At 59.2% G+C, this 57,538-nt stretch carries 54 protein-coding genes (1 of these 54 running past the window's edge); 32 read left to right on the top strand and 22 right to left on the bottom strand.

The window, feature by feature from the left end:
* The 3 genes from FJT57_RS15070 to FJT57_RS15060 form a co-directional block, all read left to right on the top strand.
* Positions 1-241, top strand: partial view of a DNA-binding protein gene (locus FJT57_RS15070; RefSeq protein WP_144906662.1) — the 3' end only. Its footprint begins 626 nt before the window's first position; the window shows 241 of its 867 coding nt (coding positions 627-867); the start codon falls outside the window, past its left edge; it ends in the stop codon at positions 239-241.
* A gap of 216 nt (positions 242-457) precedes the next feature.
* Entirely contained in the window at positions 458-1,420 is a 963-nt protein-coding gene (locus FJT57_RS15065; protein ID WP_144906660.1) for a homing endonuclease associated repeat-containing protein, read from the top strand.
* Positions 1,421-1,992: 572 nt separating this feature from the next.
* The gene (locus FJT57_RS15060) at positions 1,993-5,343 is read left to right on the top strand and encodes a KAP family P-loop NTPase fold protein (RefSeq protein WP_162524378.1); all 3,351 of its coding nucleotides are present in this window, start codon (positions 1,993-1,995) and stop codon (positions 5,341-5,343) included.
* A 19-nt stretch (positions 5,344-5,362) separates the two neighbouring features.
* Here the strand turns inward: FJT57_RS15060 and FJT57_RS15055 are convergent, their stop codons facing one another.
* On the bottom strand, positions 5,363-6,199 hold the full coding sequence (locus tag FJT57_RS15055; protein WP_144906655.1) for a hypothetical protein: 837 nt from the start codon (positions 6,197-6,199) through the stop codon (positions 5,363-5,365).
* Between the two features lie 986 nt (positions 6,200-7,185).
* On the opposite strand from FJT57_RS15055, the gene FJT57_RS15050 reads away from it, so the two are divergent.
* From FJT57_RS15050 to FJT57_RS15040, 3 genes are all read left to right on the top strand, one after another.
* Positions 7,186-8,112: a transcription initiation factor IIB gene (locus FJT57_RS15050; RefSeq protein WP_144906653.1), complete on the top strand. Its 927-nt coding sequence runs from the start codon at positions 7,186-7,188 to the stop codon at positions 8,110-8,112.
* A gap of 94 nt (positions 8,113-8,206) precedes the next feature.
* Positions 8,207-9,088: a biosurfactant protein 1 gene (locus FJT57_RS15045; RefSeq protein ID WP_203229206.1), complete on the top strand. Its 882-nt coding sequence runs from the start codon at positions 8,207-8,209 to the stop codon at positions 9,086-9,088.
* 138 nt (positions 9,089-9,226) lie between these two features.
* Positions 9,227-9,415, top strand: coding sequence for a hypothetical protein (locus FJT57_RS15040; protein WP_144906649.1), 189 nt, complete (start codon positions 9,227-9,229; stop codon positions 9,413-9,415).
* Between the two features lie 183 nt (positions 9,416-9,598).
* Here the strand turns inward: FJT57_RS15040 and FJT57_RS15035 are convergent, their stop codons facing one another.
* Entirely contained in the window at positions 9,599-10,714 is a 1,116-nt protein-coding gene (locus FJT57_RS15035) for a DUF7345 domain-containing protein (protein WP_238994019.1), read from the bottom strand.
* A 224-nt stretch (positions 10,715-10,938) separates the two neighbouring features.
* Here FJT57_RS15035 and FJT57_RS16480 point away from each other — a divergent pair, with 224 nt between their 5' ends.
* The 9 genes from FJT57_RS16480 (at position 10,939) to FJT57_RS14990 (ending at position 18,009) form a co-directional block, all read left to right on the top strand.
* Positions 10,939-12,708, top strand: a complete 1,770-nt coding sequence (locus tag FJT57_RS16480; protein WP_162524377.1) for a DUF4198 domain-containing protein — start codon at positions 10,939-10,941, stop codon at positions 12,706-12,708.
* A gap of 95 nt (positions 12,709-12,803) precedes the next feature.
* The gene (locus FJT57_RS15025; RefSeq protein WP_144906685.1) at positions 12,804-13,580 is read left to right on the top strand and encodes a DUF7345 domain-containing protein; all 777 of its coding nucleotides are present in this window, start codon (positions 12,804-12,806) and stop codon (positions 13,578-13,580) included.
* A 234-nt stretch (positions 13,581-13,814) separates the two neighbouring features.
* Positions 13,815-14,024 carry a hypothetical protein gene (locus FJT57_RS15020; RefSeq protein ID WP_203229210.1) on the top strand — a complete coding sequence of 70 codons (210 nt, stop codon included), beginning with the start codon at positions 13,815-13,817 and terminating at the stop codon, positions 14,022-14,024.
* Positions 14,014-14,208: a hypothetical protein gene (locus FJT57_RS15015; RefSeq protein WP_144906647.1), complete on the top strand. Its 195-nt coding sequence runs from the start codon at positions 14,014-14,016 to the stop codon at positions 14,206-14,208. The genes FJT57_RS15020 and FJT57_RS15015 overlap by 11 nt, the downstream gene beginning before the upstream one ends.
* Positions 14,205-15,467 carry an RNA-guided endonuclease InsQ/TnpB family protein gene (locus tag FJT57_RS15010; RefSeq protein WP_144906644.1) on the top strand — a complete coding sequence of 421 codons (1,263 nt, stop codon included), beginning with the start codon at positions 14,205-14,207 and terminating at the stop codon, positions 15,465-15,467. Before FJT57_RS15015 ends, FJT57_RS15010 begins: the two co-directional genes overlap by 4 nt.
* Positions 15,468-15,650: 183 nt before the next feature.
* Positions 15,651-16,487 (top strand): hypothetical protein, encoded by an 837-nt coding sequence (locus FJT57_RS15005; RefSeq protein WP_144906642.1) that lies wholly within the window; start codon positions 15,651-15,653, stop codon positions 16,485-16,487.
* Between the two features lie 191 nt (positions 16,488-16,678).
* Positions 16,679-17,170, top strand: coding sequence for a hypothetical protein (locus FJT57_RS15000; RefSeq protein ID WP_144906681.1), 492 nt, complete (start codon positions 16,679-16,681; stop codon positions 17,168-17,170).
* 3 nt (positions 17,171-17,173) lie between these two features.
* Entirely contained in the window at positions 17,174-17,539 is a 366-nt protein-coding gene (locus FJT57_RS14995; RefSeq protein WP_144906640.1) for a DUF7568 family protein, read from the top strand.
* Between the two features lie 74 nt (positions 17,540-17,613).
* Positions 17,614-18,009 carry a DUF7567 family protein gene (locus tag FJT57_RS14990; protein ID WP_144906638.1) on the top strand — a complete coding sequence of 132 codons (396 nt, stop codon included), beginning with the start codon at positions 17,614-17,616 and terminating at the stop codon, positions 18,007-18,009.
* Between the two features lie 145 nt (positions 18,010-18,154).
* On the opposite strand, the gene FJT57_RS16475 is transcribed toward FJT57_RS14990, so the two are convergent.
* The 6 genes from FJT57_RS16475 to FJT57_RS14965 form a co-directional block, all read right to left on the bottom strand.
* On the bottom strand, positions 18,155-18,298 hold the full coding sequence (locus FJT57_RS16475) for a hypothetical protein (protein WP_162524375.1): 144 nt from the start codon (positions 18,296-18,298) through the stop codon (positions 18,155-18,157).
* Positions 18,295-19,815 (bottom strand): sodium:solute symporter family transporter, encoded by a 1,521-nt coding sequence (locus tag FJT57_RS14985; protein WP_144906636.1) that lies wholly within the window; start codon positions 19,813-19,815, stop codon positions 18,295-18,297. The genes FJT57_RS16475 and FJT57_RS14985 overlap by 4 nt, the downstream gene beginning before the upstream one ends.
* Positions 19,815-20,552, bottom strand: coding sequence for a TenA family protein (locus FJT57_RS14980; RefSeq protein WP_144906633.1), 738 nt, complete (start codon positions 20,550-20,552; stop codon positions 19,815-19,817). The genes FJT57_RS14985 and FJT57_RS14980 overlap by 1 nt, the downstream gene beginning before the upstream one ends.
* Positions 20,549-21,208, bottom strand: coding sequence for a thiaminase II (gene tenA, locus FJT57_RS14975; protein ID WP_144906631.1), 660 nt, complete (start codon positions 21,206-21,208; stop codon positions 20,549-20,551). The genes FJT57_RS14980 and tenA overlap by 4 nt, the downstream gene beginning before the upstream one ends.
* Positions 21,209-21,351: 143 nt before the next feature.
* Positions 21,352-21,903 carry a hypothetical protein gene (locus FJT57_RS14970; RefSeq protein ID WP_144906629.1) on the bottom strand — a complete coding sequence of 184 codons (552 nt, stop codon included), beginning with the start codon at positions 21,901-21,903 and terminating at the stop codon, positions 21,352-21,354.
* Entirely contained in the window at positions 21,900-23,213 is a 1,314-nt protein-coding gene (locus FJT57_RS14965; protein WP_144906627.1) for an NRAMP family divalent metal transporter, read from the bottom strand. Before FJT57_RS14965 ends, FJT57_RS14970 begins: the two co-directional genes overlap by 4 nt.
* A 166-nt stretch (positions 23,214-23,379) precedes the next feature.
* Between FJT57_RS14965 and FJT57_RS14960 the strand changes: the two genes are divergently transcribed.
* Genes FJT57_RS14960 through FJT57_RS14950 form a run of 3 tightly spaced genes read left to right on the top strand, consistent with a single transcriptional unit; the run spans position 23,380 to position 26,238 of the window.
* Entirely contained in the window at positions 23,380-24,309 is a 930-nt protein-coding gene (locus FJT57_RS14960; protein ID WP_144906625.1) for a thiamine-phosphate synthase family protein, read from the top strand.
* A 47-nt stretch (positions 24,310-24,356) separates the two neighbouring features.
* The gene (gene thiD, locus FJT57_RS17255) at positions 24,357-25,718 is read left to right on the top strand and encodes a bifunctional hydroxymethylpyrimidine kinase/phosphomethylpyrimidine kinase (protein WP_144906624.1); all 1,362 of its coding nucleotides are present in this window, start codon (positions 24,357-24,359) and stop codon (positions 25,716-25,718) included.
* Complete coding sequence (locus tag FJT57_RS14950; protein ID WP_144906622.1) at positions 25,705-26,238, top strand: hypothetical protein; 534 nt, start codon at positions 25,705-25,707, stop codon at positions 26,236-26,238. Before thiD ends, FJT57_RS14950 begins: the two co-directional genes overlap by 14 nt.
* A gap of 13 nt (positions 26,239-26,251) precedes the next feature.
* On the opposite strand, the gene FJT57_RS14945 is transcribed toward FJT57_RS14950, so the two are convergent.
* Positions 26,252-27,616, bottom strand: a complete 1,365-nt coding sequence (locus tag FJT57_RS14945; RefSeq protein WP_144906620.1) for a restriction endonuclease — start codon at positions 27,614-27,616, stop codon at positions 26,252-26,254.
* Positions 27,617-27,903: 287 nt separating this feature from the next.
* Between FJT57_RS14945 and FJT57_RS14940 the strand changes: the two genes are divergently transcribed.
* Positions 27,904-28,956, top strand: coding sequence for a hypothetical protein (locus FJT57_RS14940; protein ID WP_238994017.1), 1,053 nt, complete (start codon positions 27,904-27,906; stop codon positions 28,954-28,956).
* Positions 28,957-29,339: 383 nt separating this feature from the next.
* Here the strand turns inward: FJT57_RS14940 and FJT57_RS14935 are convergent, their stop codons facing one another.
* From FJT57_RS14935 to FJT57_RS14925, 3 genes are all read right to left on the bottom strand, one after another.
* A complete protein-coding gene (locus FJT57_RS14935) occupies positions 29,340-30,752 on the bottom strand; it encodes a DUF6498-containing protein (RefSeq protein ID WP_203229205.1) in 1,413 nt (470 codons plus the stop codon).
* A gap of 75 nt (positions 30,753-30,827) precedes the next feature.
* Complete coding sequence (locus tag FJT57_RS14930; RefSeq protein WP_144906616.1) at positions 30,828-31,118, bottom strand: hypothetical protein; 291 nt, start codon at positions 31,116-31,118, stop codon at positions 30,828-30,830.
* Between the two features lie 103 nt (positions 31,119-31,221).
* A complete protein-coding gene (locus FJT57_RS14925) occupies positions 31,222-32,718 on the bottom strand; it encodes a peptidoglycan DD-metalloendopeptidase family protein (protein WP_144906614.1) in 1,497 nt (498 codons plus the stop codon).
* A gap of 127 nt (positions 32,719-32,845) precedes the next feature.
* On the opposite strand from FJT57_RS14925, the gene FJT57_RS14920 reads away from it, so the two are divergent.
* The 9 genes from FJT57_RS14920 (at position 32,846) to FJT57_RS14870 (ending at position 40,761) form a co-directional block, all read left to right on the top strand.
* Complete coding sequence (locus FJT57_RS14920) at positions 32,846-33,742, top strand: DUF7351 domain-containing protein (RefSeq protein WP_144906612.1); 897 nt, start codon at positions 32,846-32,848, stop codon at positions 33,740-33,742.
* Positions 33,743-34,190: 448 nt separating this feature from the next.
* Positions 34,191-35,015: a homing endonuclease associated repeat-containing protein gene (locus FJT57_RS16470; RefSeq protein WP_162524374.1), complete on the top strand. Its 825-nt coding sequence runs from the start codon at positions 34,191-34,193 to the stop codon at positions 35,013-35,015.
* 324 nt (positions 35,016-35,339) lie between these two features.
* Positions 35,340-36,497, top strand: coding sequence for a hypothetical protein (locus tag FJT57_RS14900; protein ID WP_144906608.1), 1,158 nt, complete (start codon positions 35,340-35,342; stop codon positions 36,495-36,497).
* A 97-nt stretch (positions 36,498-36,594) separates the two neighbouring features.
* Positions 36,595-36,906 carry a hypothetical protein gene (locus FJT57_RS14895; RefSeq protein WP_054584773.1) on the top strand — a complete coding sequence of 104 codons (312 nt, stop codon included), beginning with the start codon at positions 36,595-36,597 and terminating at the stop codon, positions 36,904-36,906.
* Between the two features lie 140 nt (positions 36,907-37,046).
* Positions 37,047-37,268, top strand: a complete 222-nt coding sequence (locus tag FJT57_RS14890) for a hypothetical protein (protein ID WP_144906607.1) — start codon at positions 37,047-37,049, stop codon at positions 37,266-37,268.
* Between the two features lie 123 nt (positions 37,269-37,391).
* Positions 37,392-38,393 (top strand): DUF6610 family protein, encoded by a 1,002-nt coding sequence (locus tag FJT57_RS14885; protein ID WP_144906605.1) that lies wholly within the window; start codon positions 37,392-37,394, stop codon positions 38,391-38,393.
* Positions 38,394-38,464: 71 nt separating this feature from the next.
* Complete coding sequence (locus FJT57_RS14880) at positions 38,465-38,812, top strand: hypothetical protein (protein ID WP_144906603.1); 348 nt, start codon at positions 38,465-38,467, stop codon at positions 38,810-38,812.
* Positions 38,813-38,898: 86 nt separating this feature from the next.
* Entirely contained in the window at positions 38,899-39,846 is a 948-nt protein-coding gene (locus FJT57_RS14875) for an ArdC-like ssDNA-binding domain-containing protein (protein WP_144906600.1), read from the top strand.
* Between the two features lie 90 nt (positions 39,847-39,936).
* Positions 39,937-40,761, top strand: coding sequence for a hypothetical protein (locus FJT57_RS14870; protein ID WP_144906598.1), 825 nt, complete (start codon positions 39,937-39,939; stop codon positions 40,759-40,761).
* 54 nt (positions 40,762-40,815) lie between these two features.
* On the opposite strand, the gene FJT57_RS14865 is transcribed toward FJT57_RS14870, so the two are convergent.
* From FJT57_RS14865 to FJT57_RS14855, 3 genes are all read right to left on the bottom strand, one after another.
* Positions 40,816-41,574, bottom strand: a complete 759-nt coding sequence (locus tag FJT57_RS14865; RefSeq protein ID WP_144906596.1) for an MBL fold metallo-hydrolase — start codon at positions 41,572-41,574, stop codon at positions 40,816-40,818.
* 75 nt (positions 41,575-41,649) lie between these two features.
* Positions 41,650-42,417 carry a helix-turn-helix domain-containing protein gene (locus tag FJT57_RS14860; protein ID WP_144906594.1) on the bottom strand — a complete coding sequence of 256 codons (768 nt, stop codon included), beginning with the start codon at positions 42,415-42,417 and terminating at the stop codon, positions 41,650-41,652.
* Between the two features lie 121 nt (positions 42,418-42,538).
* Positions 42,539-45,142 carry a heavy metal translocating P-type ATPase gene (locus FJT57_RS14855; protein WP_144906592.1) on the bottom strand — a complete coding sequence of 868 codons (2,604 nt, stop codon included), beginning with the start codon at positions 45,140-45,142 and terminating at the stop codon, positions 42,539-42,541.
* 383 nt (positions 45,143-45,525) lie between these two features.
* Between FJT57_RS14855 and FJT57_RS17220 the strand changes: the two genes are divergently transcribed.
* Positions 45,526-46,062: an MFS transporter gene (locus FJT57_RS17220; RefSeq protein ID WP_203229204.1), complete on the top strand. Its 537-nt coding sequence runs from the start codon at positions 45,526-45,528 to the stop codon at positions 46,060-46,062.
* A complete protein-coding gene (locus FJT57_RS14850; protein WP_203229203.1) occupies positions 46,028-47,131 on the top strand; it encodes an MFS transporter in 1,104 nt (367 codons plus the stop codon). The genes FJT57_RS17220 and FJT57_RS14850 overlap by 35 nt, the downstream gene beginning before the upstream one ends.
* 127 nt (positions 47,132-47,258) lie before the next feature.
* Here FJT57_RS14850 and FJT57_RS14845 read toward each other — a convergent pair whose 3' ends face one another.
* Together FJT57_RS14845 and FJT57_RS14840 are read right to left on the bottom strand one after the other, a co-directional pair.
* Entirely contained in the window at positions 47,259-47,711 is a 453-nt protein-coding gene (locus FJT57_RS14845) for a cupin domain-containing protein (protein ID WP_144906590.1), read from the bottom strand.
* A 91-nt stretch (positions 47,712-47,802) separates the two neighbouring features.
* Positions 47,803-48,402 carry a winged helix-turn-helix transcriptional regulator gene (locus FJT57_RS14840; protein WP_144906588.1) on the bottom strand — a complete coding sequence of 200 codons (600 nt, stop codon included), beginning with the start codon at positions 48,400-48,402 and terminating at the stop codon, positions 47,803-47,805.
* 316 nt (positions 48,403-48,718) lie between these two features.
* Here FJT57_RS14840 and FJT57_RS14835 point away from each other — a divergent pair, with 316 nt between their 5' ends.
* Positions 48,719-50,824 (top strand): copper-translocating P-type ATPase, encoded by a 2,106-nt coding sequence (locus FJT57_RS14835; RefSeq protein WP_394348819.1) that lies wholly within the window; start codon positions 48,719-48,721, stop codon positions 50,822-50,824.
* A gap of 79 nt (positions 50,825-50,903) precedes the next feature.
* On the opposite strand, the gene FJT57_RS14830 is transcribed toward FJT57_RS14835, so the two are convergent.
* Both FJT57_RS14830 and FJT57_RS14825 read right to left on the bottom strand, forming a co-directional pair.
* Positions 50,904-51,707, bottom strand: coding sequence for a DUF6036 family nucleotidyltransferase (locus FJT57_RS14830; protein WP_144906586.1), 804 nt, complete (start codon positions 51,705-51,707; stop codon positions 50,904-50,906).
* Positions 51,704-52,630 carry a helix-turn-helix transcriptional regulator gene (locus tag FJT57_RS14825; RefSeq protein ID WP_144906584.1) on the bottom strand — a complete coding sequence of 309 codons (927 nt, stop codon included), beginning with the start codon at positions 52,628-52,630 and terminating at the stop codon, positions 51,704-51,706. The genes FJT57_RS14830 and FJT57_RS14825 overlap by 4 nt, the downstream gene beginning before the upstream one ends.
* 139 nt (positions 52,631-52,769) lie before the next feature.
* On the opposite strand from FJT57_RS14825, the gene FJT57_RS14820 reads away from it, so the two are divergent.
* A complete protein-coding gene (locus FJT57_RS14820) occupies positions 52,770-53,093 on the top strand; it encodes a hypothetical protein (protein WP_144906582.1) in 324 nt (107 codons plus the stop codon).
* A 478-nt stretch (positions 53,094-53,571) separates the two neighbouring features.
* Here the strand turns inward: FJT57_RS14820 and FJT57_RS14815 are convergent, their stop codons facing one another.
* The 3 genes from FJT57_RS14815 to FJT57_RS14805 all read right to left on the bottom strand — a co-directional run bounded on the left by FJT57_RS14815 (position 53,572) and on the right by FJT57_RS14805 (position 57,411).
* Entirely contained in the window at positions 53,572-54,978 is a 1,407-nt protein-coding gene (locus tag FJT57_RS14815) for an AAA family ATPase (RefSeq protein ID WP_144906673.1), read from the bottom strand.
* A gap of 985 nt (positions 54,979-55,963) precedes the next feature.
* Complete coding sequence (locus FJT57_RS14810) at positions 55,964-56,740, bottom strand: DNA polymerase domain-containing protein (RefSeq protein ID WP_238994015.1); 777 nt, start codon at positions 56,738-56,740, stop codon at positions 55,964-55,966.
* Positions 56,737-57,411 carry a helix-turn-helix domain-containing protein gene (locus tag FJT57_RS14805; RefSeq protein ID WP_144906580.1) on the bottom strand — a complete coding sequence of 225 codons (675 nt, stop codon included), beginning with the start codon at positions 57,409-57,411 and terminating at the stop codon, positions 56,737-56,739. The genes FJT57_RS14810 and FJT57_RS14805 overlap by 4 nt, the downstream gene beginning before the upstream one ends.
* Positions 57,412-57,538 lie beyond the last annotated feature (127 nt).

Genomic DNA, 57,538 nt, shown 5'->3' with positions numbered 1-57,538 from the left:
AGTGAGCGAACTCTGGGATCCCAGTTCCCCAGCAATCGCCCAAGTCGGACTCATCGAAGACGAAAGCGGGCGTACGAAATTCACGATCTGGGAGAAGAGCAAGAAGACGGTGGTTCGAGAAGGGCAGACAGTCCGGTTCAGAGCGGTCAAGAAAAACTGGTACCAGGGACGGTGCAGTCTCGCCATCACGGGCTGGAGCAGGATCGAGTTCCCAGAGCGCGGTCGGTGGTGGGAAGAATAGCCAACTGACGCAGCCTTCTTTTTTGCTGTGTGCCGGACCGACCCAGACCCCACCGCCCCACCCACCGCTCCGTGCTCGCTTCGCTGCGCGCGCAGCCACGACCTCGCTCACCAGTCCAACATTTATCCGGCAAACCGGGGGAAGGAGTGTGCGACTCGAGCGAGTTTATCTGGCCCCGAGAAGGGTGTGGGCGTACGAGCGCTCCGGGTAGGACAGATGACGGGTGAACGTGACCTAACCTGCGATGTCTGTGGAAAATCCTTCGACACCCAGGACGCGCTGGGGGGCCACAACAGTAGCCACAGCCGCTGGATCTCTGATACGAAGTTACTGACCGAGATAGATCGGCTCGTCGACCATCTGGGTCGTTCTCCAACAACTACAGAGATGAATGAACTAGGAGCGTATTCAGCTGGAACGTACAAAAACCGATTTGGCAGCTGGGCAGAGGCACTCCAGGAAGCGGGATACGAACCGGTGAAGCAGCACCGGGTATCCAAAGACGCACTTCTCGACGAAATTAGACGGCTCGCAACGGAGGACGGGACGCCGCCAACGGCGGCCGACATGCGCTCGGAGGGCGAGTTCACGGTCACAATCGCACAGAATCGCTTTGGAAGCTGGAACGAAGCACTCGAGGCAGCAGGCTACGACCCCAACCAGCGGCATCGGATCTCGGATGCGGAATTACTCGAAGAGATTCATCGGCTGGCCGACGAATTAGGAAAGGTTCCGACAGCGCAGGAGATGAAAGACCACGGAGAGTTCTCGCATCGACCCTACTTTACTCGCTGGGAGGGCTGGCAAGCCGCGATCCGAGCCGCTGGCTACGAACCGGTCGGCCGTCCAGCTGGCCCAGACCATCACAACTGGAAAGAACAGCCAGTCCACGAGTGGCGCGAGTACGGGGACAACTGGGATGAACAACGTCAGAAAGCCCTTGAACGCGACGATTATACCTGTCAAACGCCGGGCTGTGAGTGGACGCAGGAGGCGCATCTCGAATCATTCACGAGAGGACTCCACGTGCATCATATCCGACCGCTAAGCGTCTTCGGCGACGACGAGAGTGAGGTGGATTTCGAGCGGGCCAACCGGCTGGATAACCTCGTTACGGTGTGTGCTGAACACCACCATCTCTGGGAACGAGCGTCGCCGCTCCGACTCGATACGCGGTAAGCCACAAAGCGGTCCCAGCTGCCCCCCAGTCAAGGACGGAAGGTGAGAGTCTATCGCCGGACCAGCCCAAGCCCCACCACCCCACCCTCCGCTTCCGGCCTCCCTACGGTCGGCCGGCAGCCACAACCGGAGTCACAGGCTTCAAGAGTGGCATATCGAGGAGCAAGACCGCTGTCGCGATGGAGTCTGTTTGTGTCCCCCATGATGGCGCGGAGGCACCCAGAACGTACCCCCGAGTACCGGTATCCGAGGAACGCAGTCTTACGGACCTAGAACGGCTTCGGATTTACCTCTGCGAAGCCCGACACACGACAGACTCACCGATAGTGGAAGTACATTTAGACACCGTGCTGGACGCCTAGAACGACCTGCCGTGAACACCCTCGCAGGAGTGCCCCGTCTGTGGGAAAGTCGGATTGACAGAGCGAATAAGCAGCATAAGTGTGGATCGAAGGCCGGCGAAACCTGAAACGGGGCAGAGGAGTTGTAACTTTTAATCAGTTCGTCTGATTTTCAAACTCCAATTTCAGTATATGGTTATCTTTTATCTGGGTGCTGGCAGATTTGTAGCTATGACCGGTGACGATGGACGTGTCTTTCTCTCTGATGAGCCGATAGAGTCGGCAAACCAAGATCGGTTCGAGCATCAAGAGTACGTCGACGCACTTGAACAGATACTGGAGAACGCAGAGCCACGATGGAACATCGGTGTATTCGGGAAGTGGGGGACGGGCAAGAGCTCAATAATCAACCTCCTGTTCGACCGACTGAGTGACAATCCCGAGTTTGAGAACACTGTCTGTGTAGAATTCGATGCATGGACACACGCGGAAGAGTCGATTCGGACAGACCTGCTTCTCGGTATCGACCACGAGCTCGGTGAGAAGACAGACACGAAAGTCGATAGTGAGTACGGTATTCTCGGAGAGGACTACATCACAGAGGAACTCTACGACATTACGGAAGATACCAGTAGCGATGACCCAGATCTGCGTGAGTATGCACAGCAACTCCTTACCCAATCGAAGTTCGTAACGGCGATTGTCGCGATAACCGCAGTAATCCTGATAACAGGGGTAGTCATCAATGCCCTGAACGCTTTCGGTATCTTCACTCCGGGCCAGGATCTAATGGGGACAGCTAATAGCATCCTCCAGATTGCGATCTTGCCTCTGTTCCTCAGTCTTTTCATCTTCATGGCGAAGCAGGTCGAGGACGCGACATCGACCCTTCGTCAGCGGTATCCACGTAATGATTGGTCCGGTGCGTATGAGCAGCTTTTCGACGAAATGCTGGACGAGCTGATGGAAAAGACAGAGTACGAACAGATCATCATCTCCGTCGACAATCTGGACCGGTGCGAGAGCGACACCGTCTACGATGTCCTGGTCTCACTCAAGACGTTCATGGGCAACGACCGCTGCCTCTATATTATTCCCTGCGACGATGAGGCGCTTCTCAGCCACATCCAGTCTATCGACCGAGGGGAATACTTCGAAGAGAACGAAAATGAGCGGGAGTTCCTACGGAAACTCTTCCAAGCCCACGTCCGTATTCCGCCGTTCACCAGTGACGCTATCTCCGATTATGCTGCTGAACTAAACGATCAACTCAAGGACAGTTACGATGAGGAGGTTCTCTCGGTCATCACGAAAGCATACGTCCGAAACCCGCGCCGTATAAAACAGGCACTCAACCGTCTGACGACGCTACGGATGTTGGCCGAGGAAATAGAGGACACTCAACGAATGCGTGAAGGAGTGATTACCGGCAACCTCCCGTTCTTGGCGAAGATCTCAATACTGCAGGAGGACTTTCCAGAGTTCTATCGGTCCCTACAAGCGAACCCACGTCTACTTGAGGAGTTCAATGACTACTTCGCCGGTCGTGTGATGGACCCGGAACGAGAGGAAGAACTGGCATCACATTTCGAGCCAACACAAGACGGGAACGGAAAGTCCGTGGAGGGGCTTCGAGAGTTTCTGTCATCTACACGGTATATCACAGACAATAACCCACGCCGATTCATCTATCTGAGCGAGCCACCGTACACGCTAACACTTGAAGACGGTGACCGCTTCGTCGAAGATCTACGTGCGCGACAGGTCGATAAGGTTCGCGACGAACTGGATGCCCTATTTGAAGACGAGGGTGACTTCGGGCCATACCGCGAGGCAATTGACGATACGCTTGACGAGTGGAGTCATCTTGATTCCGAGCTCTTCAACATCATCGAGGGGTTGATGGAGGTATTCGATGCTCTGGATGACGACGCCCAGACTCAGGTATCCCGAATGGTAAGTGAGTACCTGGTCTCCGTAGACAGGCGGCACTTCTTGGAAGATTTGGATCCCAGCATCTCGTTCCCGATGATACTCAAAATGCAACCACGTGACTCGCGTGTGCTCTTTGGGGCATATGGTGAACTGGTCGCTGATTCAGAAACCCTTCAGGAGAATATCCTTGATGCGTTCGTTAAACACGCCGAAGGAATTCCGGAGTCTGCGAAACGACCCCTGACCGAGAGTCTTGTTCAGCTACGTGAGAACCAGCAGGAAGACGTGTTCAAAACGGCGCTCGACAAAATTCACAGTTCGGCAGCCGCACGGGACAAATTCGCCACCACGAAGCTGCTGACGGAGGCCATCAAGCTGATTGAGTTGGGTAATAACGAACGTCAGTTTGAGAACGAGGACTACTACCAGAAGTTCGACTCGGATGCATCTACTGAGGCCCGAGGTACGTTCATCGAAAAATTGTTTGATCTCCGGAACGAAGTTGAAGATAACAATATCAACCATATCAACGACAGTATTTCGAATATCCTCCTCAAGATCGAATCTGACCTACCACGTCTAACTGCGAGTCATCTCTACAACGAATTCCACGGGATGGTGAATGCCCCGAGTAATAATGAGAAGAATCTGGTTGAGACGCTCTTCTATCACTATGACACTCTCTCGTCGAGTGACCAGAACCGATTCCGTCAGGAATGTATGAAGCAGATTCAGAACTGGGGTGGAACCGGACAGCAGTATCTGAAGTGGGCTCAACAATACGATGTGCCCCTGCTTGATTCAGAAGACGCAGTGACGGCAGCACTGGACCCGTTCCCGGACCAGAATACGAACACGGGGCTCCTCACCAACACAGTCTTAACGCTGATACCTAAGGAGTTCGACGAAGAACTGACCTCGCCGAAGTTGATTGAGATCTTGGACAACAACGATGACTCTCGTGCACAGCTTGGTGCAGAGATGTTTTCCACCGCACCAAAGCGATTCGAGAGTGTTCAAGACAAGGTAGTCAGTACATGTCTTAAAAAAGTAAACAAGACAAACGACACGAGCAGTAAACAGATCTATCTGACTGCTGTTGCCGAAGTGTTTACTGACCTTACCGACAGTGATCAGGAACTGTTCCTCAGTCGGCTAACCGACCTTGCGCGTGGGAACAATAAGGACAAGCAAGCGTTCTACCGTGTATGGAATGAAGTCAAATCAAACCTAACGTCTAATCATCGTCGCAAGGTGGGTCAAAACGTACTCTCCATTCTGGAAGACGAAGTGAGTGACCAGAATCAACAGGTTCCGACTGATAACTTGGTCAAAGTTCTCCAATCGGTGACCGACGACCTCGCTACAAACGCACACGAAGAGTTCATTCAACGGCTGAGTGATAAACTGACAGATGGAAACGTCGGATGGCAACAGAAACAGGACATCGTGGGCCAACTTGCCGCATTCGACGACCTCGCCGGGCAGGAGGATCTGGTCCTAACTCGTATCGAAGGAATGTTGAAACAGAACTCGCAGAACCAGCTCCACCAGACCACCAAAAAGAAGCTTGCTACCCTTGAGGAGCACGACGGAATAGATGAAACCAAAATTGAAGAAATCCGGGAGCACCATCTGAAATTATAATCTAGTGAGGAAATACGGCTCATCCACCAAAACCAAACAGTACACCTATGAGGACAAGAACTACCTGACCAGATCCAGTTATTGCCAAGTATACCGCAAAACGATTCGGACGCCACCACTGTGCTCTTCCATAGACAAATCCGATATTCTCGAAGATATAGGATAGGTTCCGTATGGCTACGGTGAAGAATACTGCAGCACCGTTAATGAGGAATTTTTGGAGCGGTCCATCTCCGGGTAGCATTCCGAGGAATATAGACAAGTCCCCGACAAAGGGGAGCATCTTGATTGTTTTGGCGATATATTCCATCCACTCCGGAGGGATGAGATTCCCTTCGACTGATGAGTTAATTGCGCCGGTGAAACCAAAATACTCCACAGTCAGTACGAAGCTAATTAAGAGAATCACAGTTCCGGCGTAGAAGGAGAGACCGCGTTTTAGCCACCGCACAGCCCTCCTCTCCGCCTCTGGAAGAAGATCAGCTACTGGTTTCTCTATGGAATCTTTCTCTTTCTCGGCGCTTTCAAACGGTGGCGTATGTTCTTTCCACGATGTCTGCATCACATGGCGAAGCCAGAAGAGCAGACGAAGGAAGTAGACTGCTGCTACTGCAACGAAAAGGGCGATAGAGAGCCACACAAGCAGATCACCGATGTCGTCTCGCCAGAAAGAATAATATCCGAATTCATCACCTGTACTGTGTATCTTGTCGTACAGCGTGGTGTAGAGTAGACCAGTCAGTGCTGGGAGAGCGACTACCACTGTCAGGCCAGCGACTCCTGCAAATAGGCGATAGAACCGATAGAGTCGATCTTGAAACTCAGAATAGGATATTATTCCGTAGTTTTCTATCATACTAGGATGAATCAGTTCTGAGGTGACCAATTCGTTTCTTCTAATTCGAGATTATTACAGTATTCGCAACGGAGGATTCGGTGACCGTTCACTTCTCGCCCATTGTCTGTCTCTTGTACGTCCTTATTTGGACGATAGTACCGGCCCTCACTTGCCAGACCGAATGAGTGTCCACAGTCCGGACACGTGTAGTCTGACTTGAATTGCAGGTACGCCAGTGGGGTGAATAGAAGTATCACTGCAGGGAAAATAGAGATGATTGCGATTCCCATATCGATCGAAAGTGGTGACAATTGCGCAATTGTAGTCATATAGTTCTGGTTTGGCCAAGAGGTCCCAATCACCTCAGCGAAAATGAGAAAGAGCCACATCCCACCGATAGTTGAGATAGCAAAAAGAAGGAGCATAATTCTCTGTCTGGTGACGTACTGAGACTTGAGCGCGACTGAGGACAACCAATTAAATCCCCTCCCAAGTGACCGATAATTCTTGAAGGCGGTGTCCTGATAGCTCCGCCAATCCGGACTACTTTGCATTTCTTCTACAATCTCTTCATCGGTCATTTCTGACCAGTTCCGTCCACCATCCGATTTTTCGGGCATAGTCTGTGTCGTTACGTTCTTGTGTTGGATAACTTGGAATTTCGTCCCTTCCGCTGGTTTCTCTAAGTACTGTTGAACCGTGAGCAACGTCCCAACGAAAGAGAGAGGGAATGAAATGAGCGACGTGGCCCCAAGATCGAAGACAGTGTGGAGTATGAACGTCAGGAAAACAGCAAAGACGACAGCGATTACGATTGCTGACGACAGAGCAGCTGTCCGTCGGTTAATCATGCCTTATAAAGAAAATATGAGCGGACAACCATTAATCAACCGCCCCAACCATAGCAGATAGCAGAAGTAGCCGAGCCTGTCGTTGTTTCTATTTTACCCCTCAATGGGTGAGGGGCTCGCTGTACTGGCGGGTCCCTGAACACGGTGAAAACGATGGCAACCAGAGACATCTACGAGAGCGGATTCGACGAAGACGTCCGAACGGAATCGAGTGCGAATCAGTGTCCCGAGTGCGACGGCCGAGTCACCACGAACGCGGTCGAAACGGTCTGCGAGGACTGTGGCCTGGTTATCGACGAACAGCGTATCGATCACGGGCCGGAGTGGCGGGCGTACGACGACGAGGAGCGCGAGCGAACGGGTGCTCCACTCACTGCGGCCCGCCACGACCGCGGCCTGTCGACGGAGATCGGGTGCGGTACCGACGCGAAGGGGAACGAACTCTCGGGGCAGAAGCGACGGCGACTCGCGCGGATGCGTCGTGAGCAGACCCGTGGTCGCTGGCGCTCGAAAGCGGAACGGAATCTCGCACACGGGTTGGGCGAAGTGCGTCGGTTGGCGAGTGCCCTCGAACTCTCCGATTCGGTCCGTGACCAGGCGTGCCAGCTCTTCCGGAGCGCCCAGAACGAGGATCTGCTTCGTGGCAGATCCATCGAGGCCATCGCCGCGGCCAGCGTCTACGGGGCCTGCCGGTGCAACGGCCTCTCGCGGTTAGTGGACGACGTCAGCGAGATGGCCCGCGTCGCGGAGTCACGAGTCACGAACGCGTACAAAACGCTGAACGAAGAGCTGGGCCTCCCCGCTGAGCCCGTCTCCCCCAGCATGTTCGTGCCGCGACTCGCCTCGGACCTCGAGTGTCCGGACGAAATTCGACAGCGGGCCCGAACCCTGGCGGAGCAGGCCGAGGATCGGGGCGTCACGACGGGCGTTCATCCGGCCGGGTTCGCCGCAGCCTGCCTCTACAAGGCCGGTCGCGAAGAGGGCCGATGGCTGACGCAATCCGAGGCCGCGGACGTGGCGAACGCCTCGAAGGCGACTGTTCGGGCACACCGGGATACGTTGGAGGAACAGGTCGCCTGAGGCAGATCACTGTCTCTCAGTCTGTACTGCACATCGTTCTATCCACGCTACGATTTAAACACTAAGACGAGCCATGTTCTCTGTAGACTACTCTATGAACGGTCGTTACTCCGACTTTGAGGAACTGCGGCCGACCGGCGAGGCGTCCCACATTCCGGATACAAGGCTGGACGACGGCTGTGAGGGTGCCCCCCGGCGGCAACGCGTCGCGACGAGCTCTGGTGGCTACCCTGATGCGCCGACGGCCGCCGACGGCGAGTGCCGGTCCTGTGGGGCGTCAGTCCCAGATGGCCAGACGAAATGCCGGTTCTGTCTCAGCAACCATCTCGGTGGTGACGTGACTGGCACGGACGAGGCAGCGTCGACGACGTGCCTCGGCATCGTCCACCTGGTCGTCGAGTCGACCACGTTCTACGGCGCCGTGGCGAAGGGCGGCGCCGCGGCGAACCTCCTCTCCGCCAACGAGGCGGAGCCGGCCGTCGACGACTACACGCTCATCTACGACCTCGACGAGGCGCCGGCGCGCCAGTTGGCTGAGCAATGGCCCTCACTCCCCGACGCGGTACAGGTGGCGTCAGCAGAGGGAAAGCGGCTTCACAGTGCCGCCCGTGACCGGACTGGGTGGCACGGGCAGGACGCGTCGGAGCGTCAGGAGCAGCCCCCGACGCGGCTCTACGACCAGCGTGGAGATGGCCTCCGCGACGCGTCGCGTCTCGACGCGGTCCTCGACGGCGCCGACGACGCGGTGTGGCTGGTCCCAGCGATGGCGCTGACCGAATCTACTGGCGAAGCTGCAGCTGATCGGCAAGAGTCGTCGGTACCGACGACTCAGGAACTCGACTGTCAACCCTGTGGACGGGCGACCGACCATCGGTTCAAGACCCACGAGTCGGTACCGGATGAGGCGTGGACGGGACAGCCGATCTGGGAGTGCCAGGTGTGTGGCTCGGCTCGCTACGGACCCAGTCTCGAGTAGCACCAGTACTGGGCGTCGGTTAACCAACAGCCTGCGAGTAGTGTCGAGGTTCGTTGGTTAAGGCCGTGATCTCCTGCAAGCCCGATGCCAGTCTCGATGGGGAGTCTTTCCGCGCCGGCGAGCAGCGAGGCGCTTCCGATGGAGCAAGAGTTCAAACAGGGCTACCGGATGCATCGTGTACTCAGCAATCTCAATCGACTTGACGTCGACCGGTTGGACGACGCAGATCGAGAGCGAGTCGAGACCGCGAGAGACCTCCTGGAAGCGGTGAACCTTCTCACCCGGCCGGGCGACGGAGCCGGGGCGAACGCCCACGCAGACTCCTAACTGGCGTCGCCGGCCACGCCTCGGGAGGCAGCTCTCGCGTCGGTTTATCGCCCCCGACAGGGGGTGCGGGGGCGACCCCGTGAAGTCCAGACATGGCGACACTGCAAGCTGCGACGACGTCGAGGAACCTGCAGACGTCTTCCACTTGACCTAGGGGTTGACGGGGACGAATTCCCGACCGCGTCACTCGTCAGCGTCGGCGATCTCGATCAGGTTCTCGCGGCCTAGCTGGAGTTTCTCAATCGTTCCCTCGTCGACCATATTCCCGATGACGCGTGACGTTTTCGAGGCCGACCAGTCAAACTCGTCGGCGATGGCGGCTTGGCGCATGCGTCCACCGTTCGCTTCGAGTAGTTCCTGGACGCGTTCGGGATCGGTCATGACCGCCCCGCCTGTTGCCGTGTCATCTGCCGGCACCTCATCACCTGTCGGTGCCTGCGCCGGACCATCTGTATCCACAGCCTCGTTCACCGGCTCAGGGGGTTCGCTGCCGCTCGCATCGTCGCGGCGGCGCCAGCCGATGTACGCACCGATGCCGACGAGGGCCACCAGGAGTACCCCGCCCAGGACCATTCCCGGTCCGGTATCACTGAACGGCGACGACGTCGCCCCGTTCGGCGTCGATGACTGCCCACCGGTTTGTTGTGGTTCAGTGGTGGGGTTGAACACCACGTGAGGGTGGCGGTTAGCAAAGTCCTCGCGACCGACCCACGTCACGACCCCATCGTCCCGGCTGTTGGGCGTCGGTTCTACGCGGGTGATTTCGTACTCAGTCGGTGCCTCGATTTCGAGCGTATCGTTCGCTGCCAGGAAGAAACCGCCCTGGAACACGTCTCCAACGACGAGCGAGTCGTTCTGCTGGGCGGCGAAGCCCGTCCAGGTGAACTGGTAGGTGACGATCCCCCAGCGACGAGGAACCTCCTGGATGCTCGTCGAGGCAGTGAAGTTCACGGCACGCATCTCGCGGCCGGTCGCGTTGGCCGCATTGGCGACGACACCCTGCATCCGCTGGCGGAACGGGTCGAGATAGCGCGATGTGTTCTCTCGGAAGCGCTCCTGGAACGCTTCGTACTCGGTGACGCGGTCGTCGCTGTCGAGCCGAGTTCGAATCTGAATCGTCCACTGCGCCGACCCGTTCGGATAGACATGAATCCGAGTGACCGTGTTATCCGTCTCGGGTTGTGCCGTCTGTCCTGCAGCGTTCACAGCCGCCATCGGCAGAAAGGTCGCAGTGAGCAAGAGACCGAGAACACACACCGAAAAGACAGCCACCCAAGGCTTCCGCAGTGACTTAGTCATTCAGTTGCATCCGGATTTCGACGAAATACGTATAAATTGTTTGTTCATCGGACGCGTCTGCAGACCAAATCACCCGTGGAGTGCTTGATTGCGGACAGGGCCGTATCACCCCGCAGTGAGGTGATTTGAACGAACACGTTCGGTGCAAATGAGTGCAAACGTCCGCGAATCACTCTGACTATCTCGCCAGTTTATGACTCTATCCCGTATACAAATGGATCACGATGAAAGCAAAGTCACTCGGATATGCACTGCTCGCACTGTTCTTCGTCGTCGGGCTGACAGTCCCGGCGGCGGCAGTGTCGACAACCGGTGGCGTGTCAGCCATCGATGGGAACGCGGCAGTGGCTGCCACCGCCCAAGAGAATGCAACGCAGAACAACTCGAGCGTGAACGTCACCGTCGGACAGCAACTCTCGACGGTTATCGACGTCTCGAGCGACGAAGTACAGACCGACTTCGAGAACACCGCCTTTGAAGTGTCGGTCGAAGGCGCGAACGAAGAAGAGCAGGCCGAGGCCATCGCCGACCGCGCAGAGGAATTGCGCGAGCGTGCCGAGGACATCCGCGAGGACTACGAAGAGGCCACCGAGGCGTATGAGGAGGGCGAGATTAGCAAATCCGAGTACGCCCCGCGCCTCGCCACGCTGAACGCGCGGGCGACGAATCTCCTCAACAGCTACGAGCAGCTTCAGAAGCGCGCCCAGAACGTCTCCGCACTCGAACTTCGGGCGGCCGACATGAACCAGTCGTCGCTGCGTGCATCCGTCGAAAACCTGAGTAGCGTCAGCGGCACTGGGGCCGCCGCACTGCTCAAGCAGTTCACTGGCCAGTCAGAGGGTGAGATCGAACTCGAAACCGCCGATGGTCTCTCGATCGAGATACAGAGTGAAGACGGCGAGCAGTCCCGCGAGATCGAGCGCCCACGTGACGACGATCGGAACATCACAGTGAGCCAGGCCGATGCTCTGGACACGGCGCGAGCAGCGCTTTCGACGCCCGAAAACGGTTCCTGGACGCTCACGGAGGCGAAAATCAAGCAGGACGAGGGTGCCTACGAGTTCGCGTTCGTTCTCCGGGGTGCGGACAATCAGACCGGCGAGGCCGAAGTCAGCGTCGACGGCTCCTCGGGTGAGGTCTTCTCGCTCGAAGAGGAGATCGAACGCCGTGGCGCCGAGGACGAGGAAGACGAGAAGGAACGTGAGGACGAAGGTGAAGACAGTGAGGATGACGAAGATGCGGAAGACGGCGAACTCGCGATGGTCGTCTCCGACGGGAGGCCCGGTCCGAATGCGACGGTCACAATCACAGTCCTCTCGAACGGGGCGCCCGCCGAGAACGTCACCGTCTTCCTGAACGAGCAGGTCGTCGGGACGACCGACGCCAACGGAACGGTGACGGTGACGCTCCCCGAGAGCGGCGAGGCGGAACTCACGGCCCAGAAGGGTGAGGCCGAGGGTGAGCTCGAATTCGAGTTCGAGGAGGAAGACGAGGAGAGCGAGGTCTTCCGGCAGCTGAACGTGGATGCCTCGCTTGCTGACGATACCGTCTCGGTGGCCGTCTCCTACAACGGCTCGAGTGTCGCGAACGCGACGGTCTACGCGAACGGGCAGGCAGTCGGGACGACCAACTCTGACGGGACGGTGACGTTCACGATCGACGCGAATTCGACCGAGGAGCTCGAACTCGAGGTCGTCAAAGGCGCCTTCGAGGCCGAGCTCGAATTCACGGTGCAGAACGGCTCGCTCACGCTGACCGAGGAAGCGCATGAAGGCGACGGTGACAAGGCTGAAGACGAGGAGGAAGAACGCGAAGCGGACGAAGAAGACGAGAGTGAGGGCGACGCTGATGCGGACGAAGAAGACGAAGAGGAACGTGAGGAAGAGGCCGACGAGGAAGATGAGGAAGGCGATGACGAGGAGGATTCCGACGAGGAAGAGGAAGAAGAAACTGAGACCCCCGAAGACGACACTGACGAGAACGACGAAAGCTAGGTAACGTCCTACGCGTGCGATTTCAGGTTGTCAACTGTACCAAGCACTACGTTTATTCAGTAATGACAGTTTCCACTGACCTATGATACACATCCATGACTGACCGTCCCGACTTGACCACACGTCTCGCGGCAACGGAGAGGATCCGTCTCGGCTGCGTCCTCGTCGCCCTCGTCCTGCTCGTGATGGCGTCTGTGGCTGCAACGGCGGCGACAGCACAATCCACCGAATCGGCAGCGTCGCTACCCGCGGAGCCAGCGTTCGTCGTCGACCTCGAGACCGACGGATCGGCTCACGTGACGCTGGTCACCACCTTCGATCTGACCACCGACAGCGAACGCGAGGCGTTCGAGGCACTGCGCGCGAACGAGACTGCCCGAGAACAGCGAACAAATCGGTTTGCGGCCCGAATGCGGGCCATCGCAAACCGGGCAGAAAACGACACCGGTCGTGAGATGGCGATTCGAAACCCCGATATGACGTTCTCGACCGAGAACGACACCGGCATCGTCGGCCTGTCGGTGACGTGGGACGGGCTCGCCGCCCAGGAGGGCGACCGACTCGTGCTCCGGGAACCGTTTGCCAGCGGGTTCGACATCGATCGGCCGTTTAGAATCGTCGGTCCCGACGGCTACGCGCTGGGTACGGCCACCCCGACGCCGACCAACCAACAGCAGAACAGCGCGAGGTGGAGTGCGACCACGCAGTTCGAGGGATTCGAGGCGGTGTTTGCACCCGCAGTGGGTGGAACCGCGACTGACGCCGATGATGGGACGAGTGGAGCTGGCGCACCTGGATTCGGTATCGGCGTTGCTGTCGTCGCAGTACTGGCCGCCAGCGCGCTCTTGGTAGCCCGTCGCCACCAGAAGTGAACCGATCGAGGCGCTTGCTCAGGGACGAGGCGTTCTCGAAGCCCCGGCCATCGTAGTCAGTCCGCATTTCATGACACCCACCCCGTAGAGTACTACCCGGACGTGCCAGACGCCTCGTTCTTGAATTCCATTCTGCTGAGCGGGTAGCGTTTGTTTTGCGCCGGCACCCATTGCCGGTGCAGCCGGGAGAGCGAGCAACGATCCTCGGTGCGTCGGCGCTTCGAGGTGTTCGAGATGCACATGGTCATATACACACTAGTAGAGGAATCGACCCACGACGACGCGGTGGCCACCGGAAAGACGGTGTTCGACCGTCTGGTCGGCGCTGACCCACACGCCGGCGCCGTGTTTGAACAGAAACAGAGTAATTCTCCGAGCGGGATCACCCCGCCAACATTCAAATACCAAACCGGGGATACCCAGGAGCGCATCGATGGACGATAGCGATCCTGCGGAAATCGGGGACGCCCGTAATGCGCTCCAGAGGCTGTTGGCCGAACAGGCTCAGGCAGGTGTCCCCGAGCAAGTCCTCGTCGGGCTCCTCCGTGAACAGGCCGCCGAGATCGAGCGCTACGGCTACATTCCACGTCGGTGGGCACAGCTTGACCAGGAGGTGAGCCAACGATGAAGCGGACCAACACCTTCGAAGTGCGGCCCCGCTCGGAGTCGGATGAGGCCCTGTTACAGGAGGTTATGGACGCGACGGCGAGCTTCTGGAACGAGCTGACCTATGCCCGCCGGCAGCAGTTCTTCGACGACGAAAGCATCTGGGAGACAGATGAGTTTCGCGGCCAATACAAAGGCCAGCTCGGCGCGGCCGGCGTCCAGACGGTGACACGGAAGAATAACGCCGCCTGGAACTCGTTTTTCGCGCTGTTGGAAAGCGGTGAGGACGCGTCCCCGCCCGGCTACTGGGGAAACGCAGACGACGGGCGTGACCTCCGGCTGTTCGTTCGAAACGACTCATACGAAATCCAGTGGGGCGAACACTCCCGGGTCGAAATTCCGGTCGGCCAGGACCTCAAAGACGAGTACCACATGGGCTATTTCGAGCGCCTTCGATTGGAGGTCCGTGGAGATCCGAAATGGTCCGGCGAACAGGGTGAGCTGGAGATCCAGTATGATGAGGTCGAAGACACCTATCGGGCATATCAACCAGTGACGATTGACGAATCGGAACTGGATTCACCACTGGCTTCGGAGGAAGCCGCCCTCGATCTGGGTGTCAACAACCTCGTTGCCTGTACGACCACTACTGGTGAGCAATACCTCTACGATGGTGAGGAGCTGTTCGAGCAGTTCCGATCAACAACCGAAGAGATTGCACGTTTATCGTGCAAGCTGCCGCCAGATCAGGACACGAGCCAGCGTATCCGCCGACTTTACCGCAAACGCTCCCGCCAACGGACCCATGCCCAGAAGGACCTCATCCGTGACCTCGTCGAGCGGTTGTACGACGAAGGGATCGCAACGGTGTATTTTGGCGATCTAACGGGGGTCATCAAGACACAACCATCCCCTGAAATCAACGAGAAATTAGAGAACTTCTGGGCATTCAAGAAGTTCATCGACCAGCTTCAGTCGGTCTGTGAGGAACATGGAATTGCGGTAGAAGAGGAAAGCGAAGCCTGGACGAGCCAGACATGTCCGGAGTGTGGCGAGCAAACGGATACGGTTCGGCATCGGGAGACACTGACCTGTCCCTGTGGCTTCGAAGGACACTCAGATCTCACCGCCTCGGAGACGTTCCTCAGGCGGAACACGGATAAGCAAGTCAGGCCGATGGCGCGGCCCGTGCGGTTCCAGTGGGGCAATCACGAGTGGCGTTCGACCACAGACGCCCCCGAACTCGGGACAAATCCCAACGAACAGCGCACAAACCCGTAAGTCACTCCCGTGGACCAGTGTCCAGCGTGGAGGAGCCTCAGATCGAGGTGGACGTCAATACGTTACGTTTGACGAAGACGTGGCAAACTTTGATTTTCCAGTTAGGGTGAATGACCTGCTCATCCGAAGGTTTTCATCGGTAGTGCGTTTAGTTCTACGAGCACGATTCTTAGTGGTGAAATAATGGTACAGGCTACTTCCGATACAGAGGACGCCACAGTAAGTTGGGAACTTGACGTGATGGATTCACCCCTCTTACAGACTCTCGCGTATGTGGGGCCCAGCATCTTCGGTGGCATCGCTATCCTGGCCGGAGGACTACTGCTTTACTTGGTCGGATCGGCGTTGCTGGATGGTAACTTCGCTCGGGCAATCGGAGTTGTCGTCTTCGCAATTCTCGCGCTGTTAGCTCGTCGCTATTTTCCGGCATTGCTCGCTACAAATCTCATTGACCCATTGTGGAGCCGATTCTCGCTACGAGGATTCATCATCGGGAGTGTAGTAGGGGCACTCGTCCTCCTTGGAAGCGCACAGTTACATCCCGTGGCACCGTTTGCGGTCTTCATCGCCAGCTGGGTGCCGGTTATCCTTACTGCTGGGTTTCCAACGAGTGGGTATGTTGACCGACCGGGGAAAACACTCGTCGTCGACGATACAGAAGTTCCGCTCGACGCAGTAAACGCATTTCGGACAGTTTCTGTGGGTACATTCGCCGTCTGTTGGCTCTCGTATACACGAGGGGTTCCGACTGCACCCCGTATCATATGCCTCCCGTCTAGGTATCTCAATATCGTTTCGAATCTGATTGAGGAGGATTTCGGCACTTCGAGCGGGGAACGATCGACGACGGATCGAACTGAGCGACTTATCACTGTACTGTTCGGACTCGGTATGGTAGCCATAGGTCCAGTTCTCTGGCTGCTTCTCCCGCCGGGAGATGGACAGGTTGTTGCGTTGTACGCAGGAGCGATGTTCGGACTGTTCGGGATGGTGCTACTCTGGTACGCGTACAGCGCCTGAGAATGTCGAAAGTGTCCCTAAATTGTCGAGGGATTGGCTGTATTGAACGAATCCGCCCCCACTGATACAGGATGGGAGACCTGTTTCGTGAAATAATCTGAATCATCGCCTTCTCCAGTAGTCGTCTATTCGCGCCAGCGAGAGAGTGGCGCGCGTCGGTGACCGTACCGACGAGCGTTAGAGTGGTTCAGATGCATATGGTTATCTACGCGCTCGTAGAGGCATCGACAGAAAACGAAGCATTAGCGACAGGGAAAACAGTGTTCAATCGGTTAACTGGCGCTGAGCCGTCTTCCTGCGCAGTATTCGACTATTTTGTGACCTTCGACGAGGAGGACACGTCCGTTGCAGGGAAGGCGCGATGGGGTGAGCTCCCGACTGCAGCCCCCGTCGACTCCGATGACGGCGAAAACCTGCTCGAGCGTGGCTGGGAGGCGACGAAGGAAGAGTTCGAGCGTAATCTCGATCGGGTGAAGGAGGCCATCGACGAGCTCTCCGACGAGGAGATCATGCGCGACGAGGACCTCGCCCGGCACGCCTTCCACCAGGTCGGTGCGTACGACGGCCCGACGATCTTCCTGTACACCGAACACGGAACCGGCATTCGCCACCGTGGACAGCTGGATCGACTCCTCGAGGAGAGTGAAGAGCTCTGGATCGTACCCGCTGACGTGCATTTCTAAACAATGCCCAGGATCACCAACTGGCGACGCGAGAGCCGCTCGCCGACGCTCGCGTATCGGAACACCGAGACCGGTGCGCGAGCCGTCCTGCATCGAGCGCCGGATTCCTACCGGTACAAATGGCGCGGAGTGATTCTCGTCGACGGCTATCCAGTGTGGTCGCGGGGATACGAGACAAAGGACGCGACGTCGTTCCGTGACGAGCTCCGGAAGCGGCCCGCACCGGACCTCAGCTGCCCGGAGTGTCCGAACGACGACGTTCGCGTCGGCGAGAAGGCAGCAGACGGGGCGAAAATCCAGCGATGGTACGACTGCCCCGACTGTGGATACGAAGCCCCCTCCCGCATCGTCTACGGCGGCGAGCGGTGAGTGGGTGAGCGCTGGGCGCTGTTTTTTCGGCCGGGCACGAGGTGGTGGCCCGGGACGACCGGGTGAGTCAACAAATGAGTCTCGAAGTACTTGACCGACACAGTGAGGCACTGTTCGAGTTCCTCTGGTGTCCCGTCTGCGGGCAGGAGGTCTTCACTCACATCCCCTTCGAGGGGGTGTTCTGCAAGAACTGCAACACCCAGGTCGAACTCCAGGAATCCCGAGAGACACGCGGCTACGAGGAGGCCGTGCTCGCCTGCTTCGATACCGCCACGACCTGGAATCTCCACGTCGACGAGAAACTGCGTCGCGACCTGCCCGATGGATCAGCGCGCGTAAAGATCTTCGGCGCACCGGGCGCCTACGAGGTCGATTGGTGGAGTCCGGATCCGGGTGAGGACTGGGAACCTGTCGAGCGCGGAGAATTCGACGACATCGAGGAACCAGAAGAGGTGTCACATTTGGCGTAGTGGTTTAGTTGTAACCCTCAGTCGGTGATAGGTGTCAGCGACTCTGCTGCATGGCGGATGCGTACCTGCTATTTCACCCACTTTTTATATTCGCGCTGAGTATCCCGGAAAGTAGTTCGACTCGTACACACCGTGGGCGTCCGAGTCAGGTTCGCTGGGTGTCCAGAATCAACGCTCTGACGATGAAGATGAACACGAGTACGACGACGAGTATAGCGCCCCACACGAGTACCGAAAAGCCGGTCGGACCGATCGCAAGACCGAACACAGCCATGACCGACGGAGTCATTGGTTTTCCCCCCCGTTCGGACCCCCATCGGCGACCGGTTCATCCAAGCTCCGGATATCACGATCCACGCTGGAGAGGTCGACGTCGGCGTCCCAGAGGGCAATAGCGAGAATCGTCCCGCCGGTTGACACGACAGTCGCCCCGACAAAAGCGGGTAGAAACTCGGGTGCGGGCAGCAGCGGGCCAAGCCTCGGAATCGACGCGACCGGTCCACGCAGGAGCGGGAAGTAGGCGACACCGACCACAAGCCCACCCAGACTCGAGACAATAGCCCCAGCTCCTGAAAGCCGCTCGGAATACAGGCCGGCGAGAAACGGGACAAAAATTCCAGCCGCGAGCAGGTCTGCCGTCAGGAACAGTTCAAGCACGCTATACCCTTGCGAACCGATGACAATCGCGCCGATCCCGACGATCCCGGTGAGGGCGCGTCCACCCACCCACAACGACCGCTGGGTTGGCTGGTCGAGCAGCCGCGCGAGATCGGCGGTGACGACGCTCGCGATGGCATTGAACATCGTGTCCGCGGAACTCATCACGAGCAGGACCGCGAGGACGACGACCGCGAGCGTTACCCAACTCGGGAAGGCTGACTCGAGGACGAGGAAGAACGCGATACTGGCACCGCCGGAGTCGGTCAGGCCGAGAGCGGCCGCAGCGATACCGAACAAGCCGGCTAGCAGAATCATTGGAACGACTACGACGGCCGCGACGCCGAATCCCCACCGAAGCGACGATTCGCCGTTGGCAGCGTAGACGCGCTGCCACATCCCCTGGTTCAGCATATTCGCACCGAGGATGGCGAAGGCAACGTACACGCCGAACTTTAGCCCGGGACCGAACGTCGGATCCAGCAATGGCGCGTCCGTGGCGATCGCTGCAGCGTGTATTTCACCGGTTCCGCCCAACGCGAGCACGGCGCCACCGAAACCGAGGGCGAGCAGCGGGAGCAGGACGAGCGTCTGGACGGTATCGGTGACGATGCTCGCCACGAGTCCCCCGTAAGCCGTGTATATCAAGACGAATCCGCCTACGAGCAGGGCCGTCTGCCACTGGGGGATCCCGATGACGAGTGAGAGGGCGCCGGCAATCCCCGTCATCTCGGCCGCGAGGAAGATGAACATGTAGAACACGGACACGACGAGCACGAACAGGTACATTCCGGTCCCGAAGCGAGCGTACGCGAATTCGGTGAGTGAGTGGCCGGCCGGAACAATGGCACGGATGCGTGTGCCAACTGGAATGAACAGGAGGAGCGGAACCGCACTCCCGATTGCGTATCCGAGGATGGCCGGGAGCCCGCCGAAGGCAGCCCCGGCCTCGGCAGGGCTGAACAGTATCCAGACGCCCATCATCGACGCGATGATCGTAGCGGTGAGGGTTCCAGGACCGGCTGAGTCGCGGGCGGAAATATAATCCTCGACGGATCGAACCCGGCCGCGAGCCGCTAATAGGCCGAAAGCGGTAACGGTCAGTACTGTGAGCACGACAGCGGTGAGTGCGACAGCTGTTGAAACCATTACTGTCTACCCTCCCCGTCGGTCTCAACGGCCGCGTAGGCGTCGTCAAAGAAAGCAACTTCGAGGTCGACGGTCCGGCAGAAGATTCGCTCGATCTCCCGTTCCCGTCCAGGAGAGACCGTCGGGCCATAAGCGTCCAACTGGCAACGGAGCCAGGTCACGAACTCCTCGAAAGAGGGGTTTGCGTGCAGCTCTATCCAGTCGGCGAAGTAGAACGGAAGTCCGGCCGTCGCTTCGTGGATTGAAGCTTCGCGTGTCGCCCACTCGGCGTAGATCCACTCGGCTGGAACAATGGCTGCGAGTGTTTCGGCGTAGCCGCCCTCGCGGGCAGTACGACCGAGAAAGTCGACGAACGCGGCTGTGGTCGTGGACAGTTCTGGCTGGTCCCACCGGGCGTCGTCGACGCCGAGCGCGTCGAAGGAACGCTCGAAGTAATCGTTTTCCTCGTCAGTCAGGGTGTCGAGAAATTTGACGTGCGCACGCTTCGCTGAGACATCGGGTGCTTGGGCCACTGCGAAGCCGAACGTACTCACGAGGACGTCCACGAACGCATAGTCCTGGATGAGGTAGTCGGCGAAGACCGTCTCGGAGAGCGCGCCACTACCGATCTCACGGGTGAACCGATGATCGACGGCGTTCGTCCAGTCGGGTTCGGCACGCTCCCGCAGCCAGTCAGTGAACCGGGGGTCGCTGACGGTGGCCCGGTAGTCGTCGTAGCTATCGGGGACGTCCGTCATAGACCCCACCCTTCTTGCGTGTAGGCCATCTCCCAGAACCGATACTCGAGCTTCGCGCTAGTTAGAAACGCCTCCCTCATAGCGTCGTGTTCACCGGGAGACTGTTCGCCACATCGGTCAACGAAGTCGCGACACCAGCTTGTCGCGTCACGGAACTCGTCACTGGTGTACATCTCGATGAAGGGTGTGTACCGGTGTTTGTCGGTGGCGAGCGACGCCATATGCTCTCCGACGTCGAGGTAGCCCTGCATGCACGGGTACAGTGCGGCCGCGATCTCCGCAATCGAGCCCTCGTACGCCGTTCGGATCAAAAAATTTGTGTAGGCCACGCATGTGGGCGCCTTCTCGACTGCTTCGAGCTCGCCGTCGGAAATTCCGTAATCGGCCGCTAAGCCACGGTGAAGATCCATTTCGTGGTCGAGCACTTGGTGGGCCACGCCGAGTAAGTGCGTCATCGTCTTCTCGTTGGTGGCCTTCGTGCCCGCAATCGCGAACAACCGAGCGTAGTCCAGGAGGTAGCGGTAATCCTGTTTGATCCAGTGCTCGAACGCCGCCTCGTCGAGAGTTCCGGTCGCGAGTTCGCGGACGAAGGGGTGCTCCTTCTGGGCCGCCCATACATCCTGTCCCGCCTCAAGAAGGGTATCGCTGAATGGCACTAGCGAGCCGTACCGTCCGAGAGAGGATATAACTTGCCTATATTAGTTAGTTATATCTCGAACGTTGTCAATGGCTCCAAACCTGTAGTTGACGGCGATTTCACTATCGAACCGATGCAATAGATCCGCTTCGGTTCCGACGGTCAGTCCAGTTCGATCGTCCGATTCGCCCAAGAACGGAGTTCCGACAGTGCTGCCCGTTCCTGACGTGACACCGGGTCGTCCGTTCCAAGCTCGTCGGAATCGAACGCGTTGAGAACAGCACATGTCGCACGGTCGCAGTAGCCTGTGAGCGTATCCACCTCGACGAACGTGTGCTGGAGCGGGATGGTCGCGTCGTTGACGAAGACAGCGGTTGGATCCGGGGCAGTGTCCAGAACCTCGATACCACGGGTGGCGTTGTCCTTCGCAAGTGTCGCCGATTCTGCCTCGTCGGCCCCTTCCGCCCGGGGGGCATGCGCGTCGAGGACGCCGTGCCAGACACCGTCAGGAATAGTAGTGAACCGGTCCAAGCGACCGCCAAGGATCTGGCCGTCGCGTTCTAGTTCGGGTGCGAACTCCAGAACCACGACCCCATCAGTACCATGCCGTCCAACCCAGGCCTCGAGGGCGCGGGCCGTGAGACGAGTCTTTCCGGCCTGGGACGGCCCGACGATCAGCGTCGAGCCGGTCAACGGGAACGGAAGCCCAGTCACGCTAGAGGCACCTCCTCGCGGACGTACTGTCCAAAGAGGACGAGCGTCGCGGCAGCGAGAACGAGCGCGAATATGAGTACGAGTCCGGAAAGCAGATCGAGGCCGGTCGCGATCTGTTCCCTGACGAAGTTGGCCGCAAGGCCGCCCGAAACGGCGAGTAAGGCAAGCCCGCCGAGGTTCGCGAGCGTTGAGTTCGAGGCGCCGACACTCTCAGCGTTCAACAGATAGAGGACGACGGCGATGGCGAAGGGCGTGCCAACCGTGCCAAGAGCCAGAACGAGGACGAGCTGGCCGATAACCTCACCGCCGATGAACGCACCCGGCACCGATAACACAGCAAAGAGTGCGAGGAGCACCCGGTACCGCGTATCCTCGACGGTCGTGCCCCAGCCAAGTTTGTCGGCAACGAGGAACGGCGGAACGATGGTGTTGCCACCGAGCGTCGAGACGGCAGCGGCGCCGAGACCGAGCAGGAACAGCCACTTGGCGGCCGGGCCGACCAGAGGTCCGAGGGCTTGGGCTGCACCGACGGTCGTCAGATCCGGATCGGTCAGAGTACTCGCTGTGACAAGGAAGATGGCGATGCTGTAGATGCCAAACGCGACGAGCATCGACGCGAGTACATCCACCGTCGCGAGGTCATAGTCACGTTCCGTCCAGCCCCGGGCTCGCATCGTGTAGGAGTGCATGGTGATAAGCGTGATGTGGACCGCGCCCCCGAGGATGCCTGCAGCGACCAGTGCGCTGCCGCCGGGCAGCGTCGGTATCAACCCCTGGGTAGCCTGGCCGATGTCGATCGAGACGACGAATAGTGAGGCAACGAAGGCCAGGACGACCGCGGTGACTAGCAGCTTCGCGAAGAGCTCGACGAATCGGTATCCCTGACCGGCCAGACCCAAAACGAGGATGCCGCCCCAGGCAATGCCCCAGAGGCGTGGGTCAATCCCAGTGATCGTCGCCGAAACGGAAGCGACCGTCTTCATGATGACGAGCTGGGCGACACCGGCCGCGATGACGACGTCCGCGACCAGGATCCACGCCCAGGTCTCTCCAAGATGGTCCTCGACGACGCCGACAATTCCCCGCTCAGTAAGCAGCCCCAGCCGCATCGCGAGGTACTGTGCTAGGGTGCCAGCGACGGCAGAGAGCACGACAACCCAGAGGAGTTGATAGTCGAAGATCGCCCCCGCGGTGATTAGACTCGCCATCGTCGCTGGACCGGCGGCGATTGCCCCCGCGACCCAGGAGGGCCCCATCGCGCCGAAATACTCGCGGACTGTCCCGACCTCAAGTGAGTATTCGCTAGTCATACTACCAGAGAATATTGGGTTGGGTAAAAAAGTACCCCGATGCGGACGCCGAGGAGTCGGCCTGGCCCGGTTAGGCCTGTGTCACTCGATGCGTACGGTTTCGATGAGATACGGACTTCGTTCACCGGTGGGCACGATTTATTGTGGGGCAACTGATCCTATCCGTATGTCACTCCACCTCCCGAGCGAGATCGTCGTTGAGCGGGTCCTCCCCACCATCCGTGTCTGTCTTGCCGGGGAACTGGCTAATCGTGGGATGACTCAGCAAGAGGTGGCGGAACATATCGGCGTCTCCCAGGCCGCCGTCTCGAAGTACATCAGCGGCGACGTGGCAGTCGAAGAACGCATCGAAGACCATCCGCTGACCGCCGAGACGGTTACGCGTATCGCCGAGGGGTTCGCCTCCGGACACATGGATGGGTACGAGGCGCTCGACGAACTGCTCGCGCTCGTTCGGGCGTTTGAAGACCGTGGCCCGGTGTGTGAACTGCACGAGGAGGCGATGCCCTCGCTCGCCGGTCTCGGCTGTGACCTCTGTGTCCGTGGCACCGACGAGCGCCTCGCCGCAGAACGGGAGACGTTGACGGACGTCCGGACGGCGGCACGCATCCTTGCGACAGCACCCGGGATGGCGACATACGTCCCCAACGTCGGGACGAACGTCGGATCTGCGCTCCCCGGTGCGAACGACGTTTCCGAGGTTGCAGCGATTCCCGGGCGGATCTATGCGGTCGACGGTCGCGTCGAAATCCCAGCAAACCCGGAATTCGGGGCATCGCGACACGTCGCGACGGTCGTGCTAGCTGCGATGGCCCAGGACGACGGGCTACGTGGTGCGGTCAACATCGCAACCGACGATGCGCTCCTCTCGACCGCTCGGGCCCGGGGGCTCGACCCGATGGAGTTCGACGCCGAGTACGATGACCGGAACCAGCGACTCCTGGATCGGTTCGCGTCTCGGGATGTCGTTCCGCGAGTCATCTACCACAGCGGCGCATTCGGGATCGAACCCATTACCTACGTCCTCGGGGAGACCGCGGAAGACGCCGCTCGCCTCGCGGTCTCGCTCCTCGAGACGGTCCAGGAAGCCGAGTGACGCGGCTCGACCATTACCGATTTGTACTCGTCGGTTATATCACTGATATGCCCACAGTACGAGGGCCAGCCCCGGTTGAGCTCCCCCAGGTCATGACGATCGCCGGGAGTGACTCGGGCGGTGGCGCCGGCATCCAAGCGGACCTCAAGACGATGGAGGCACTCGACACCTTCGCGACGAGTGCAATCACGAGCCTCACGGCACAGAACACCGTTGGCGTGGAGTCGATCCATCCCGTCCCGGTCGAGGCAATCGAGGCCCAGGTCGAGGCTATCCGTACCGATTTCGATTTACAGGCCGTCAAGACAGGCATGTTGGGTGTTGAACCCGTCGTAGAGAGGGTTGCGTCGTACGCTGCTGACATGGACGTGCCCTTCGTCGTCGATCCGGTTATGGTCGCCGCCTCGGGCGACCAATTGCTCGATCATGACGCTGCAGCCGCCTACGAGGGGTTGATCGCTGAGTCGACGGTCGTGACGCCAAACGCTGACGAAGCTGAAATACTCACAGATATCCCGATCGAGGATCCGGACTCGATGCAGGCTGCGGGGCAGAGACTCGTGGAGATGGGAGCCGACACAGCACTTGTGAAAGGTGGCCATGTCGGCGATGAGCATGTCGTTCGAGATGTCATCGTGACTCGGGACGACGTAACCACACTTGAGCACTCGAGAGTAGACTCGGACGGGACACACGGTTCGGGATGTACACTTTCGAGTGCGATCGCGGCACGACTGGCTCACGGCGATGACATCCCGGAGGCGATCGAATCCGGCGTGGCATTCATGACCCGCGCCATCAGATACCCGCTCGACGTCGGCGAGGGACCAGGACCGGTCCACCACCTCGCGAATATCCGGGATCGGTCAGCCAGACAGCCCACTCAGGAAGCTGTCGAGTCCGTCGTGGAGCAGCTGGTCTCTGCTGGCGTGTCGTCGATCGTTCCGGAGGTTGGGATGAACGTGGTCGGGGCCACGCCCTACGCAGAACGGCCGGAGGAGACCGTCGCCGTCGAGGGACGGATCGCCCGGACGATGACCGGAATCCGCGTGACGCGGGGAACACGCTTCGGCGCCTCGAGCCACGTCGCCCGCTTCCTGCTGTCGGCGCGGGAGCACGACCCCGACATCCGGTTCGCCGCGAACCTCCGGTTCGACGATTCCATCGAGGCAGCCCTGGAGAAGATTGATGCCCCAGTTGTCGAGATCGACCGCTCAAACGAACCGGAACCTGACGAGGAAGGCTCGACCATGGGCTGGGCGGCCGAGCGAGCCTTCGAGCAGGTCGAAACCACGCCGGCGGTCGTCTTCGACCGAGGTGACGTTGGCAAGGAACCGATCACGCGCATGCTTGCAAGCGACGCCGCCGATCTTGCGGCCCGTGCACTCTCGATAGCTGAGGAGTTATGAACCGTCCGAGGGCAACTGGATTGCACAAAACTACCGACACTCGGACGACGATACCGCCAGCGTCCTCCGTGAGCTTGAGCAGCTGAAGCAGTTGCTCGATGAGACGCGAACAGAGCGCGGGTCTGCGTACGCTGCTGTCCCGTTCCTGTTCCTCGACACGCTCTCGACGATGACCCTCTACGTGGACGAAGGGCGTAACCGGAGCATCCACGCCGACCAACCCTCGGATCTCCTCGAGCCGGACAATATGGAGCATCTTGATCAGCCGCTGTTCCTGCTCGGTCACGGCGTCGAGAACCCAGCAAACGGCATTCACGGCGACGAGGAGTACCTCTATGTCGTCGAACTCCCGACACGGAATCCGTTCGAGGAGCTGTCCGAGTGGACCGTCAAGGTGAGTGGTCACTCTGCGTTCCCACGCTGGGATGGACCGACCGACGAGGCATTCGAGCGGGCTAGCTGGCAATTCAACGGCCCGCTTGAGCACGCGCTCGAAGAGCTGGTCGCTGAGCCGGCGTAAACACCGAGCCCGCTCAGATGAAGCCGCCGATGACGAGTAGTCCGACGACGAGCAGCAGCGTCGCGACCACGCTCCCACCGGCCAGCCACTTGTTCTCCATCGCTTTCTCGTGGAGGGGCATGTCGGCGTACTCCTCGTGGAACGCTTCGAGGTTCTCCTCGTCGTAGAAGTACTTCGTTTTCAGCGCGAACCGCTCGGTGACTGCACAGCCCGTACAGATCGGCTCGCATTCCAGCCGCTCCGTTTTGATGTGGCTGGAGCAAGCGATTGCCCCGCAGTTCGGACAGTAGGTGTACGTCTCGTCGCCGCCGCTCGTGTCACAGTGGATGCACCGATGGATGCCGTCCTCGGCGGTCACTCGTGACGGGCCTGCCGCGTGATACTCGTAGGGGTAGGTGTACGCCTGGATGTCGGTGGTGTGCCGAACTTCAGGGAGGTACACTGGTTCGATCGACTGCACGGAGATGTCCGAGCGGTTCGGCTCGCAGGTCTTGTTGTAGGTGACGTTGTTGTCGCCGGTGTAGGTGACCGTCGTCGTGTGGTGCTGCTGGAGGCGCTCGACGGCCCACTCCTTGTACTCCGTTTGCGTCTGCCCGAACCGGCGCTCCTCGGCGTCGTCGAACACCTCCGCGAACTGCTCGGTGTCGAGGTCGACCGTCGCGTGGAGGTTCTCGGTGACCAGCGTCGCGACGTCCTTGTCCGCGACCTGTGGCTGCCCGCGTTCGGCGTGGGCGACGAATCGGGTCCGGTCGTTGATCCGGTGGATGACGCCCACCGATGTCTCGAAGACAGCGTTCGTGTCCGTGGTGACCGCGACCACCGGGCGGAACGTCACCGATGAGTGTGGGTCTGGGAGGTCGGCGGCCTCGATGTTCTCAATGTCGCGGAACGCCTCCGTGACTGGCGCGTCGACGTCGACAGCCGGGTCGTACGGGCGCAGGGTCTCGTCGCAGAGAATCTCGATGCGACCGTTGTAGAGGTCGAGGCCGATCTCGTCGGCGATCTCCCGGAGGTCCTCGCCGTCGAGCAGCTCGATTGGATGTGGGTCGTCGTTCTGCTGGAGGCGGTCGGCGTACTCCTGAGCAGGGTTCGTAAACCGGCCGGTCGTGACGACCATTCCGCGTTTCGGGCCGTCGAAGTCGAACGTCGCGATCGCTGAGTGAAGCTTCTGGACGACCGGCCGCCCGACTGTCCCCGTGTGCTTGCACTCGACGATAATCGCGCGGCGGGTGCCGTCGACGACCTCCTCCATGATGACGTCGCGACCCTCGTCAGCAGTGCGGTCGGCCTGGCGGACGTTCTCGTAGCCGAGGTTCCGGAACACGTCCTCCATCACGTCCTCGAACTCGAACCCCGAGAGATCGTCCAGTACAGCCATCCTCAATTATGTGGACTGTACGTTGCAACTGCCAAATACGTTGCCGAACGCTACGCCATCCTGTTTGTTGAACCCCTGAGAGGGGTGCGGGGGTCACCGAACCGACGTACGCTGATGTGTTCAATTACGACACCGATCTCGACGGGCATGCTGAGACTATCTCGTGATTGCGTTCTCGAATACGGTCCCGAAAATCGTGTGCAATGGCATCAGTTCTTGTGAAGTTCACCTCTCAAAATATTCAACCGAATCGCACTCTTCGGTGTGTGATGCCGCCTCCCCCCCCTGTGGCGCAAGGCTCTCCCCCGTGCACTCATCACGGGAGACTTATACAGCCAGCAAGCCCGGCCGAGGACCGTCTCCACAGCGAAATAACGCTGAACGATCGTCCACTGAGGTTCCCTCAACCCCATCTCCATCCACGCATGCCGCCCACGATTGTCCTGATCCTGATCGCCGTCTTCGTGATTATCGTACTGGCCCACGGATACCGCATGCTGACTGCGTTGTTCGTTCTTCGGTCGCTTCCGTCGGGCGATACCGACACGCCGTCGTCAATCATCGACGGTGAGTCAGTCGCTCTCACGGGAGAGCTGACGGTCGAAGAACCAGTTGAAACAGCTGCTGCGGCCGTAAAAGACGCTGACCGGCCTGTTGGTGCGTATCTTTGGCAGGGTCGGTTCTCGGACAACTCCAACAGTGACCTCACAATCGAAGACTGGGGGTGGGAGCGCCAGCATTGGCACACGTTCGCCTCAGGCATCGAATGGGGTCGGTTCGGTGTTGACGCTGGGAGTCAGACGGTTCGTATCGATCCGTCATGGCTTCGAACCGCACTTGACGCCGAACGACTGAAGCAGTTAGAAATCGGCGGCATCAACAAGCACGACCGGCTATCCGTGTATCTCTGGGACTCCTGGTACACTTATGTCAGGAATCGCATCGAACATCGATCCTTCCGGCGGTTTGCAGGATACGTGCAGCGACAAAACGATGAGATTGATTTGAATCGCTATCTGCTGGAGGCGCGTCCGCTGCTGGAAGATGACGAAGTGAGCGTTTGCGGTGAGATACAGGTTGATCAGGGTGAACCGGTTCTCCGCGGGACTGACGACGTGCCGCTGTTGCTTTCCGACAAAGGATTCGACGGACACCGACGCTGGCTCAAACGACGAGTGCTGCGGAAAGCGGCGTTCATAACTGGGTTGCTTGTCGTCGCCGCGAGTCTCTGGTTCGGAGTCTACATTCCGCTGGGGGTACTGATCGTCGGCTGGCTCCTCTATGGAGCCTACAACTTTGTACAAGATGCCGGAACCTTTCTGGAGTGGATACGGAGCTAACACGCTATCGTGGATATCGAAACTGTACCAACACAGAGAGACAATCATGGAAGCCACCGATATGAACTGACGATTCCTCTCGGTGGATTCGTGCTCAGCGCGGGATTCATCGGCGGATAGGTCGAGTTCGGTACTGTCGGTGGTGCACTCTTCTCAAGCCTTCTTCTTGCTGGGCTGCGGACTGATGATCGACAAGTTCGTCTATGGGATTTGACCTGCTCTGACGGTTCACCGGGAACCTACTTGGGGATTCACTCGTTCTTGCATCTGCTGTGTCAAAATGGATTCAGAGTCACGGTTACAGCGGTTCACACAGCAATTCTATGTTGATAATGGCGAACATCAAAACGATCTTACGGACTGCCGATACCAGCCGAGCGCTCTCACGGCGTCGCCGGGAGCGCCCACTGCCACGCCGACCTGAGGGTGACAACACCGAATGGGCCACCGAACCCGGCGGCGACCGCCCCAACGGAGGGAGCGGAGTAGGCGAGCCCGACGACGGCGGCGGCACCACAGGCTCCGACCACGGCTATCACTGCGGCGATGCGACGATCGAGCGGGCCGAACGCCGTCGTCTTGACGGGGAGTTCGAACGCCTCGACGGCCTGGTCGTACTCTCGGAGGTGTGCGACGCTGTAATCGTACTCTCCCGCAAACGTAGTGATCGAGAACGTCCGAGTGCCGCAGGCGCGGTCGACGAGCTCTCCTTCACACAGATCGGCGTCCCGGATGTCGTCGATGGGGGTCGCCCACTGGACTGTCTTGGTGAGGTCGTCGTACGCGACTACCGTATCGTCGCGGCGCTGGTACGTCAGCGTGCCGTGGGTGAGAGCGTACTCGATGGCTTTCAGCCCGCCGATGCCGGCTGGTAGGAGGCCGAAACAGACCACCGCGGCGGTGAGCGCCTTTACCGACCCGGCGGTGAGCCCGACCCACGCGAAGAGATATACTGGCCCGCTGCTGACAGCGGCCGTCGCGCCCTGCCAGAGCGCGGTGGCCCGAACGGCGTGCCGGCCCGGACGGACCTCGGCTGCCGGTAGTGCGTCCGGAGCCGCCACCGGCGGGAGCGTTCCTTCTCCCTCCTCTGGGTCGAACGCCACCCCGCTGCGGTAGCCGCGCCACTCCGCGAACAACTTCACTGCGACGAACGCGACCAGAGCGCCGGCCGGGCCGCCGACGATCGCGACTATGAGTGCCACCACGGCCAGCGTGCCTTCAGTCGTCGCGCTCGCGACGACGTCTCGGGGCGTGCTCATTTCGTAGCGTCGCGTCCGGAAGTACTCGCGCTCGATGACGCCGATCTGGGAACCGATGAGGAAGACGATGCTCGCCGCCACGCTTGGGTCGGTGAGCGTTGCCGGCACGTCGATGAACCGGCCCAACACGAAGAGGAACGCCCCGGCGAGCGAGACGGCAGCCCCGAACGCCCGCAAGGCAAACGGGACGTTTCGAGGGTAGATCGGGGGGAGCGCGTCGATGATCGCGACGCTCCCGCGCCGGCGGTTGAGGTCGCTCGGTCCAACGGAGACCCCGCCCCACTCGTCGGGCTTGAGCGGGTTCCCCTCCTGTGGGCGCTCCAGCTCGTCGTAGCTCGGCGGGCGGCGCGCGAACAACGCCTTCAACCCGGCGAACGGGACAGCGACGACCAGCTCTATCGCGTAGACGACCGCGAACGTCTGGGCGCTCCACCCGAGGTGGAACACGCCGACCAGCGGGACGACGTTCGCCGCGACTGTCACCAGAAACACGGCAGACGAATCGTTTGATTGGGGATCCACCGATCTATTATTCATCGGTGTGGGCCTCCTCACCCGTTTATCCTCTGTTTTTGAGTCTCTGTGACGAAGCAGTCGTCCACGGGGGACGAATCAATCGCCCTCCCCCCCTCGTCGCATGTATCCCCAGTAGAAGAACAGCGAGATGAACAGGAGAGATAGAACTCCCGTGAACAAACTTGAGATGAAGTTTGGTAGAGAGAGGAATGCTGTAGCGTCCGCTAGTGAGTAAGCGATCCAAGCAACGGATGCGACCAGCACGAACAGTAGTTCGGACCGTGAGAGGGTCTCGCGGGAATAGCCGCGTATGCCAAGCACAACCATCACAATCCCGAAAACGACCATTACGAAGTGGAATTCGGGGCTCCCGATCCAACTCAGCATGTGTCCGCACCTCGATCTATTTTCGTATACGTTGTGGAGATATTCTGGAAAGATACATCATCGTTTCGGCTCAGAAGATGACGATTCTGGTAAATGATAGTTCTCATTTATCAGCTACCCCACTAATAACTTGGAACAGGTCTCGCTGCCCGTATTCCCACACCGCGATGTATAATAGGAACCCAGTCACGAACATTCCCGTTCCGACCCCAGATGAATCAAGTGTCGTAAATATATCTTGCGCGGCAAAGGCACCGACCAACGCCGACGCCACGCCGACACCACACACTGTTCCGAGGGACCCGAAACCGATCCGGTTCCCGTCGATGAGGTCCCGGCCGACTTGGTAGAACAGTCCGAGACCGGCGAGGGCTGCGAGCGCGAGCGCAACGGTCTGCAACGACGGCGCGATAGCCCCCGCGAGTACGGTGACGAAGCCGCCGATGGAGAAGCCGATGCCGACCCGGCCGAGCATCCGCGCGCGACTGAGTCCCGAAGACGCCATCGCCTCGGAAGAACCCGCCGTGTCGTCGCGCCGGGTTGGCTCGCCGCCGCTGGGAGCCGAGACCCGCTGACCGACGTGAACGTAGCGGCCAGAACCGTCCGGCTCCGTCCAGCCAGTCTGCTCAGTAACGTCTACACCGGGCGTGTCCACGTCGACGCCGTGGAACCGGACGGGCAGTCCGGCTGAAACTTCGAACGTCGGGTGGTCTTGCACCTGGAAGTGGAGGTGGGGCTCCGCGGAGTTCCCGGAATGCCCGCAGCGGCCGATCCGCTCGCCGCGCGTCACGCTGTCTCCGGGTTCGACCTCGATGCTGCCCGGGACGAGATGGACGAGGCAACTGTACTCGTCTTCCGCGTGGCGGACCGTGACGGCGTTCCCGGTCATACTCCGTTTGAACGGGTGAGAAAACCCACCGGCTCGCCCGAGCTCCGGGTCGCCGTCGTGGACGTCGACGACGACGCCGTCGGCGGGTGCGAGGACGGGTTCCTCGTAGCAGTAGTAGTTCTCGATGCTCGTATCCGTGCCGGCGGGACGGCTCCGCCCCTCCTCGTCGGTGATCACGAAATCGTAGGCGTAGCGCTGGGTCGCCGGGAACCACGAGTGGGAGTGCTCCTTGATCGGACTGCCGTTCACGACGGTCCACGTCCCCTCGACGGGCAATCGGTAGTCGGTGGACTGGGCGTGCGTTTCCGGCTCGGGAAGCGAGCCGCGGTGTCTCCCGATAGCGACGAGGCTCCCGAGGAGTTGCATCGCGTCCTGGCGAAACACGAGCGGGTTGAAAAACGACAGCGGAACCCCGAGCAGGAAAGCGAGGTGGCCCCGCCAGCCGCTGTCCATGTCGAGCCAGTCGCGCGGCCCCGCCTCGTCGTCAGTGTCGAGCCCTATCGATTGCTTGCTGCCGCTGATCAGCATCGACACGAACGGCCAGAACGCGAAGAACCAGAAGACGTGAAACAGCTTGAGTATCTCTACTTGCGGAAATATGTTCCCGAGAACCCCGACCAATCCCAGCAGCGTCAGGGAGAATGGACTAACGGACTGGAGCCGTTCGCGGAGACGCGAAGCCAGCGACCGTGACGTGACTTGATTTGACATGCGGAGGTAGTACGCGAGATGTGGCCGCTTCGGGACGTAAGCGTTCTGTGAACCGAATTTCACGAGAATAACCCACACACTTAGACGGGGGACAGCACTCAATACCCCTTCCATTCAACGAATCCGCATGACGAACAGCGGGGGAGCGGCATCGGAGGAGGCGTTCGCGTTGCTCGGCCACGAGATCAGACTCGCCATCCTACGCGCGTTCTTCGAGCGCTACGCGCCGGTCGACCCGGATTCGCGCTCGGAGATGCGGGAACGGCGCACGCTCTCGTACGCGGAGCTGATGGCAGCAACAGATATGGAGGACAGCGGCAAGTTCAACTACCACCTCGGGAAGCTTCGCGGTGTCTACGTCGAAGAAATCGAGGAGGGGTACGTTCCGACGGCGAGCGCCATCGCGCTCTACGAGGCGGTTATCGCGAACCGACCGACCGAGTCGATACCGTCGGGCTTCGATATCGACGAGTCCTGCCCGAACTGTGGGTCCGGGCTCCGAGGGAAGTACGAACAGGAGTTCCTGACCGTCGAGTGTCCCCCGTGTGAGTTGTTCTGGGGGGCCACGTATCGATTCCCGAAGAACGGACTCGCCGTCCGCGAGGGAGAGGGCGTCTACAAAGCGCTCTACGACCGCATGATGCACCACGTCGGACTGGCCCGCACGGGGCAGTGTCCGTCATGCGCTGGTCTCACCAGCGTTACTGTGCCACGGGAGCGCCTCGATGAGGACTCAACACCGACTGCGGAGTTGACCTGTGAGACGTGCTCGTGGTTCATTACTGTCGATATCGTCAGTGCACTCCAGTTCGAACCGCAGGTGACGAAGGCGTTGCTCGAACTTGGTGTTCCGCTCAGTAAGTCAAGTAGCATGCGAGCGACGGAGCAAGTGCTCCCTGACGTAACCGGTTGGGTCAGCTCCGACGATCCGTTCTATGCCACGATCAGCATCACGTATGACGACGCCGTCGCTGAGATTACTGTTAGCGACGAACTCAAAATCTGTTCTGCTACCGTTGAATAACTGGCTTAGTGGCCATTTATCATTCCAGTCATAATTTCCGGGTTATTGGAAAGTTACCGAGACTGCTCTGTTAAAACGCTCGTCGGCTAATAAATTCTGATGGAGGATATCAGTGAGTAGCTCCTCTGAATTCAGCACGACTCGCAGAATTATTTTACGAACGGATAGAAACACTCGTAGTACGTTGATAGGTCATCGAGCATTTTCCGGCCTCCTGTAGGTTATTCATCGGGCTGAGATTCAAGTACGATTCCGGGCGGATAGTATTTATTGCCCCTGAGAGGGGTGCGGGAGGTTCCACTCCCCATCACCGAGTTATGACCGATTTAGAACACCCTTGGCTAGACGTGTCGCTCCTCTACGAACTCTACTGGGAACAGGAGTTGAGTACGGGGTCTAGAGTTTATAATGCATTACGGGGGGAACCGCGGAGGGAGGTGACGGAGCTTTGACCGACCATACCTGTGACTACTGTGGCGAGGCATTTTCGACCTCCCATGAGTTGGGAGGCCACGTAACCGCGGTCCATCGCCGCGACCAGATCGTAACGGACGCGGACATAATTCTCGACGACATTCAGCGTGTCGCAGACGTATTAGGAAAACCGCCGACGGCAAAGGAGATGAGCGAGCACGGGGAGTACTCCCAGCGCGTCTGCCAGAAGAAATTCGGGAGCTGGAACGAGGCGCTTCGTGAGGCTGGCTACGCTCCGAATCGAAAGTTCCGACTCACCGATCAGGACCTGGTGGATGAGATTGACCGCCTTGCGGAGCAACTCGGTCGCCCGCCATCGAGCGGGGAGATGGATCGGATTGGGGAGTATCACAGATGGACGTATGACCACCGGTTTGGCGGGTGGGAAGAGGCACTCAACCAAGCTGGCTTCTCACAACCACGGTCCTACCAAGAACGTTCAGAGATTCCGTACGGGCCAAATTGGCCGGAGCAACGGCGGCAAGCATTGGAACGTGATGATTTCCAGTGCCAAACGCCGTGGTGTAAGATGACTCAAGCAGATCATCAAGAGCAGGTTGGGAAGGACATCTCTGTCCACCATCTGCTCCCACGGAAATTCTTCGTCGGCCCCGACGGGCAGTTTGACTACGAACAGGCAAACCGAGTTTCGAATCTCGTGACGGTCTGTTCGAAGCATCATCTCATCTGGGAAGCCGTCGCCCCGCAGCGATTGGATACGATTGTCGACGCCACACGGCCACCAGAGCGAGGTGGTCCCGAGGGTGTTTCTCTCCCCGTACGAGGGGATGAGGGGTAACTCCCTCGTGATTCGAATGCGAGAGACAGACGAGTCTATCCCGACGCCCGATACAGACGATTTCACGAACAGAGAACAACTCCACTGGCACCTCACCAATGCCCTCGCAAGCGCCAAGTCGGCGGAGACGAAGGCCCATCTCCGAGGAGCCCTTGCTGCGTGGCAGAATCTCCCGCCGACACCACTCGTCGAGTGTCCGCTCTGTGGAAGAGTCGGGCTTCCAGAGCGAATCCAAGCTCACGAGTGTCGGCAACCGTAGCGTCGTTTTTTGCGCCTCGATGGGTGGAGGCGCAGATCGGAACGCTTCGCGCCTTCGGAGTACATATGAAAGACCCAGAGACAGCTACGGTCTTCGCAGGCCTCGATGGGCGAACCGACACCGAACTACCCGAGTGGTACGCCGAGCAACACGGAGGTCCCGAACCGATCAGCTTCAGTGAAGCGATTCGAACCCTCCCGCAAGCGGTCGATACAGCAGTCGCGTATCGCAATCCGTACAGTGACGAGTGGGTCGAAACAGAGCGGTTCAACGCAATTGTCGAGCCGTCGCGGTTACAAGCAGAGGCAGATGGAGACGCCGAGGAAGAGTCACTATTTCACATTCCGACTGACTCGTACTCGATCATCAACCCGGTCGACGTCTACGGGCCGCTGGAGGAGGTCCTCCGCGAGGAGACCATCGACGGGACGCCGCTGGGCGAGGTGATGTTCGGCGAGATTCGGCGCTACCGGGGCGGCGGCGAGGTCCACATGGACATCATGTTCGATGGCCTCGAGGTGCGCCTTCCTGGCCGGTCGGACCCGATCACGATGGGCGTCACGTCGGGCTACGACTTCTTCGGCGAGCACGCCGTCTACGTGGAGGGGTTCGCCCAGGACGGCTACTGCTCGAACACGATGCGCTCGCTCACCGACAAAGAGGTCATCAAACACATCGGCGACGTACGGAACTTCCGCACCTGGTGGGAGGAACTCCTCGCACAGGTCGAACTCGTCGCCGATGACCTCTTCGAGTTCATCCGGGACGCCCAGGAAATCGACCTCGACTTCTCCGAACTTCCGTTCACCGTCACGGAGTTCTACACGCTCCTGGGCTTCCCGGACTACCTAGCCGAGCGTGCCGCCGGCGATGCAGAAGCCAATGCGGCGTCCCCCTTCGAGATCGATATGTGGACGCTGCATTCCGGCGCGACGTACGCCCTCACCCACTTCTTCCAGGGGAAAGAGGGGGCATCCCTCGATCAGTACGTTCGGATCGCCAACGACATCCTGTTCAATCCGGAAGGCACGATCGAGCGCGTCGAACAGGCGTACGAGCAGGAGTTAGCGGCGGACGGTGACGACGGGTCACAGGCGTCGCTGGCCGGCGAACGAGCGCTGGCGAGCATCGAGCGCGTCAGCGACGACCTGCAGGAGAAAGTCGAGCAATTCGAAGAACGCGAAGATGCGCTACGTGAGCGATTCCAAGAGGCGATGGGCTAAGAGCAGTCGGATTGAAGATTCGCCAGGCGTGCTTCCGTTCTAGCGGCTGGAATCCACTGCTGACAGTATTAAGTGAGTAGGGGCGTACCCAGAGACCATGTCTATTGAGCATAATCCGACTCTCGACGCGCGAGAGCCACAGCAGGGGGATATAGAGACTTTTGAAGAGTTGGAGCGTGGTGACTCGGTCAAATTCTTTGAATGGCCCGTCGAGCCGTTGACCGTGATCGGCTGGGAAGAAGACGATAATGTCGGGAAGCGAGTACGAGTTGAAGCAGAAGGCGGCGAGTCGTTTCTCTACCAGGTAGACGGCCACCTCTGGCATTACGTCCCTGAGGACGAGTTCGCCGGCGAGAATAACCCATACCCTGTTCAGAACCTCGTTTTGCTCGAATCCTCGGAAGCCTGATTGGGCTTCGAGGTAGTGCGAATCCTGTCGTGGCAGGTCTCTATTTTGATGGTCTCATTCGCAGTGGCTACATCTTCTCAAGATCTACTGCTTCAATTCTCTGCTGTTGCTCGTGCCCTCGATAGGTGGAGGCATCCGTTATGGGTACTTCTACAGACGACTCAGAGGCGTCAGACGAATTTCCGCCTGAAAAGCGGCTTGAAGCACCGAACACGCGCCTGATCAAGGCAGGGATCGAGACGATTCCTGATATGGAAACCCTCCAGGAGTGCGTTGCCTACGAGAACGCCCACCAGAATCGGACGCAGATCCTGCGCCGACTCAAGTGGAAGGCTGAAGAGCTACGTAAGGGCGAAGAGTAAGTTCTGTTCTTAACCAACACATTCCGCGTGGGTTTCCTTATTGTTGGTTAACTGCCTGAGTCTCGGTTTTTCGGGCCCCTGAAAGGGTGCGGGGCAACCAGCAGCGGCCTCGCGATCCTAATCATGTCCCTCGAGCTGAGCTCCAGCACCAGCACCGCCCGCGAAATCGCCGCCGCCAGACAGGCAGACTACGTGGCGTTTCTGCATCGAGCCCCGTTTGTCGTCGACGCTTTCGGCCTCGGGTTCCTTCCCGGCTTTCGCGAGGACTGTGGGTACCAGGAGGCGCAGTATCAGAACCTTAGCCTCCCCGTCGGGATGCTCGACAACGATTTCCGGAATCCCGATCTGGAGCGGTTCGTCGACCGTTTCTTCGAGTACGAACCACAGGTCGGGGTCATCGGGGACGTCGACGAAATCGACGACGTCGACGCCCACGTCGCTGCGGCTCGTGAGATCCAAGCGAGCTACCCCGAGGCCGAGCTCATCGTCGTTCCGAAGTCGCAGGCGGTGATCGGCGCGATTCCCGAGACCCTCGTCCTCGGGTATTCACGGGGATACGCCGACCGCCTGGCCCACGAGTTCTCCGACCCTGCCGATTGGAGAGGGCGGCGCGTCCACATCCTCGGCGGGAGTCCGCCTAAGCAGCTCGATGCCATTCGACAGTTGACCCGACCGACACTCACGGACGAGCCACCAGCCGACATCGTCGGCGTCGACTGGAACGGGCTGCATCGCGGCGCGCAGTTCGGTGAGTTCTGGACGGCCGACGGCTGGGACGACAGCGGTCGCGACGCCGACCACGTCACCGTGCGAAAGACGGTGCGCCACAGCCTCGCTTGCGTCCGTGAGTTTTGGAAGACCCACGGAATCTGGCCCGAAACGACACCGCAAAACGAGGGGCTCAACGTCGAGTACGAGGGACCGAGTCCTGCCGATCTCGAGGACGCCGCCTGTACCGAGTGCGGGACGAACGTCTGGCGAACTCGCCGCGGCCCGTACGTGGTCGAATACGATACCGGCGCGATCTGTGGATACTGCAGCTACGAGTGCTACTTCAGCCACCGCCATCGAAACAACCTGGAGGAGATCGTCGGCGAGCAGAGCGTCTACCTCCCGCCGGCGTGACTTCTCGACCTGTTTTTCGTGCCCCCAGAGAGGGCGAGGGCTTCTTCGAAAGCTCTCAGAGGTGACTTCCAGTGAGTCAACAACAGCGTCCTGACAACGTCTCGATCGACGAGATTCCGGTCGATATCGACAACACGCAATCAACGGAGGTCGATCCCGCCGACGTCCCCGACGAAATCGAATCTATCACCCGTGGGCTCGCCGGCGAGCAGCCGCCGACGAATCCGCTCGTCGTGCTGAAAGCGGCCCGGTGGTGGTACATTCACGGCAAGGGCGGCACGGATCCCGCCTTCCAGTGGGCCATCGAGTGGGCGCGTCATCTTGCGACCGACACGCCCAGTGACGTCGAGCGGTTCGACGAGTTCCTTGAGTACCTCGTCATGGTCGGCTTCGCGGACGAACGCCACGAGCTCCGCTGACCGACAGAGCGGTTTTTGAACGCCCCTGAGGGGTGCGGCGCGGTCTGAACAGACGCTGTCGCCGTGAACTCGATTCGGTGAACACGATGTCTACGACCAGAGACTCGTCGGTCTCCTTCGACCAGACCGACACGCGATCAGACGAGATGAACAGTACCATCGAACAGTGGATCGACGACCTCGTCGCCGGCGTCGACGACGCACAGACCAGCGACGAGTTCCAGGAGTGGCTCGATGTCCAGAGTCGTTTCCACGACTACTCCTACCGGAACACGCTCCTCATCAAGCGGCAGTGTCCCGAGGCGAGCCGGGTGGCGGGCTACCGGACGTGGCAGGAGGAGTTCAACCGTCACGTCACGGAGGGCGAATCGGCCATCTGGATCTGGGCGCCGATCATCACCAAGCAGTGCCCGGAGTGCGAGAATTCGCCGAGCTACCACGAGGACAGTGACTGTGAGTACGACGAGACGCCGCCCGAGGAGTGGTCCGAGGGCCTGGTCGGATTCAAGCCTGCGCCGGTGTTCGACGTCTCCCAGACCGAGGGCGAACCGCTTCCCGACCTGGACACGGAAGCGACCGGCGACGCCGGCAATCTCGTCGAACAGTTGACTGACGCCGCTGACGACCTCGGCGTGACGGTGCAGATCGTTCCAGCCGAGGAGTGGACCCACGGCGAGGCAAAGGGCATCTGCGAGCAGCTGAGCCTCGTCGACGTTCAGCCGCTCGTCGAGGTGCGTGATCGGGAGAACGAGGCCGACCTCGCGCGGACGCTAATTCACGAGTACGCCCACGCTCTGCTCCACTTCGACGTCGACGACGACACCGAGCGGGCAAAACGCGAAGTCGAGGCCGAAGCCGTCGCGTACGTCGTTGGGCGGTACTGCGGGCTCGACACGAGCGGATCGGCGTTCTACCTCGCTGCGTGGGAGTCGGACGATTCCGAGGTCGTTCGCGAGCGGCTCGGACGGATCAGTTCCACAGCAGAAGAGCTCATCGACGTGCTCGAAAGCGAATCCTCGTCCCAACACAGTTAACCAACAGAGTGATGGATCCCTTCCGTTCTGTTGGTTAAGTTTTTCTGCGCCCGCGGAGGGGCGGAGGCGCATTCAGACCTCCGTCGAATGATGACTGAACCCTATCTCACGACGGTCCTCGAGGAAGCCGAGCACGTTGCCGAGCAGCACGACCAAGTCGCCAGAACGACAGACAACCAAGCCCACGAGTACCTCCGATACGCCGCCCTCCGGGTGCTCGAAGGCGCGGCGGAACACCTCCCGGCGGACTGGACGCCGGTCGACGGCGTGACCGTCGGCTACGGGAGCGACGACGCGATGTACGACAGCTGGGGCTCCAGCGAAGACTGGTGGGAGACCGTCCCGCCGCAGGAGGCGTGTACCCGCTTCCGGGTGTTCTTCCCGGACGACCACCAGACGGTCCCCCGCGACATCGTCGACGTGATGGCCACACTCGGTGCCTGGCGCGTCTGGACCGGGAGCGCAGCCGCGTGCGGCTCCTATGACCATCGCGAGCGCCGTGAGGTCCACTACCTGTGGCCGGAAGGCCATCCGGTGGAGGAAGTGCTCCACGAGCGGCTCAGTGGCCCTGCGAAAGCCGTCGCTCCCGACGGTGGCCGAACGGGTGACGTTCGCGACCGACTGGTCGTCGACGAGAACGCACAGTCGAAGGACGATCTCGAGCCCCGCACGAAGCGTGCCGTCGCCGAAGCGATGGACGTCTCACTCCTCTCGAAAGGTGGCCGCTACGAGGTGCAGTCCGCGTCCGGCAACAGGTACGAAGTCGACGTCGTCGACGAATCGTGTACCTGTCCCGACTGGCAGCAGCGTTCACCCGAAGGCGGCTGCAAACACCTGCGTCGCGTCGATCACGAGATCAAACGGGGCCGTGTTCCGCGTCCGGATGGCCGACTCCCAGCTGAGCTAGCGGAGTAACTACCCCGAACCAATGGTTACAACATGGGACAGTTGTAGGCGGGCGTTCCCGCGTTATAGACTGTACCGCTCGCCGTCCTCGGGAACGTGTACATCCTCTGTCTCTGCCCGCAGTTCCTCGCGCGACAGCAAGCAATGGTTGATCGCCTCCATGTGGACGACCACTATTTCGGCGTCAGTGGCCTCTCGGACAGCGTTGATGTCCTCGACCCCCATCGTGATGGGTTCGCCCTGATCGAACTGCGCTTCGCCGCCGTTGAGAACCACCAGATCGGGTTCGTACTGGTCAAGTGTCTCCTCGACCGGTTCGTACCAGATCGTGTCCCCGGCGACATACACTGTCTCGTCGCCCTCGAAAACGAAGCCCGAGACCGGACCCATTCCCTCGGCGAGCTCGCCGTGCCCGTGCTGGCCCGGCGTCCGGTGGATTGTGACCCCCTCGAAGGTGGTTTCGTCGTCGACGGGGCGAACATCAGTGAAGGCCTCGTCAGTGAAGGCGTCGGCCTCCTCGGGCTGACAGAACAGCGGCACGTCGGCATCGAGTTCCTCTCTGGCCGCCTCGTCCCAGTGGTCGGGGTGGCGGTGCGTAACGACCACAGCGTCGTAGGTGAGATCAACGTCGGGCAGCGGAACAAGCGGATTCCGATCCTGATTCGCCGTGGTGAGGAACTCCGGAACTGCCGGGTTGTCTGTCACCGTCGGCATCTCGCCCTCCGGCGTGAACATCGGATCCACGAGGAACGTCGTGTCACCGACGTCCAGGAGGATAGTCGCGTTACGAATCAGCTGAACACTCGCACCAGTCGTTGCCATACCCGGCCCTACGAGATTCTTAGGGATGGGATTTACTTCGACATATTCCAACCGTCGAGGAGTTCGACGTGCAGTTTACTGGATGAACTCAATGTCCTCGGGGTCGAGATCCACGTCGAGATCCACGTCGAGCGAATCGGCGGCGAACTGTTGTGCCAGCCACGCTTCCGCTCGGTTGAGACGGTACTGGAAGGTCGACCGTGACACACCGACATCTTCAGCGATTTCCGCGACCGATTGCTGCCGTGGCTCTTCGTAGTACCCACGTTCGATTGCAGCTTCAAGCGCAGACTTCTGTTCGGGCGTGAGAGTTTGCTGGACGCGGCCGTCGTCGACCAAACATGGCGGTGTACCGAGTCGTTCAACAGTCAGCGACAGCCCCTCTCGCAGGTTCGCTCGGACTTCCTCGTGAATCGCTGATACTGGCCCGTCGATAAGCATCCGCCACCGGTATTGGTCACCACGTCGCTCCGTACGCATTATCAATCCCTCGCCGATGTGTTTCGCCGCGACCAAGGGAATCGACCGTGGACCATCACCTTCCCGGCGAAGCCAGTGAATCTTCCGAGATTCCGCATTCGACGAGAGGATCGTGTATTCGTATTCAGTCACGGGTGCCCCACACATTCCGGTTGTGTCCGGAGAATTAGCGACGCGTTCCAGTGCGTCGTCGAACTCGTTGAGAACAGCAGCGGGGCCGACCACCTTCTCAATCCCCCATACTGCCTCGCTGGTCGCATTGATCTCCATCGAGCGAGCGGTCAAGTCCGGATTGTCGATGAAGAGATCCATCACCTCGTCAACACCCTTGTCGTACTCGATGGTAAAGACAAATTCACGCATGTACTACACATTCTCGCTTGTCGTGTTTAATCTTGGTAGGAGAAGTGGTCCCGCACGTTAATCATCAGGCAAGGTAGGTACGATGCTCGAAAAATACTAAATCAGAATCGCAGTGAGGTGTTTAGCGAAGACGACCGAGTAGCATGTAGTCGTGGTCGGGCGTATACCGGCGGAACAGCAGGCTGTTCGACAGCACCGACACACTCGAGAACGCCATCGCGCCGGCAGCGAGTACGGGCTGGAGCAGCCCAAGCGAGGCCAGCGGGATCATCGCTGTGTTGTACCCCAGCGCCCACACGAGGTTCTGCTTTATTTTCTCGAGCGTTGCGTCCGAGATGCGGATTGCCTTCACTACGTCCAGAGGGTCGTCGCGCATCAATGTGACGTCCGCCGCCTCGATCGCCACGTCCGTACCCGAGCCGATGGCCGTCCCGACGTACGCAACCGCTAGTGCGGGTGCGTCGTTGACCCCGTCACCGACCATCATCGCCTGCCGGCCGTCGGCCTGGATGGACTCAACCGCGTCCGACTTGTCCTCGGGCAGGACTTCCGCACGGACGTTTGTCGGGTCAATACCGACCTGTTCAGCGACGGCGCGTGCAGTACGCTCGTTGTCGCCGGTGATCATCATCACGTCGACGCCGCGCTCCTGCAGCTGGCGCACGGCGTCCTTCGCACTCTCCTTGACCGTGTCGGCGTCGGCAACGACGCCCACGAGTTCACCTTCGTAAGCGACTAACATCGCCGTCTTCCCCTCGTTCTCGAGGCGCTCCATCGTCTCCTGAGCGGGCGAGGGGTCGATCCCGTTGTCACGCAGGAGCTTCCGATTACCGACCAGCACCTCGCTGCTGCTCACGTTCGCTTTAATGCCGTGACCGGGGACGTTCTCGAAATCGTCGGGATCGGCCACGTCGATACCGCGAGCTTTCGCTCCATCGACAATCGCCCGGGCAAGCGGGTGTTCGCTCCCGCTCTCCGCGATCGCTGCGAGCCGAAGTACGTCATCCTCACCAAGCCGCTCAGCAGCAGCGAGTTGCCCGCCATCAGTAGCAGGATTCCCACCCTCGGTGAGAGGTTGGCCGTCGCCGTCGAAGACAACGACATCGGTCAGCTCCATTTCGCCCTTCGTGAGCGTCCCGGTCTTGTCGAAGACGACCGTGTTGACGTCTTTGGCGCGCTCGAGGACGTCGCCGCCCTTGAACAGGACGCCGTTCTGTGCACCGAGGGTCGTTCCAACCATCGTCGCCGCGGGCGTCGCCAGCCCCAGCGCACAGGGACAGGCGATTAGCACGGACGAGGCGAACACGATGATCGCGAACTCGAAGACTGAGACCCCGCCTGCGGCGACGGGGCCACCTGCGACGAGTCCCCATAGCGGGAGGACGTCGACGAAACCCGCGAGCACCTCGGGGAACACGTACCAGACGGCGCCCCAGATGACCGCGTTCACGATGACTGCAGGGACGAAGTACGCAGAGATGCGGTCGGCGACGTTCTGGATGTCGGGTTGTCGAGACTGTGCCTCCTTCACCGTCTGGACGATCTGCTGGAGCGCGGTGTCCGTCCCAACTTTCGTCGCCTCAACGGTGAGGACACCATTCTCGTTAATCGTCGAGCCAACGACGTCGTCTCCCTCGGACTTCTCGACGGGGACTGACTCGCCGGTGACCATGGACTCGTCGACAGCCGACTGGCCATCGACGACGACACCGTCGGTCGGAATCTGCTCGCCGGGGCGGACCTTCATTCGGTCGCCGACGTCGACATCTTCGAGCGGAATTTCTTCCTCATTCCCGTTTTCATCGACGATGGTGGCGGTGTCGGCCTCCATCTCGAGGAGTTTTCGGAGCGCCTCGCCGGCCTGCCCTTTCGAGCGAGCCTCCAGGTAGTTACCGAGCGTGATGAACACCAGGATGAATGCCGCCGTGTCGAAGTACAGCCCACCAGCGATGAGGTCGAGCAACACCGCCACAGAGTAGACGAATGCGGTGGTCGATCCCAGCGCGATCAGTACGTCCATGTTGGCCCGGCCGTTCTTGACGAGCGCCTTGTAGGAGTTCTTGTAGAACGGCCGACCAAGCACCAGTTGGACGGGTGTCGCTAGAGCGAAGGCGACCCACCCAGACGGAATGCCGAGGAGGGCGTCGCCGACGATGCCAAGCTCCAACAGATGGTCTGCCATGAACACCAGTAAGGGGAGGGACAGCACGCCCCCGAACAGCGTCAATCGCAGTTGCCGCTGGATCTCCCCTTGCCGGGCTTCCTCTCGGGCATCGCCAGTTGAACCATCGTCGGTCTCGGCATCCTCTTGGACAGGCGAATAGCCGGCATCTTCGATGGCCTCGTAGAGGGTTCTCACCTTCACCTCGGCCGGGTCGTACGTGACTTTTGCCTCGTCAGTTGCAAAGTTCACGTTGGCATTGACGACGCCTGGCGTCCCTTCGAGTGCGTCTTCTATTGTCTCCGAGCAGTTCGCACACGACATGTCGGTGATCGCAATCGTCACCGAGTCGGTCACTGGCGAATACCCAGCGTCCTCGATTGCGCCGAATATCTCGCTGAGTGAGACCTGCTCGGGGTCGTATGCGACCGATCCCTCGTCGGTGGCGAAGTTGATGTTCGCCTCCGAGACACCGTCAAGTGAACTGACAGCGTCGGAGATGGTCTGCGAACAGTTCGCGCAGCTCATCCCCTGAATTTCGATGTGGGTTCTTCGCTGACTCATCACCTATACATACGGGGTCCTTATTCAGTGGAGTTTCCCTTTCAGGTATTAGGAATTCTGAGCCCTTGGCCTTCGGAATCAAGCGGAATGAGAATATCACCCATAAACCAGAGGGCTACAGACGGTGAATCGTTTTCAATGAAAACGACTTCACACGGTGAAAGCCGCAGTCTGAATCGAAATCAGTATCGTCAGGTTGTACAGCCGAAACTCATCAGTAGCCTTTGAAGGAAAGGCCTGTTCCCCAATTTGCCTAAATCTGGTAAGCAAAAACCGCGTTAAACAGTAGTACGTATAGATAGGAGTGATGCGAAGACAGTCAATCCGAGCTCGCTTGGAGGTACCGAGCGGGACGCTCGTCAGTACGCGCAAGGTGAACAGCTATGAATGAGCAGCCCCGGGACGACGGCGAGGCTTCCTTCAGTGGGACGAATCGCCAGCGTATGATCATCTTCCTGGGCGTGATAGCCGGGATGCTCATGGCGGCAATGGACCAGTCCATCATCGCTCCCGCACTTCCGACGATTGTCGGGGATCTCAGTGGTGGAGGGAGCTACTCCTGGCTCGTTACGGGCTACCTCATTACGGTAACCGTCACAATCGCACTCTACGGGCGGCTCTCAGACATCTACGGTCGGGGGCCAGTCTACAGTTTCGCCATCGTCACGTTCCTCATCGGGAGCGTCCTGAGCGGCTTCGCCGGGCAAATCCCGATACTTGATCAGTATCTGAGTGGCATGGCACAGATCACGATCTTCCGTGCAATCCAGGGGATCGGTGGTGGCGGGCTCCTCTCGATGGCAACCATCATCGTCGGCGACCTCTTCAGCCCCCGTGAGCGCGGGAAGTACATCAGCTACGTGATGGTACTTCGGCCTGGCCACGATGGGCGGGCCCGTTCTCGGTGGGTACCTCACTGAACACTTCACGTGGCGTTGGATCTTCTTCATCAACATCCCCATCGGGCTCGTTGCCCTGGGAGTAGTTCAGACACATCTTGACCTCCCCGTTCCCAACGAAGATCACACCATCGACTATCTTGGTGCCCTGCTGGTGACCGTCGCCACGATCACCCTGTTACTCATCACGACGTGGGGTGGCTCTCGCTTCGCGTGGGACTCTGGGCAGATACTCTCCCTCGCGGCAGTTTTTCTCGCCAGCACTATCCTCTTCGTCTACCAAGAGCTCCGCATCGACGAGCCAATCTTCCCAGTCTCGCTCCTTGGGAACCGGACGATTGCTGGTATCGACTTTATCGGCTTTGCTGTTGTCGGCATCGGCCTGCTCGGGGGGCTGACCTATATTCCGATCTTCCTCCAGACCGTCCTCGACGTTTCCGGGACGAACGCTGGCCTCCTCCTCCTGCCACTCATCGGCGGATTCATCGTCTTATCCGCTGTCACCGGGCAGCTGATGAGCAAGGTCGGCTATTACAAGCCGTTCACCGTCCTGGGTGCCGCCCTCGCTGCTGGTGGCTACTATCTCCTCAGTACGATGGGTGTCAACACCAGCCTCCTCTGGGCGAGCGTGTTTATGTTCGTGACCGGGAGCGGCCTCGGGTTGACGATGCCCACACTCGAAGTGGGCATCCAGAACGCCGTTGAGAGAGAAGATTTGGCGGTTGTGACGTCGTCAGTTATGTTCAGCCGTACGCTCGGGGAGGGGGTTGGCGTCGCAATCCTCGGTGCCGTCCTCGGAAACCAACTCTCGACCCGGCTCACGGGGACGACCCTCGATGAATCAACTGCACAGCACCTCATCGAAGGCGGCGAGGAAATCACCCCGTCGATGCTAAACAGCTTGCCCCCGGAGGCCGCTCAAATCGTGACAACCGTACTCTCGAACAGCTTCAGCGCGGTCTTCCTAGTAGCGGCAGCGATCATGGCAGTTGGATTCGTGGTTGCGCTCACGCTTCCGAATGCCGAACTTGGTGAAGAGGTCCCCGTCGAAAACGAGACAGGAGGAGAAGCAACCCAATCCCTCGACTAGTCTCACGGGAGGGTTTCATAGCACCTCCTATTCTGTCGGGGGATAATTACCACGTCTGACGGAAAGCCTGAGTCGAGGGTTCATTCACAGGCCAATGCTTCAGTACCTATCAATCCTCCAAGGGGCCCTACTGTTCGGGCTCGTTTCCGCAGTCCGGACACGAAAGCGAAATTCCGTCGTCACCAGCTTCGGCAACGTGATAGTCCGCGCCACATTCTTGACATGGAGCAGCAACACGAGTCTCACCAGCGTCCTGTGGGGCGCCGAGTGCAATCACGCGAACTCGTTGTTCGCCCTCATTTTTCCCGGACTGGTACTCCCCCGGTGCGAACCTGACGATTTCGCCGGCTTCAACGGTCATCTCGTCGCCTTTCGTATGGAACGTCGCAGTTCCCTCGACGACGTAGAAGACCTCTTCTTGGTTCATGTGCGTGTGTAACCCGCCGGAAAGCTCGTCACCTGGTTCAAGTTCGAAGTAGTTCAATGCCAGACTGTTGAGGTTCAGCGGCTCCGTCGCATGTTTCGTTACGTCGGCGTGGAAGGGGTCATTCTCCAAGTCATCCAGCGTAACCTTCTGCATACGTTTGCTACTCTAGACTGGTCGGTTATCCCTTTCGTCTCGAAATCCTGGATGGGTTCTAAAAAGCCAAAAAAGCAGGGGAGCAACTCAGTCAGGCGTTCGCGCTGAATTGGTCATACCGTGATTTGAACTGGTCAAGACAGGAGGGACAACAGAGATAGTACAAACTGCCGTCGATTTCGAGCGTCTCACCGTCCTCACTCACGTCGTTGCCACACTGGGCACAGGTGACTGCAAGGTCGGTCCCACTGATTTGGGGCGTCCAGTCGGCACTCGTGAGGACGACCACCTCGTAATCAGTGATCGCTTCCCACTCCTCAGTATCGAACGTGTCCAGCAAGAATGTCCGAACATCTGCATTCGGGAGACGGGATTGGAAGAATACGCGAGGATCAGAGGCAGTGAACACGTGCTCAACGCCATCTGCCAGTGCAAGGGTATCCCGGATATCATCGACCATGTCGGGTTGGACTGCGAGTTCAACGAGAACGGGAACACCGCCACGGAGTTTTGAACGGTCGAGATCGAGCGTGAACCGCCGGATTATTCCCATGTCTTGTAGCCGACTAACGCGGTCAGACACCGACGGTGAACTGAGATCGACGGCGTCGGCGATTTCACGGTAGGGCCGGCGTGCATCTTCGGTGAGAAGCCGAAGGATTTCGAAGTCCGTGTCGTCTAAGGTGCGCATACGGTGATTAGATTGCGCATCCAATTACCTGTTTTCCTTAATTCGGAAACTTCAGAGAGAGGTTTTCCTATATCTGCTAGGCAAAGATGGCATATAAATGGAACCCGTATAGGTGAATGAGTGAGCGGATCCGAACCACTGGCCAGGTTACAGATGAAACTGCTCCACTAAACGGAGACACCAAATGACAAATCACGATAACCACAATCCTGACGAGAATGGAGACGAGATGCCCTCAGGTTCGGATCAGGACCAACCTGATGGACGTTCACCTCGGCAGAACGTAGATCACAAGGAAGCACACGTTGAGCAGGAGATGTTGGAAGAGGAGGCAGAAGTATCAAAGACTGCCCACGATGGTCATGGCGATCACAGTGGAGACAACGGCCATGGCGACCACGGTGGGATGCACGAGGGCCACGAGCAGATGTTCCGGCGGCGGTTCTTCATCTCGACACTGCTCTCGATTCCAGTCCTCCTATACAGCGAAACCCTTCAAGAGTGGCTTGGATTCTCGGTTCCAGCGTTCCCCGGCAGCGAGTGGATTAATCCTGTCTTCGCGGTGATCGTGTTCGCCTACGGTGGGATTCCCTTCCTGCAGATGGCCGTCCCCGAGTTGCGAGACCGTTCGCCCGGAATGATGACGCTCATTTCCATGGCGATCACCGTCGCCTTCGTCTACAGTCTTGCGAGCGTCGTGTTCCCGACCCAGTCAGCGTTCTTCTGGGAACTCGTGACGCTGATCGACATCATGCTGCTGGGCCACTGGATCGAGATGCGGTCGGTCCGGCGAGCCTCCAGCGCCCTCGATGAACTGGCGAAGCTAATGCCCGATACGGCCGAGCGAATCACTGAATCAGGTGACACTGAGGAGGTCCCCGTGAACCAGCTCGAAGAGGGAGATCTCGTGCTCGTCCGTCCGGGGGCGAGCGTCCCAGCCGACGGCGTTGTCGAAGAGGGCGACTCCGACGTGAACGAGGCGATGATCACCGGCGAATCCAAGCCCGTCTCGAAGGCGCCCGGCGACGAGGTCATCGGCGGGACGGTCAACGGGGACGGCAGCCTCCGAGTCCGCATCGACGCGACTGGCGACGAAACGACACTGGCCGGCATTATGCGGCTCGTCGAAGACGCTCAGCAGAGTAAGTCGAAGACGCAGATGCTCGCTGACCGGGCAGCGGGGTGGCTATTCTACGTCGCTCTGGGTGCGGCCGTCGTGACCGCTGTCTCCTGGACCGTCGCCATCTCATTCAATGCCGAAGTGATCGAGCGCGTCGTCACGGTGCTGGTCATCGCCTGTCCACACGCGCTTGGGCTCGCAATCCCGCTGGTCGTGGCGATAAACACATCGCTGGCCGCTCGCAACGGGATGCTCATCCGGGACCGCATCGCCATGGAACAAGCACGAGAGCTCGATACGATCATCTTCGACAAGACGGGAACGCTCACCGAGGGCGAGCAGGGCGTCGTAGACATCGAGACCGTCGAGGGTGTGACCGAAGAAGAGGCGCTAGGGTTAGCGGCGGCCGTCGAGGCCGACTCCGAGCACATGATCGCCGAGGCCATCCGTGAGGCGGCCAACGAACGCGATGTCGCCAGTCCCCGGGCGGCCGACTTCGAGGCGATCAAAGGACGGGGGGTTCGGGCACGCGTCGATGGGCAGAGCGTCCACGTCGGTGGACCGAACCTCCTTTCGACCTTGGAGAGCGAGGTTCCCGATCAACTACGAACGTTTGCCGAGCGTTCCGGCGAGAATGCACGCACCGTGGTATACCTGATCCGCGACGGCGAGCTCACCGCGGCGTTCGCCTTGGCGGACGTGATACGGGAGGAGAGCTATCACGTCGTCGATGCGCTTCACGAACTCGGCATCGAGGTTGCGATGCTCACCGGTGACTCCGAGGACGTCGCTAATGCGGTCGCTGACGAACTCGGCATCGACACGGTGTTCGCCGAGGTCCTCCCCGAAGACAAGGACGAGAAGGTCCAAGAGCTGCAAGAACGGGGGAATCTCGTTGCAATGGTCGGTGACGGCGTGAACGACGCGCCGGCGCTCACCCGGGCCGACATCGGCATCGCTATCGGTTCCGGGACGGACGTCGCGGTACAATCGGCGGACATCATCCTCGTCCAGAACAATCCGACGGACGTAGTCCGCCTCGTGAAACTGAGCAAGGCGAGTTATCGGAAGATGCAGGAGAACCTCGTCTGGGCGGCCGGATATAACGTCTTCGCCATCCCACTCGCCGCTGGCGTGCTGGCCCCAATTGGGATCCTGCTCTCGCCGGCAGTGGGAGCGTTGTTGATGTCGCTCTCGACGGTGATTGTGGCAATCAACGCCCAGTTCCTCCGACGAGTGGATTTAGAGCTGCCCTCGCTTCCGGGCGTGTCCGCATCAGAGCGTCCTCAACCCGCCGACTAACGTTCGAGCACCGCTTGACCATTGACAGTCCCCGTGTTAGTAAGAGCGCCGTCAATAGGTCTCAACAAAGCCCTTGGCTCTACTCTGTCGTACTGACGCTGTCGCCATCTCGGTGGACCCGGTCGAACGTTGAGAGATACGCGAGCCGGTCGTGAACCTCGTCGGTATCCAACTCCAAATCGGCGGCCAGTTCGTCGACGGTCATCGGCTCATCGAGTGCCTGGAGGACTTCGAGCCCTCGGTAGTACCTATTCGTGAGTTCCTGGACGCGGGCCTCGATCGGCGTGGTCACTCCGTACCGCTCCTCGAGTTCGACCAGGGCCTCGTTCGCGAACGTGGCGAATTGATCGTCACCCAGGCGTTCGATCTGGGTTTCGAGTTCATCCCGGACGACGTCGTAATCGAGGCCGGCCTGCACGAGCATATTCATGTCCTCGATGTCGTCATCGCGGCCTGCGATCGCCTTGAACAGGAAGATATCTTCGTTGCTGACCAGCCGGACCGTCAGTCGATCCGTGTCGAGGAACTGCTCGCTGCGCTCTTGCATCCCGTCGGTGAGCACGAGCTTGTTCGCGACCTGCTGGTTGAAGATGTCGAGACGACACCCGTCGTCGTTCTCGACGCAGCTCGTCGCGCCAAGCGCCCGGTAATCTGGATCCAGCGACTGGACCTCCGCATACCCGAGGTCCATCAGGACGGCCCACAGCTGACCGTACGCGTCGCCATCCGGGACGACCAGGTCGATGTCTTTCGTCGCCCCTTTGAGGTCGCGCAGCGACATCGCGCCACCACCGATCAGGTAGACCGTGAGCGGTTCAGATAGCCCGTCCCCGATCCGCTGGAATTCGTTCTCGATGTACTCACGTCCGAATGTTGGTCTCATTGTGGTAGTGGCACCTCGTAGTCAGCCGCCAGCTCCTGGAACTCGTCCCACTCCGGGAGCCGGTCGTCGTCGACCTCGCCGTGCGTCTCGAGGTAACGGAGCAAGGCGTCGATTTCGTCTTCGAGGCCATACTTCGCCGCCTGCTCTCGGAGGTCCGCCTCGTCGACGTCGACGTGGCTGAGCAGGAGGAGACAGTACGAGCGGTGACGGCTGCCGTCGTCGATCAGTAGCGTGTGACAGCAGAGCTCCGCCGGCGAGACTGCGTCGAGATCCTCGGAGTAGAGGTAGTAGCGGTGGCCGGTGAGCAGGAACTGGAGGTCGAAGGCCGCGAACCGAGCGAGGCCGGTTTCGTGGAACCCCTCTGCGTCGATCTCCTTCTCGGCCTGCGCGAGGAATTCGTCGTAGTCCTCCCAGAGAATCGTGCCCTTCGGGGCAACGGCTTCGAGGCGCTGGCGATGTAGATGATGTGCGAGTTCCCGGGCGAACTCGTGGAGGCGGTCGAAGTCGGCGTTGAACTCGTAGTGGCCGTCGGCTGTTCCGACGAGACCCCGGTCGCGAAACCGCTTGAGGACGCGGTTGACCGTGTTGCGGTAGTTGTCACTCCGGTCGGCGATCTCGGAGACAGTTCGCGGCTGGTCGAGGTAGTACAGCACCTCGAGTGCCTTGCCGGTCAGCAGCTCGGGGAACTCGATGTGGGAGTGCTGGCGGACGAGGTCCTGGTAGAGCTCGACGGCGCGAGCATCCGACGGGACGACGCGTTTTCGCCGGCCATCGCGTTCCGTGTAGACGAGCCCTTTCTCGACGAGGTCGGCGACGGCACGAGAGAGGTAACTCTCGCTGTGGTCGAGCTTCGTCGCGAGTTCGGAGATCGTGTCGCCGCGGTCGACCGTGGCGAGGACCTCGAGTTCGATGCGCCGGAGCACGATGTAACATAGTACGAAGCTTATATATAAAGAAGTTTCGAGTAGTGTTACAGGCAGAGAGGAACAAGAGCTTGCTCCATCGTCTTAACCAACAAAACTATAGATAGAGAGTTCGTGTTGGTTAACACGGAGAGAGTCGATGTCCTACGAACCACCGTCCCCACCGGCAAACCTCCCGACGGAGATCGTCGACGCCCTCAACGAAGCCACACCGGAGCATCTTCGGAACGTTGCCAGCTACGCCGAGGCGTTGGCCGAACACAAGGAGCGTGAAGCTCGTCTCGAGGAGGAGACGGACGACGCCGACGTCGAGGAGCGCCCCGATGACCTCCCGGACGACGTGCCGGCGAAGGCGACGATCACGATCAAGGAAATCAACGACAACCGCTACTACTACTGGCAGTGGCGGGAAGGAGATTCGGTAACGTCGAAGTACAAAGGGCCGGTGAATCCCGACGAGTAGACGAGATTGAACTGTAGCCTGATGTTCTTTTCAGTACCTTAGAGACGTAGCAGACGGCACCCCCCAGAGTGTGAATGGGATCGGTCAACCCGGACGAGTAAAACTCGAAGAGAGGGGACACCCACCCCACGTTTCCGTCGTAACTGGATGTGGGTGGAGGGGTGAAGCAGATTTTGAAGGGACCACATCCCCCGCATTTCCGTCGTTTCTCCACCGTCTCCGCATCACCGATGGTATCGACGACAAGAAAATCGTAGGACACACCCCCCGTTTTCGAGTTGTAAATGGGAGAGGGCAAGGAGATAGCACAGTACATCGATCGGCACGTCAAATCTCTTAGCTCACCCACCCCCCGTTTTCGAGTTGTAACGAGATATCCCGACGAATGACACCCCTCATTTTCGAGTTGTAACGCATCACGCGGGATACGGACACCCTCCATTTTCAAGTAGTAAGTGCGGGGAGAATACGGGCGAGATTAGTTCTTACTCCGGAACTGCTTCAGCCGTTCGCGGACAACAGCGCTGATAGTCGCCTCTTCGTGAGCTAGATCTTCGAATCGGGAATCCTCACGAATCGTCTCCATGATCGTTTCCGGATCCTCGGAGAGGGAGAAATACATATGCACTCCTCTACCTCGCCCCTTGCCTCGACGCTCGAAGTCCAGTACACCATACGTACTCTGCTCTGTGACGTGATTTACGAACGTCTCGCGACTGTACTGATCCGCATCCATCGTATCAGCAATGAATTGGTACGTCTTGAACGCAGGTCCAGCAGGGATCCACTCAGGATGTTCTCTTGCATAGTGGGCAGTAGCCGCCACAGCGTAGATGCAGAGTTTCTTTTGAGTGGAGATCCCGCTAATATGGCGAAGTTTTCGATTTTCGGTATATTTTTCCTGGGCTTCACGGACATCAGTCTCGGTGACCGTGTTAGCACCACGCCGTTCGGCTAGTTCGCCAGCCCACCTGAGAAGGTCAATCGCTTTTCGCGCATCCCCGTGCGTTTGAGATCCGAACGCGGCAACAAGCGGAATGACGTCATCTGCAAGAGATTCTGGCTTGAAGGCGTCTCGCCGATATTTGAGAATACTACGGAGCTGCGTCGCATCGTAATCGTCGAAGAAGATATCGTCAGGATTGTAAGAACTCTGTGCACGGCTGTTGAGGTCTTTCATGAAATCGGCGTAATTCGTGATAGCCGTAAGTGAGATCGGACCATCAAAATCGGCGAGTTTTCGCGCCCGTGAAAGCTGGTAGATGAGAGAATTGTACTCTGCCTCCTGATACGGTCCCTCAAGCATATCGATCTCATCGAGGATAAAGATGACACCGTCGTAGTACTCGCGCATCAGTTCGTATAGTCGCTCCAGCTTCTGATCCGTTGAGACACCGGTTTGGGGGACACCAGGTTCAACACCGAGATCGTCGGCAGCAGCTTTAACTAACCGATAGACAGCCCGATCTGCAGTCTTCGGCCCCTCGCAGTTGATTGAGATGACCCCGAAGGTCTTGCCTTGAGATTCACACAGTTCGACGATCTGTTTGCAGACTGCATGAATGATGAGCGACTTCCCAGTTCCAGAGGGACCACTCAGAAGCATATCCGGGATGCCTTCATTCTGGAGTACCGGTTTCAGATTGTCGACGACACGTCCCAGCTGGTCATCACGACCGACGATACGATCCTCGTCGATGATGGTATCTGATCGAACGAGGTCTTTGTTCGCGAAGACCCCGCCGGACGACTCGGTTTGGAGTCGATCCCGGATTGAGATGCCACCACCGTCGCCGTTTATTGCCTCTTGAGAAGAATCGGCAAGTTCCGAGCCGTCCTCGAACGTCGTCTGTGACGTATCGGGAGAATCTATCTCCTCACCCATCAACTCGGGATTGTCAGGATCAACAGAGGAGGATTCACGACCTTTCTCACCTTCTGGATGATTCGATCCTGCTCTACGTCCCTCTCGTCCCATTATGAACCCCCTCGAACTCTTGGTATAAAAATATGGACCTTTGTGGAGTTGTAACCGAGTGATAACAGCCTATCTAACAACTACAGCCGCGTATTCTCGAAGTGAGCTAGATACCGTCTTCGGAATCTATCACCCCCCATTGTCGAGTTGTAACAGATCCTCAAGGATCTTCATCGTCGTAATTCTGGCTTGACCCAGACCCCCCGTTTTCGAGTTGTAAGATTTTGAGAAGTGGTAACACACTTGGTGCGATCCTCTCTATTTTCGAGTTGTGAGTTCAAGTGAGTCGAATCGAGCACAGAAGCAAAATCCACATAGTTTAGATTTTATGAATGATGAGGTAGGTGAAACGGTCTGCCCCACACCCCCCGTTTTCGAGTAGTAAGCACTAGAATTGTCGCGAAAGGACGGCGTTTCCGGGGGCGGTTCTCGAATGACAGTAATACCGGACGGTAAACACGACTAGCACTGAAGTCAATTCGCTGATCTCGAACAGTCCACCCCCTCCCCCCTTTTTCGAGTTGTAAACTCGTGATGAAGGGGTGGGTGAGCAGCAGAATCGATAGCAAGACGGACAATATGGTAGATACACGCAATAGACGGCCTGAACGTCTAATTTCACAACTTGTAACTAGAGATGCGAAAGTTTATGTTATGTGTTTACTCACCATAACCGTACTGGAGTATGAGAAAACAGATTATCTAGCTAAACTAGATAATCGACATCTCTGACAATTCACGTTCTCCAGATCTCGTTTGTGGTTTCTCCTCCGTGTATTATGTCGTTTCAGCGGCTCTCGATAGATCTTCGTTAATTTGGCTCCCCCTTCTCGATGTCTTGGGTGACCTATACTCCGTGACTTACAACTCGAAAAAGGGGGGAGGGGGTTCGTCACGTCCAGTCCGTAATACCAACCACACGTGTCCTATCAAGTTCGCGTCGAATGTCGTTCCGATTCCAACCCAGGGGAGAAAGCACGCTCTCGACAGCCCTGACCAGTTGCGTTTCGTAGTACGAGGCGTCGTAGGTCTCGATCGCTTCGTGGGCGAGGGCGACACGGTCTCGCGAGGATTTTTCGTCGTCGACGACCACGTACTCGATATCCTGCCCCGGGTGGACTGCCAGATCCTGCTCGCGAGCTCGCTTCAAGGCCGCCACGTTCTGGGTATTCTGTGAGTAGCCTTCCAGCGGCTTGGAGACACGATTCCGCTCGACGAGCCGCTCCACAGCTACGTTACCCGTCTGCAGTTCGTCGATTGCACCTTCGAGACGCCCGAGTACCGCGTCCGGTGACCGCGTCGCATCGAGCCGGTCGAGACAATCCCGCTGGACGTCCTCGATGAACGGCGGGGTTGAGCGCTGCCGGGCTTCGATGCCTCTGATCTTGAAGTCGTCGTCGCCGGCGTCCTTCCCGAAGTACTTCGTCAGCGCGCCGGCGTCGCTCTCGCGCTGCGGTACGAACGCCACCCAGTCGTAGTGCGCCTCGTGTTCGAGGAATTCGCCGAACTCGGCCTTGGAGTCTGGTGCCACGACGATATCGAGGTCCGTAGAGAAGCGTGCGTTGAATGCTGAGACAGCGTAGCCGCCGACAAGGACGTACTCGTGTCCCTCCTGAGTGAGGTCCTCGAGCAGTTCGATGAGTGCGTCACTCCGGTTGTGGAAACTCATGGTTGCGCTCGTTCCGTTTCCCGGTACGTGACGCCGAGGTCGAGGTCCTCGTACATCCGGTCGAGCATCGCCAGCGCCGACTGGAACTGGGCGTAGTTCTCACGCATATACTCGATCGTCTCTGCTCTCGGGATAACCGGGTACCCCTCGACGTGTTCAATGTCGAGTGACGGGCGTGGCTCGAGGACGATCTGCAGCGGTCGGTCCAGCTCATCTCGGGGCTGTCGTTCGAATGCGGTCGGGAGGTCGAACGATTCGAAAAACGTTTCCCAGGCGTCGACGTCCTGCTCACGAACAGCGAGGAATAGTGGATAGTCGTCGGGCTCGCGACCGACCTGGTAGCCGCCCTGAGTCCACACGTAGACGGCGTCGATCCGCGTGAACGCGAACGGCCAGTCACCGAACTGCGGGATGACGTAGGCCTCCTCGATGGATGGTGGACTGACGCTGGCGCTGGCAGCGACGAGCTCGAGTGCTGCGTCGCGTACGCGCTCATCGACGACAGTGAGGCCGTCGTCATAGGAAACGTAGCCTGCGTCTTCCAGCCGATTGACGGCCTGTCTCACCGTCTCGTACGGTGTGTGGAGGTGTTGGGCGACACGGCGGATGGAGTCACCACTCTCGATAGCGAGGATGACCTGCGCCGCGGTGTCGTCGAGAACCTCGTACATCTGGTAGTTACCAATAATCCGGCAACAGTTAAAAGTCTTACTAGAGGACGGGGTAGAACGGCTCTGTCTGAGTTCTATTACTCAGGACTCTCCTATTGAATGACTGAAGAATGTAGATCTCATAGCC

Origin of the sequence: Halobellus captivus (assembly GCF_007655485.1) — an archaeon.
GTDB classification, from domain to species: domain Archaea; phylum Halobacteriota; class Halobacteria; order Halobacteriales; family Haloferacaceae; genus Haloquadratum; species Haloquadratum captivum.
This window is presented reverse-complemented; position numbering and strand designations above follow the sequence as displayed.

Excerpts from the sequence above, each read along its gene's own strand:
- FJT57_RS15065 (WP_144906660.1), top strand. The coding sequence starts at position 458 with ATGACGGGTGAACGTGACCTAACCTGCGATGTCTGTGGAAAATCCTTC.
- FJT57_RS15060 (WP_162524378.1), top strand. The coding sequence starts at position 1,993 with ATGACCGGTGACGATGGACGTGTCTTTCTCTCTGATGAGCCGATAGAG.
- FJT57_RS15055 (WP_144906655.1), bottom strand. The coding sequence starts at position 6,199 with ATGATAGAAAACTACGGAATAATATCCTATTCTGAGTTTCAAGATCGA.
- FJT57_RS15050 (WP_144906653.1), top strand. The coding sequence starts at position 7,186 with ATGGCAACCAGAGACATCTACGAGAGCGGATTCGACGAAGACGTCCGA.
- FJT57_RS15045 (WP_203229206.1), top strand. The coding sequence starts at position 8,207 with ATGAACGGTCGTTACTCCGACTTTGAGGAACTGCGGCCGACCGGCGAG.
- FJT57_RS15040 (WP_144906649.1), top strand. The coding sequence starts at position 9,227 with ATGGAGCAAGAGTTCAAACAGGGCTACCGGATGCATCGTGTACTCAGC.
- FJT57_RS15035 (WP_238994019.1), bottom strand. The coding sequence starts at position 10,714 with ATGACTAAGTCACTGCGGAAGCCTTGGGTGGCTGTCTTTTCGGTGTGT.
- FJT57_RS16480 (WP_162524377.1), top strand. The coding sequence starts at position 10,939 with ATGAAAGCAAAGTCACTCGGATATGCACTGCTCGCACTGTTCTTCGTC.
- FJT57_RS15025 (WP_144906685.1), top strand. The coding sequence starts at position 12,804 with ATGACTGACCGTCCCGACTTGACCACACGTCTCGCGGCAACGGAGAGG.
- FJT57_RS15020 (WP_203229210.1), top strand. The coding sequence starts at position 13,815 with ATGCACATGGTCATATACACACTAGTAGAGGAATCGACCCACGACGAC.
- FJT57_RS15015 (WP_144906647.1), top strand. The coding sequence starts at position 14,014 with ATGGACGATAGCGATCCTGCGGAAATCGGGGACGCCCGTAATGCGCTC.
- FJT57_RS15010 (WP_144906644.1), top strand. The coding sequence starts at position 14,205 with ATGAAGCGGACCAACACCTTCGAAGTGCGGCCCCGCTCGGAGTCGGAT.
- FJT57_RS15005 (WP_144906642.1), top strand. The coding sequence starts at position 15,651 with ATGGTACAGGCTACTTCCGATACAGAGGACGCCACAGTAAGTTGGGAA.
- FJT57_RS15000 (WP_144906681.1), top strand. The coding sequence starts at position 16,679 with ATGCATATGGTTATCTACGCGCTCGTAGAGGCATCGACAGAAAACGAA.
- FJT57_RS14995 (WP_144906640.1), top strand. The coding sequence starts at position 17,174 with ATGCCCAGGATCACCAACTGGCGACGCGAGAGCCGCTCGCCGACGCTC.
- FJT57_RS14990 (WP_144906638.1), top strand. The coding sequence starts at position 17,614 with ATGAGTCTCGAAGTACTTGACCGACACAGTGAGGCACTGTTCGAGTTC.
- FJT57_RS16475 (WP_162524375.1), bottom strand. The coding sequence starts at position 18,298 with ATGACTCCGTCGGTCATGGCTGTGTTCGGTCTTGCGATCGGTCCGACC.
- FJT57_RS14985 (WP_144906636.1), bottom strand. The coding sequence starts at position 19,815 with ATGGTTTCAACAGCTGTCGCACTCACCGCTGTCGTGCTCACAGTACTG.
- FJT57_RS14980 (WP_144906633.1), bottom strand. The coding sequence starts at position 20,552 with ATGACGGACGTCCCCGATAGCTACGACGACTACCGGGCCACCGTCAGC.
- FJT57_RS14965 (WP_144906627.1), bottom strand. The coding sequence starts at position 23,213 with ATGACTAGCGAATACTCACTTGAGGTCGGGACAGTCCGCGAGTATTTC.
- FJT57_RS14960 (WP_144906625.1), top strand. The coding sequence starts at position 23,380 with ATGTCACTCCACCTCCCGAGCGAGATCGTCGTTGAGCGGGTCCTCCCC.
- thiD (WP_144906624.1), top strand. The coding sequence starts at position 24,357 with ATGCCCACAGTACGAGGGCCAGCCCCGGTTGAGCTCCCCCAGGTCATG.
- FJT57_RS14945 (WP_144906620.1), bottom strand. The coding sequence starts at position 27,616 with ATGGCTGTACTGGACGATCTCTCGGGGTTCGAGTTCGAGGACGTGATG.
- FJT57_RS14935 (WP_203229205.1), bottom strand. The coding sequence starts at position 30,752 with ATGAATAATAGATCGGTGGATCCCCAATCAAACGATTCGTCTGCCGTG.
- FJT57_RS14930 (WP_144906616.1), bottom strand. The coding sequence starts at position 31,118 with ATGCTGAGTTGGATCGGGAGCCCCGAATTCCACTTCGTAATGGTCGTT.
- FJT57_RS14925 (WP_144906614.1), bottom strand. The coding sequence starts at position 32,718 with ATGTCAAATCAAGTCACGTCACGGTCGCTGGCTTCGCGTCTCCGCGAA.
- FJT57_RS14920 (WP_144906612.1), top strand. The coding sequence starts at position 32,846 with ATGACGAACAGCGGGGGAGCGGCATCGGAGGAGGCGTTCGCGTTGCTC.
- FJT57_RS14900 (WP_144906608.1), top strand. The coding sequence starts at position 35,340 with ATGAAAGACCCAGAGACAGCTACGGTCTTCGCAGGCCTCGATGGGCGA.
- FJT57_RS14895 (WP_054584773.1), top strand. The coding sequence starts at position 36,595 with ATGTCTATTGAGCATAATCCGACTCTCGACGCGCGAGAGCCACAGCAG.
- FJT57_RS14890 (WP_144906607.1), top strand. The coding sequence starts at position 37,047 with ATGGGTACTTCTACAGACGACTCAGAGGCGTCAGACGAATTTCCGCCT.
- FJT57_RS14885 (WP_144906605.1), top strand. The coding sequence starts at position 37,392 with ATGTCCCTCGAGCTGAGCTCCAGCACCAGCACCGCCCGCGAAATCGCC.
- FJT57_RS14875 (WP_144906600.1), top strand. The coding sequence starts at position 38,899 with ATGTCTACGACCAGAGACTCGTCGGTCTCCTTCGACCAGACCGACACG.
- FJT57_RS14870 (WP_144906598.1), top strand. The coding sequence starts at position 39,937 with ATGACTGAACCCTATCTCACGACGGTCCTCGAGGAAGCCGAGCACGTT.
- FJT57_RS14865 (WP_144906596.1), bottom strand. The coding sequence starts at position 41,574 with ATGGCAACGACTGGTGCGAGTGTTCAGCTGATTCGTAACGCGACTATC.
- FJT57_RS14860 (WP_144906594.1), bottom strand. The coding sequence starts at position 42,417 with ATGCGTGAATTTGTCTTTACCATCGAGTACGACAAGGGTGTTGACGAG.
- FJT57_RS14855 (WP_144906592.1), bottom strand. The coding sequence starts at position 45,142 with ATGAGTCAGCGAAGAACCCACATCGAAATTCAGGGGATGAGCTGCGCG.
- FJT57_RS17220 (WP_203229204.1), top strand. The coding sequence starts at position 45,526 with ATGAATGAGCAGCCCCGGGACGACGGCGAGGCTTCCTTCAGTGGGACG.
- FJT57_RS14850 (WP_203229203.1), top strand. The coding sequence starts at position 46,028 with ATGGGCGGGCCCGTTCTCGGTGGGTACCTCACTGAACACTTCACGTGG.
- FJT57_RS14845 (WP_144906590.1), bottom strand. The coding sequence starts at position 47,711 with ATGCAGAAGGTTACGCTGGATGACTTGGAGAATGACCCCTTCCACGCC.
- FJT57_RS14840 (WP_144906588.1), bottom strand. The coding sequence starts at position 48,402 with ATGCGCACCTTAGACGACACGGACTTCGAAATCCTTCGGCTTCTCACC.
- FJT57_RS14835 (WP_394348819.1), top strand. The coding sequence starts at position 48,719 with ATGTTGGAAGAGGAGGCAGAAGTATCAAAGACTGCCCACGATGGTCAT.
- FJT57_RS14830 (WP_144906586.1), bottom strand. The coding sequence starts at position 51,707 with ATGAGACCAACATTCGGACGTGAGTACATCGAGAACGAATTCCAGCGG.
- FJT57_RS14820 (WP_144906582.1), top strand. The coding sequence starts at position 52,770 with ATGTCCTACGAACCACCGTCCCCACCGGCAAACCTCCCGACGGAGATC.
- FJT57_RS14815 (WP_144906673.1), bottom strand. The coding sequence starts at position 54,978 with ATGGGTGAGGAGATAGATTCTCCCGATACGTCACAGACGACGTTCGAG.
- FJT57_RS14810 (WP_238994015.1), bottom strand. The coding sequence starts at position 56,740 with ATGAGTTTCCACAACCGGAGTGACGCACTCATCGAACTGCTCGAGGAC.
- FJT57_RS14805 (WP_144906580.1), bottom strand. The coding sequence starts at position 57,411 with ATGTACGAGGTTCTCGACGACACCGCGGCGCAGGTCATCCTCGCTATC.